The sequence below is a fragment of the Rhizobium sp. C104 genome (assembly GCF_022354505.1).
In the GTDB taxonomy this organism is placed as follows: Bacteria; Pseudomonadota; Alphaproteobacteria; order Rhizobiales; family Rhizobiaceae; genus Rhizobium; species Rhizobium redzepovicii.
The window spans coordinates 115,343-173,013 of sequence record NZ_CP092347.1 but is presented as its reverse complement, the minus strand read 5'-3'; the positions used below and the strand labels follow the sequence as shown (position 1 = coordinate 173,013).

General features: G+C 59.7%; 46 protein-coding genes and 8 pseudogenes (2 of these 54 running past the window's edge). 28 read left to right on the top strand and 26 right to left on the bottom strand.

The window, feature by feature from the left end; genetic code table 11:
• Together MF410_RS00790 and MF410_RS00785 are read left to right on the top strand one after the other, a co-directional pair.
• Positions 1–401: the 3' portion of a thermonuclease family protein gene (locus tag MF410_RS00790; RefSeq protein WP_088395881.1), read on the top strand. 178 nt of this gene lie to the left of the window's left edge; only the last 401 of its 579 coding nucleotides appear in the window; its start codon lies off the left edge, out of view; its stop codon occupies positions 399–401.
• Positions 402–602: 201 nt separating this feature from the next.
• The gene (locus tag MF410_RS00785) at positions 603–860 is read left to right on the top strand and encodes a WGR domain-containing protein (RefSeq protein WP_096771504.1); all 258 of its coding nucleotides are present in this window, start codon (positions 603–605) and stop codon (positions 858–860) included.
• A 33-nt stretch (positions 861–893) separates the two neighbouring features.
• Here MF410_RS00785 and MF410_RS00780 read toward each other — a convergent pair whose 3' ends face one another.
• From MF410_RS00780 to MF410_RS00745, 9 genes are all read right to left on the bottom strand, one after another.
• Positions 894–1,067, bottom strand: coding sequence for a hypothetical protein (locus MF410_RS00780; RefSeq protein WP_170961491.1), 174 nt, complete (start codon positions 1,065–1,067; stop codon positions 894–896).
• A 326-nt stretch (positions 1,068–1,393) separates the two neighbouring features.
• Complete coding sequence (locus tag MF410_RS00775) at positions 1,394–1,870, bottom strand: hypothetical protein (RefSeq protein ID WP_096771505.1); 477 nt, start codon at positions 1,868–1,870, stop codon at positions 1,394–1,396.
• Positions 1,871–2,203: 333 nt separating this feature from the next.
• The gene (locus tag MF410_RS36540; protein WP_275593012.1) at positions 2,204–2,329 is read right to left on the bottom strand and encodes a hypothetical protein; all 126 of its coding nucleotides are present in this window, start codon (positions 2,327–2,329) and stop codon (positions 2,204–2,206) included.
• A 363-nt stretch (positions 2,330–2,692) separates the two neighbouring features.
• Complete coding sequence (locus MF410_RS00770; RefSeq protein ID WP_011427435.1) at positions 2,693–3,001, bottom strand: DUF736 domain-containing protein; 309 nt, start codon at positions 2,999–3,001, stop codon at positions 2,693–2,695.
• A gap of 433 nt (positions 3,002–3,434) precedes the next feature.
• On the bottom strand, positions 3,435–4,349 hold the full coding sequence (locus MF410_RS00765) for a hypothetical protein (protein ID WP_096772373.1): 915 nt from the start codon (positions 4,347–4,349) through the stop codon (positions 3,435–3,437).
• Positions 4,350–4,478: 129 nt separating this feature from the next.
• Positions 4,479–5,012 carry a hypothetical protein gene (locus tag MF410_RS00760; RefSeq protein ID WP_088678666.1) on the bottom strand — a complete coding sequence of 178 codons (534 nt, stop codon included), beginning with the start codon at positions 5,010–5,012 and terminating at the stop codon, positions 4,479–4,481.
• A gap of 250 nt (positions 5,013–5,262) precedes the next feature.
• Positions 5,263–5,571 (bottom strand): DUF736 domain-containing protein, encoded by a 309-nt coding sequence (locus MF410_RS00755; RefSeq protein WP_011427435.1) that lies wholly within the window; start codon positions 5,569–5,571, stop codon positions 5,263–5,265.
• Positions 5,572–6,200: 629 nt separating this feature from the next.
• Positions 6,201–7,124, bottom strand: coding sequence for a zincin-like metallopeptidase domain-containing protein (locus MF410_RS00750; protein WP_096772369.1), 924 nt, complete (start codon positions 7,122–7,124; stop codon positions 6,201–6,203).
• Positions 7,125–7,428: 304 nt separating this feature from the next.
• Complete coding sequence (locus MF410_RS00745; RefSeq protein WP_096772370.1) at positions 7,429–8,016, bottom strand: hypothetical protein; 588 nt, start codon at positions 8,014–8,016, stop codon at positions 7,429–7,431.
• A 179-nt stretch (positions 8,017–8,195) separates the two neighbouring features.
• On the opposite strand from MF410_RS00745, the gene MF410_RS00740 reads away from it, so the two are divergent.
• The gene (locus tag MF410_RS00740) at positions 8,196–8,414 is read left to right on the top strand and encodes a hypothetical protein (RefSeq protein ID WP_096771808.1); all 219 of its coding nucleotides are present in this window, start codon (positions 8,196–8,198) and stop codon (positions 8,412–8,414) included.
• Here MF410_RS00740 and MF410_RS00735 read toward each other — a convergent pair.
• The 12 genes and pseudogenes from MF410_RS00735 to MF410_RS00680 all read right to left on the bottom strand — a co-directional run bounded on the left by MF410_RS00735 (position 8,384) and on the right by MF410_RS00680 (position 23,407).
• Positions 8,384–8,791 (bottom strand): hypothetical protein, encoded by a 408-nt coding sequence (locus MF410_RS00735; RefSeq protein ID WP_096771807.1) that lies wholly within the window; start codon positions 8,789–8,791, stop codon positions 8,384–8,386. The two genes, MF410_RS00740 and MF410_RS00735, sit on opposite strands and share 31 nt — an antisense overlap.
• Positions 8,788–9,144, bottom strand: coding sequence for a hypothetical protein (locus tag MF410_RS00730; protein ID WP_096771806.1), 357 nt, complete (start codon positions 9,142–9,144; stop codon positions 8,788–8,790). Before MF410_RS00730 ends, MF410_RS00735 begins: the two co-directional genes overlap by 4 nt.
• On the bottom strand, positions 9,144–10,028 hold the full coding sequence (locus MF410_RS00725; protein ID WP_096771805.1) for a hypothetical protein: 885 nt from the start codon (positions 10,026–10,028) through the stop codon (positions 9,144–9,146). Before MF410_RS00725 ends, MF410_RS00730 begins: the two co-directional genes overlap by 1 nt.
• Entirely contained in the window at positions 10,025–10,501 is a 477-nt protein-coding gene (locus tag MF410_RS00720) for a hypothetical protein (protein ID WP_096771804.1), read from the bottom strand. Before MF410_RS00720 ends, MF410_RS00725 begins: the two co-directional genes overlap by 4 nt.
• Before the next feature lie 93 nt (positions 10,502–10,594).
• The gene (locus tag MF410_RS00715; protein WP_096771803.1) at positions 10,595–12,337 is read right to left on the bottom strand and encodes a ParB/RepB/Spo0J family partition protein; all 1,743 of its coding nucleotides are present in this window, start codon (positions 12,335–12,337) and stop codon (positions 10,595–10,597) included.
• 583 nt (positions 12,338–12,920) lie between these two features.
• Positions 12,921–18,013: pseudogene (locus MF410_RS00710) on the bottom strand (helicase-related protein).
• A 142-nt stretch (positions 18,014–18,155) separates the two neighbouring features.
• Complete coding sequence (locus MF410_RS00705; protein WP_064843796.1) at positions 18,156–18,761, bottom strand: DUF1419 domain-containing protein; 606 nt, start codon at positions 18,759–18,761, stop codon at positions 18,156–18,158.
• A gap of 124 nt (positions 18,762–18,885) precedes the next feature.
• On the bottom strand, positions 18,886–19,857 hold the full coding sequence (locus MF410_RS00700; RefSeq protein ID WP_096771802.1) for a DUF3991 and toprim domain-containing protein: 972 nt from the start codon (positions 19,855–19,857) through the stop codon (positions 18,886–18,888).
• Positions 19,858–20,059: 202 nt separating this feature from the next.
• Positions 20,060–20,236, bottom strand: a complete 177-nt coding sequence (locus MF410_RS00695) for a hypothetical protein (RefSeq protein WP_170961508.1) — start codon at positions 20,234–20,236, stop codon at positions 20,060–20,062.
• A 653-nt stretch (positions 20,237–20,889) separates the two neighbouring features.
• The gene (gene dhaL, locus MF410_RS00690; RefSeq protein ID WP_064843792.1) at positions 20,890–21,531 is read right to left on the bottom strand and encodes a dihydroxyacetone kinase subunit DhaL; all 642 of its coding nucleotides are present in this window, start codon (positions 21,529–21,531) and stop codon (positions 20,890–20,892) included.
• 10 nt (positions 21,532–21,541) lie between these two features.
• On the bottom strand, positions 21,542–22,534 hold the full coding sequence (locus MF410_RS00685; RefSeq protein WP_040114043.1) for a dihydroxyacetone kinase subunit DhaK: 993 nt from the start codon (positions 22,532–22,534) through the stop codon (positions 21,542–21,544).
• A gap of 21 nt (positions 22,535–22,555) precedes the next feature.
• A complete protein-coding gene (locus MF410_RS00680; protein WP_064843790.1) occupies positions 22,556–23,407 on the bottom strand; it encodes a TIM barrel protein in 852 nt (283 codons plus the stop codon).
• A gap of 227 nt (positions 23,408–23,634) precedes the next feature.
• On the opposite strand from MF410_RS00680, the gene MF410_RS00675 reads away from it, so the two are divergent.
• Entirely contained in the window at positions 23,635–24,564 is a 930-nt protein-coding gene (locus tag MF410_RS00675) for a LysR substrate-binding domain-containing protein (protein ID WP_064843788.1), read from the top strand.
• A gap of 71 nt (positions 24,565–24,635) precedes the next feature.
• On the opposite strand, the gene MF410_RS00670 is transcribed toward MF410_RS00675, so the two are convergent.
• Complete coding sequence (locus MF410_RS00670) at positions 24,636–25,484, bottom strand: alpha/beta fold hydrolase (protein WP_064843786.1); 849 nt, start codon at positions 25,482–25,484, stop codon at positions 24,636–24,638.
• Positions 25,481–26,340: pseudogene (locus tag MF410_RS00665) on the bottom strand (NAD(P)-dependent oxidoreductase). Before MF410_RS00665 ends, MF410_RS00670 begins: the two are co-directional and overlap by 4 nt.
• 503 nt (positions 26,341–26,843) lie before the next feature.
• Here MF410_RS00665 and MF410_RS00660 point away from each other — a divergent pair.
• The 3 genes and pseudogenes from MF410_RS00660 to MF410_RS00650 all read left to right on the top strand — a co-directional run bounded on the left by MF410_RS00660 (position 26,844) and on the right by MF410_RS00650 (position 31,348).
• Positions 26,844–27,860: a TRAP transporter substrate-binding protein gene (locus MF410_RS00660; protein ID WP_081284275.1), complete on the top strand. Its 1,017-nt coding sequence runs from the start codon at positions 26,844–26,846 to the stop codon at positions 27,858–27,860.
• Positions 27,861–27,869: 9 nt separating this feature from the next.
• The gene (locus tag MF410_RS00655) at positions 27,870–29,735 is read left to right on the top strand and encodes a TRAP transporter large permease subunit (RefSeq protein ID WP_064843783.1); all 1,866 of its coding nucleotides are present in this window, start codon (positions 27,870–27,872) and stop codon (positions 29,733–29,735) included.
• A 615-nt stretch (positions 29,736–30,350) separates the two neighbouring features.
• A pseudogene (locus MF410_RS00650) lies at positions 30,351–31,348 on the top strand (MBL fold metallo-hydrolase).
• A gap of 177 nt (positions 31,349–31,525) precedes the next feature.
• On the opposite strand, the gene MF410_RS00645 reads toward MF410_RS00650, so the two are convergent.
• A complete protein-coding gene (locus MF410_RS00645; protein ID WP_081284274.1) occupies positions 31,526–31,783 on the bottom strand; it encodes a hypothetical protein in 258 nt (85 codons plus the stop codon).
• 254 nt (positions 31,784–32,037) lie between these two features.
• Between MF410_RS00645 and MF410_RS00640 the strand changes: the two genes are divergently transcribed.
• Positions 32,038–32,376 carry a hypothetical protein gene (locus MF410_RS00640; protein ID WP_239619758.1) on the top strand — a complete coding sequence of 113 codons (339 nt, stop codon included), beginning with the start codon at positions 32,038–32,040 and terminating at the stop codon, positions 32,374–32,376.
• 12 nt (positions 32,377–32,388) lie between these two features.
• Here the strand turns inward: MF410_RS00640 and MF410_RS00635 are convergent.
• Positions 32,389–34,832: pseudogene (locus tag MF410_RS00635) on the bottom strand (glycoside hydrolase family 3 C-terminal domain-containing protein).
• Between the two features lie 460 nt (positions 34,833–35,292).
• Between MF410_RS00635 and MF410_RS00630 the strand changes: the two are divergent.
• From MF410_RS00630 to MF410_RS00605, 6 genes and pseudogenes are all read left to right on the top strand, one after another.
• Positions 35,293–37,809 (top strand): methyl-accepting chemotaxis protein, encoded by a 2,517-nt coding sequence (locus tag MF410_RS00630; protein WP_064843775.1) that lies wholly within the window; start codon positions 35,293–35,295, stop codon positions 37,807–37,809.
• 82 nt (positions 37,810–37,891) lie between these two features.
• Positions 37,892–38,785 carry an MBL fold metallo-hydrolase gene (locus tag MF410_RS00625; RefSeq protein ID WP_096771800.1) on the top strand — a complete coding sequence of 298 codons (894 nt, stop codon included), beginning with the start codon at positions 37,892–37,894 and terminating at the stop codon, positions 38,783–38,785.
• Between the two features lie 12 nt (positions 38,786–38,797).
• Positions 38,798–39,922, top strand: coding sequence for a zinc-dependent alcohol dehydrogenase family protein (locus tag MF410_RS00620; RefSeq protein ID WP_064843773.1), 1,125 nt, complete (start codon positions 38,798–38,800; stop codon positions 39,920–39,922).
• Between the two features lie 21 nt (positions 39,923–39,943).
• The gene (locus MF410_RS00615) at positions 39,944–40,720 is read left to right on the top strand and encodes an N-acyl homoserine lactonase family protein (RefSeq protein WP_064843771.1); all 777 of its coding nucleotides are present in this window, start codon (positions 39,944–39,946) and stop codon (positions 40,718–40,720) included.
• Positions 40,721–40,871: 151 nt separating this feature from the next.
• Positions 40,872–41,561, top strand: a complete 690-nt coding sequence (locus tag MF410_RS00610) for a GntR family transcriptional regulator (protein WP_007636440.1) — start codon at positions 40,872–40,874, stop codon at positions 41,559–41,561.
• A 139-nt stretch (positions 41,562–41,700) separates the two neighbouring features.
• Positions 41,701–42,902 (top strand): annotated as a pseudogene (locus tag MF410_RS00605) (alpha/beta hydrolase).
• 373 nt (positions 42,903–43,275) lie between these two features.
• Here the strand turns inward: MF410_RS00605 and MF410_RS00600 are convergent.
• Positions 43,276–44,043 carry an SDR family oxidoreductase gene (locus tag MF410_RS00600; RefSeq protein ID WP_040114027.1) on the bottom strand — a complete coding sequence of 256 codons (768 nt, stop codon included), beginning with the start codon at positions 44,041–44,043 and terminating at the stop codon, positions 43,276–43,278.
• Positions 44,044–44,172: 129 nt separating this feature from the next.
• Between MF410_RS00600 and MF410_RS00595 the strand changes: the two genes are divergently transcribed.
• The 14 genes and pseudogenes from MF410_RS00595 to MF410_RS00530 all read left to right on the top strand — a co-directional run.
• Complete coding sequence (locus tag MF410_RS00595) at positions 44,173–44,682, top strand: flavin reductase family protein (RefSeq protein WP_064843768.1); 510 nt, start codon at positions 44,173–44,175, stop codon at positions 44,680–44,682.
• A gap of 70 nt (positions 44,683–44,752) precedes the next feature.
• Positions 44,753–45,172, top strand: coding sequence for a carboxymuconolactone decarboxylase family protein (locus tag MF410_RS00590; RefSeq protein ID WP_007636445.1), 420 nt, complete (start codon positions 44,753–44,755; stop codon positions 45,170–45,172).
• 56 nt (positions 45,173–45,228) lie between these two features.
• A complete protein-coding gene (locus MF410_RS00585; RefSeq protein ID WP_064843766.1) occupies positions 45,229–46,353 on the top strand; it encodes an LLM class flavin-dependent oxidoreductase in 1,125 nt (374 codons plus the stop codon).
• Between the two features lie 127 nt (positions 46,354–46,480).
• Positions 46,481–47,651 (top strand): annotated as a pseudogene (locus tag MF410_RS00580) (ABC transporter substrate-binding protein).
• 67 nt (positions 47,652–47,718) lie between these two features.
• Positions 47,719–48,945 (top strand): LL-diaminopimelate aminotransferase, encoded by a 1,227-nt coding sequence (locus MF410_RS00575; RefSeq protein WP_170961509.1) that lies wholly within the window; start codon positions 47,719–47,721, stop codon positions 48,943–48,945.
• Between the two features lie 2 nt (positions 48,946–48,947).
• A complete protein-coding gene (locus MF410_RS00570; RefSeq protein WP_064843760.1) occupies positions 48,948–49,346 on the top strand; it encodes a GFA family protein in 399 nt (132 codons plus the stop codon).
• Between the two features lie 538 nt (positions 49,347–49,884).
• A complete protein-coding gene (locus MF410_RS00565) occupies positions 49,885–51,444 on the top strand; it encodes a sugar ABC transporter ATP-binding protein (RefSeq protein ID WP_064843758.1) in 1,560 nt (519 codons plus the stop codon).
• Positions 51,444–52,412, top strand: a complete 969-nt coding sequence (locus tag MF410_RS00560) for an ABC transporter permease (RefSeq protein ID WP_064843756.1) — start codon at positions 51,444–51,446, stop codon at positions 52,410–52,412. The genes MF410_RS00565 and MF410_RS00560 overlap by 1 nt, the downstream gene beginning before the upstream one ends.
• Positions 52,413–52,451: 39 nt before the next feature.
• Positions 52,452–53,441 (top strand): ABC transporter permease, encoded by a 990-nt coding sequence (locus tag MF410_RS00555; RefSeq protein ID WP_237359385.1) that lies wholly within the window; start codon positions 52,452–52,454, stop codon positions 53,439–53,441.
• Between the two features lie 16 nt (positions 53,442–53,457).
• A complete protein-coding gene (locus MF410_RS00550) occupies positions 53,458–53,967 on the top strand; it encodes an NADPH-dependent FMN reductase (RefSeq protein WP_064843752.1) in 510 nt (169 codons plus the stop codon).
• Positions 53,968–53,982: 15 nt separating this feature from the next.
• Positions 53,983–54,575 (top strand): annotated as a pseudogene (gene ribB, locus MF410_RS00545) (3,4-dihydroxy-2-butanone-4-phosphate synthase); the annotation flags it as partial.
• A 226-nt stretch (positions 54,576–54,801) separates the two neighbouring features.
• Positions 54,802–54,963, top strand: a complete 162-nt coding sequence (locus MF410_RS36745) for a hypothetical protein (RefSeq protein WP_310865685.1) — start codon at positions 54,802–54,804, stop codon at positions 54,961–54,963.
• 318 nt (positions 54,964–55,281) lie between these two features.
• Positions 55,282–56,313, top strand: a complete 1,032-nt coding sequence (locus MF410_RS00535) for a helix-turn-helix domain-containing protein (RefSeq protein ID WP_170961507.1) — start codon at positions 55,282–55,284, stop codon at positions 56,311–56,313.
• Between the two features lie 271 nt (positions 56,314–56,584).
• Positions 56,585–57,671: pseudogene (locus tag MF410_RS00530) on the top strand (methyl-accepting chemotaxis protein); it runs 1,180 nt beyond the window's last position.

The following is a 57,671-nucleotide window of genomic DNA, read 5'->3' as shown; positions in this document are numbered from 1 at the left end:
GCAGCCTCCCCGGACTGCCGGCCGTGGCCAAGACACCGGCAGCGGACTCATCGTCGGCCGCGTTTTCAATCTGCGGCGACGGCCGTCATGTGAATTGTGTCGTCGACGGCGACACGTTCTGGTTCCAGGGCCAGAAAATCCGCATTGCCGATATCGACACGCCGGAACTCAGCCCGCCGCGCTGCGAGGCGGAACGGATCAAAGGCGAGGCGGCGAAGGCACGCCTGCTGGCGCTGCTGAATGGAGGCAACTTCTCACTGACGGCCGGCTGGCGCGACGAAGACAAGTATGGCCGCAAGCTCCGGACCGTAACGCGATCGGGACACTCGATCGGCGACACACTTATCGATGAGGGTCTCGCCAGACGCTGGGACGGCGCAAGACATGGATGGTGCGGCTGAGTGCCGCGAGAGGATCGTCGCCCATGGGGCGGAGACCGTGTGCGGGCTCCGTGAGCGCCGCGACTAGAGCCGTGCGCCGCAGGCGTCTCGCCCAAACACAATGCGAGTTTTCGCCTATCATCACCGATATGAATCGATCAACGCCGACCGATTTCATAACTGTCGTTGGACGCGATTCCGGGGATCGGCGATTCTGGTCTCATGATCGCACAGCCCTATCACCTCTATGTCGAACGCACCGATGTAGCGAAGAACATGGCGCGCTACTATGCCATGTCGATCGAACCGAACCTCTTCGGCGATGTTTGCCTGCTCAGGAAATGGGGGCGCATTGGCGCAAAGGGTCAGACGATGATCCATCATTTCGGACGGGAAGAAGAAGCCGTGCGGCTGTTTCTCGATCTGCTCCGACAAAAGCGAAAACGCGGTTACCGCCCGCGCGCCTCTGTGGCGAGTTGAGAAAGGCCCGTCGAAGCGGGCCATGTGGGCGCCTCATCGGCGCCGGTCCCAATCGGTCTCGAAGGACACCTCGATATCGAGGAAGAACGGGATCTTGATCGCAAGCTTCAGGCCGATTTTCCCCTTGCGGAAGAAGTGGCTGATCACTTTGCCGAGGGCGCGGAGCCGGCGGCCAGTGGCGGCGAGGAATTTGGCGAGCTGTTGCATGGTATTTCTCCTTTCGAATTGCGGTCATCGCGAGGATAAGCGGCGGACCGGAAAGGAGGGGCGCACCCAGAGGGCCGCAACGAACGGACTTGCCGGCGACTGAATTTTGATCGGCGAGGAGCCGCAGAAGGCGGCGGGGAAAATTCTGGCGGCGGCAGGTTGCGTCGCGACGCAGGGGCTGCAGCATCCCCGATGATAGATGACGGCAGGTCGAAAGGAAGAGGCTCAGCTGGCCGTTCTCGCCATCATTGCGATGGTCTCGCAGGCAGCGCAACGAAGGGCCGCTCTCGCCGCCCTCCGGATGGTCGAGCCCGCCGACGGATTGATTATGATGCTGGGCACCTGATGTAGCTGACACGGGAGGCGCTTACAGCGATACCGGTTTCGCGTGTGATATCCTTGATGATCGGCGCAAGTGAGCCGAGTTCGACGTCGGTGAGCGCAATCAGCTTCGGATAGTCGATGTCGACGCCGGTATAGTCAGCCGTCAAAGCGCTGGACCAATCGCCGCCGTTGATGCGGAATTCGTGCGTGTCGAAATCGATGTCGAGCTCATCCATCAGGTTGATGGTGAAGCGCCCGAAGATCTCAGCCTCACCCTCAAGCCGGTACTCCGCGATGAGAACGCTGCGCTCCAGCGCCATGATAATCCGCACGCGCCCAATTGCTGCCTCCAGTCCTTCGAGCAGGCGATCATGAAGCTCTCGCGAGAATTCGCTGTCGCGGCCGAACCGGTTCGCCAGGACGACAAGCCGGAAACCGGAAAGCTTGGTGTAGAGCGCAAGGTTATGGTCAGATGTCATTGTGTGATCTCCTCATCTTGATGACGGAGATCGGCCACTCCGTGGCAAAGAGGGGTCAAGGACCGCGGGACGCGGCTCGCAAGCGGGGGAACCGATTTTTCCGAGAAGCGAAGTGCAACGCAGCGGCGGAAAAATTGGGGGAACCGCGCCGTCCTTGACGCCGGATTTGCTGGAGTAAAATAGGAGGTCAGAGAGAGAAGAGACCCACGGCCCTGGAGGGGACGTGACCGTATCCGGCGCGAGCCGGTGAGAGTGTCGAGGGGAAACTCCTGACAGCCGGGAGGCCGGTCGATCCGGCGGACCGGCTCATGATCCAGCAGAATGAGAGCCGCCTCAGAAGGGCGGCTCGGCTTCGATGATGCCGTCCTGTTCGGCAAGCGCCACGGCCAGATCAGCCTGGGCGAGCTGAAGCTCCGCTTCGACCTGGCGCCGCTCGACGGCGTCGCAGGCGTTCCTCAACTCGGCCCGCAGTCTCCTCGATGTGCTGTTCGATGGTCATCGTCTCATCTCCTTGAGTTCGTGAAAGACGAGACGGCGGGGCGGGAAGAGATGACGGGGTCAAGGAGCGCGGAAGCGACCGGCGGAGCCGGCGAGTGGGGGAGCCGATTTTGTCGGAGTGGAGGGCGCACCGGAGCGAAGGCAAAATTGGGGGCACCGCTCGTCCTCGAGGCAGGCATTTCTTCCCGGCACGATAGCCTCCACTGAGCAGACAAATTCCGGTTCCGTATCGCACCGAAAAAGCCGGCGGCAGGCTCGACGCCTGCCGACGGCTTATCTTTGTCGCCGGTTGACCCCGCCTCGGCGGCGGGGCCTGTCCGGATCTCAGTCCCGGTTGGGGCGGGACCAGATCAGCTGGTAGCCGTCCTCGCCCTCGACCTCGGTGAGCGTCGCGTAGATCGGAGCGGGGAAGCTCGGGTCGTCGAGCTTGACCGAGAGGTAGTCGCGATCCTGCTCGGAGCGCTTCTGCCAGGCCGCACCCAGTTCGACGTTGCCGGCGTAGATGCGGTAGTGCGGGCCCTTGTCGGAGGGGTTTTCGATGCGGGCGATGCGGGCCTTGACGTTGAGGGCGAGGGTGCGGATCGAGCCGTTGAAGCCGGTTTCGGTGGAGGTGAAGGTGCCGATGGTTGCCATTGTCGTATTCCTTTGCTGTTCGGGCCGCGCCCATCGCGGCCTCGATGGCTGTCGCAAGGATCGGGGACGATCGGACCGCACCCCCGGGGTCCCTGTTGCGCCTGCGCAATGGGGTGGCTCGTAGGGCCGGAATGAAATGGAGGGCGGCCAGGAAAAACTTTGTTGTTCCGCGAGGAATGGGCGCACCGCGCTCAGGGGAAGAAAGTTTTGGAAGGCCGTTGCGGGAGGACGATCGAGGCGAAGCCGGTTTTCGATCAGACATGCCTCATCGAGCCCGCGAAGGACGTGGCTCGGCTCAGTGGCGGAAGGTATATGACGATGGCAGCCGCGCTCCGACTGCCTGCCGGATCCTGCCGTCATCAAGGGAACATCCGTAACACGACGCTTGCCGCCCCCGTAGCGAAAATCAGGGATTTCCGCGACACGGGTCTCGTTACCACTCCCGCCATTCGGCGGTGATATCTTCATCATCCGGGAGGCTGAAGCCCGAGGCCCTTACGACCGCCTCGATCAGGACACCAAGTTCGTCGCGCTCCAGTGTTTCGATCATCCCGCTTCTGCCGTGGATCTCATTGATCGCAAGAACGATGTCCTTGACCGCTGCCTGGATTGCCTGCGCATCCCGCTGGCTGGTTGCGGCCTTCACCGTGTCGATGAACCCATTCAGCGCCGTTTCAGCCGTGGCGATATCGGCCGCGTTGAAAAGCTCGTCTCCCTCGGCCATGGACTCCCGCCAGCGCTGCGTCGGCATCTGGACCCGCAATGCTTCGACTTTATCGATATTCCCTGGCATGATCTTCTGCTTGGGCAAGGACGCCTTTCGGCGCGTGGCCTTGAGCATGGTGCGGTCAGCCTGCATCAGATAAACCGCCATCAGCCGCAAGTCGGAGTCATATTTTGCGATCGCGACTATATTGCCGACAGCATATGAGTGAACGAAGCGTTCGGCTGAATATTCCGGCAGCGTGCTGCTCTTGCCTTCTCGAAACGGGCCCGTCCCGAGCTTCTCGGCCACGATGTCGCTGCTGTCTCCGAACGTCAGACCGAATGGCAACGCCGACGAATAGGCGCGTTGCACTGCCCTGATCGCATCCGGCCCGGTAAATGACAGGCGAGAGACAATCCTCTCCTCGCCGTCCGACAGGCGTCTTGACCGCACCTCTTCGAATTCGGCAATGTATGCGGAAAGGCTTTCCACCTGCAGACCGAAACCGCTATCGAAACCGCCGAAAAATCCCATCTCCGCATTCGTACGAAAATCGATAGGGTCAAGCTTCTCGTGATGGGCAAGATAAGACTCGACAACTGGGTCGGCAATGCTGCGGCCAAGTATATCGAAATGATCCATTCTCTGCCTTCCTTTCACAGTATTTCTATCCAACATGACCTTACGTTCATTGTGACGTCGAACGAGTTACGTCCGCTTATGGCAGATACCGTTGAAAAACTCCGACGAGCGGCTGTTGAGATTAGATTGCTATCCGTTAACCTGTACGCGACCGCCTTCGATAACGACATGGCGGCCTTGAAGCTCGACAAAGCGCCAATCCTCACCAAGTGAACCATCCGGGAAAACCTGCAGGCGGTAACCACCTGACAGCAAGAAGTCGGCCCCGCCGTAGTTATCTGTGTTAACGGCTATGACGACGAGTTGCTCTGTGGCGTTCACGAAGGAGTTTGTCTCCGCGTCGTAGCCTTTCAGCAGAGATGCAATTTTGATGAGCTGTAAGTTTCCCGATTTAGGGTCGTCATCGTTTGGCTCCGTTCCTTCAGCCGGCTCGACGAAACGATCTGATGTCCCTGTGACTATTGTCTTCTCGTCAACGAAGCGCCACGGGCATTGAACATGCAGTGCATAGGCCCCGACAGTCCCTCTGCCTGAGGGATGCGGTCGAATGGTACCAAAATGGAAAACCTTCATGTCCGCAGCGTTGCGGGCAATGCTTAATGGCAGCCCTACCAGTAACTGAAGGCAGTTTTCGAGGCTGACTTGAATATCGTTTTCGGCCATCAAATTGAAACTCGGCTAAATCAGAAAAAAGACGCGCTCGTTGACGGCCCTGTTAGGGTGGCTTGCCCTGGGAGCAGCGCATTAAATCAAACGCGCCTCTTCATCTCAAGTTCTGCTTGCCCTTGCTCACATAATCAGACACTTCCGGTCACGCATGGCACCGAAAAAGCCGTCGGCAGGCTCGATGCCTGCCGACGGCTTATCTTTGTCGCCGGTTGACCCCGCCTCGGCGGCGGGGCCTGTCCGGATCTCAGTCCCGGTTGGGGCGGGACCAGATCAGCTGGTAGCCGTCCTCGCCCTCGACCTCGGTGAGCGTCGCGTAGATCGGAGCGGGGAAGCTCGGGTCGTCGAGCTTGACCGAGAGGTAGTCGCGATCCTGCTCGGAGCGCTTCTGCCAGGCCGCACCCAGTTCGACGTTGCCGGCGTAGATGCGGTAGTGCGGGCCCTTGTCGGAGGGGTTTTCGATGCGGGCGATGCGGGCCTTGACGTTGAGGGCGAGGGTGCGGATCGAGCCGTTGAAGCCGGTTTCGGTGGAGGTGAAGGTGCCGATGGTTGCCATTGTCGTATTCCTTTGCTGTTTCGGGCCGCGCCCATCGCGGCCTCGATGGCTGTCGCAAGGATCGGGGACGATCGGACCGCACCCCCGGGGTCCCTGTTGCGCCTGCGCAATGGGGTGGCTCGTAGGGCCGGAATGAAATGGAGGGCGGCCAGGAAAAACTTTGTTGTTCCGCGAGGAATGGGCGCACCGCGCTCAGGGGAAGAAAGTTTTGCAAGGCCGTTGCGGGAGGACGATCGAGGCGAAGCCGGTTTTCGATCAGACACGCCTCATCGAGCCCGCGAAGGACGTGGCCTGATCTGCGGCGGAAGGGAATATGGCGATGGCAGCTGCGCCCCGACTGCCTGCCGGATCCCTGCAACGGTGGGCTCGCCGCCCCGTCCACATGTCAAAATCAAACGTCCGGGAACAGCCAAGCAAGGGCGTTGCGTTGGCCGTTCTTCGGGCTATCGTCGTGCTCGCGAATCGTCGCCCATCGTCGAAATCAAGCCATCCCGGAAGCTCAAGCCGATCGACCGGAAAACCTCGATCTGGGGCAAATTGGATCTCACGGCTGATCCCGACACGCTCCCCACGTTGAGGCCTGAACAGTTGCCGGCCGCTGGCGAGACCAACGACCGACGCTAAAGTCCTCAGGCAGCGAGCCGGTCGTCGGCACGTTCGGGCTGTAGGCCATGCAGGAAACTTACGGCCCGTTGCGCATGCGCCGCCGCCTGGAAGATCGCCCGCCTGTCGTCGCTCAGGACCTTGAGCCAGGAGTCGAGGTACGAGGCGTGATCAGGGCGGGGCCTGAGCTCGGGAGCAATGCCGAGATCGGCGCACAGGAAGCAACTGCCGAGTTCGGCGATCAGTTCCTCTCGCGCCCGCTCGGATTTGTCCTCGTCATAGCGGCTGAGGTCGCGGCCGAGGCGATGGCCCGGCGCCGTCCAATGGGTGACCTCGTGACTCAAGGTCGCGTAGTAGCTTGCCGCATCCTTGAAGCTCTCAAATGGTGGCATCTGGACGATGTCGGCGGCCGGCGCAAAAAAGGCCTGGTTGCCGCCATGGCGAATTGAAGCACCGGTGTTGCGGAAGAACCGATCGGCATTCTCGATGCGCTCGACGGGATCGAGAACCGGAGCCGGCTGGTGATGATACTGGTCGGAAAGTCCGTCGATCTGTTCGACGTTGAAGACACTGTACGCCTTCAGGAAAGGAATCTCCCGCTCGACCTCGCCGCCGTTCCCGTCGGTTTCGGACTTGGTGAAACGGCTGGCGAAGACGACCGTGGCGCCTGTTTCGCCCTTGCGGACGGCAGCACCCAGTTCGAGGGCCTGCTTGAACGTCATCCACGTGGATGACGTATATCCCCGGGCGCTGCCCTCCGACCAAAGAAGCAGCACGTTGACGCCGGAATACGGCTGCCCGTTATGACGCAGCGGCCGGGTAATACGGCCGGTCGTGTTCTCGGCGTTCCATGGCTTCATCCACGGCCGCACGCCCTTCGCCAGATCCTCAACGATTCTGTCCGTGATCCGGGTATAAAGATCGACCCGCTGTTTCTCCGTATTGCTCATCTTCAAGCCTCCGTTTTGAGGCCGCGCCCGTCGCGGCCCGTTACGGAGGGCAGAAGGCAGGAGCCGATCAGCCGGCCGATGCACCGGAACGGCCGGAACTTCAGTGGAGGACGGCGGAGCCGTTGCATCTGCCGGTGGCTCCTGCAGACCCGACGAACGGAACGGGCCGTGAAGGGCGTGCCATCCGCCTGATTTCCGTTTCCCTATTGGCCGCGTCAGCGACACGAAAACAGGCCGGCTCCGCCATGGAACCTGCCGTTCACGCGTTTGTCGAGAGGCGGGGCCGGAGCCCCGCCGGCACGGCCTAGTCGAAGGCCGAGATCTGGGCTTCAGCGGCCTTGCGGCTGAGCGAATGACCCGGCTGCTCGACCGGCCGGTCGAAAGGCTTCCAGGTCTCGCCGATCACCTGGGCATAGGCGGCGACGGCGCCTTCGGCCGCCATTCTGAGCGAATGGGCCTGTATGCCCATGTCGGCGGCGAATTCGCGCTTGCGCTGGGCGGCGCTGTCATAGCCGACGGGGCCGTCGAGATCCTCGTCGCGGGCATCGTTGGCGGCCTTGGCGGTGGCATCGCGCGCCTCGGTGACAGCGCGGCTGTAGAACTGCCCGGCGCCGTGGGCAGAGCCGACGAAGGCGCCGACGATCCGCTGCAGGTGGATCTGCATCGCCTTGTCGCCCAGGCCCTCACCGAGCGCATCGGCGGTCTCGATGACGAGCCGTTCGTGCAGGTCGCGAATGCCGTCGCTGTCGATGACCGCCGTGCCGAAACTCTCGGCGATCTTCACCGCCTGGCTGGCGTCCGGGCATGTCAGCCGGACCATTTCTATAGTGGCGCCCTTGCGCAGTTGCACGACGCGGGCAGACTGGCGAGAGGAGGGTGCGGACTTGGCCATGATCGTTTCCTTTCGAGGTCGTCCGATCGGGCTCCGGCCCATGCCGGCTTGCCCTTCGGTGCGGTCATTCCAACCGGCGGAAGACGGGCGTTTCAGGGTCCGGTCCTGCCTGGACGAGCGGAGCCGGTTTGCGGGCGACGAGGGCAAACTGCCCGCGAACGAGCACGCGAGCCTGATCCGTGAAGGACGGCGGGGTCCGGCCGCCCCGCGGCGCGACAGCGGCCTTGAAGCGCACGGCCGCCGGTTCAGACCGCAGCAAAACCGAAGGGCGATCCGGCAAGGCGCGGGACTATGATGTCCTCGAACGAAACGACAGGCCCGCCCGCTTGCCTGAGCCTTTCCAGCTCACCGACGTCAAGCGCTCGACCTATCGCTTGGCCGGCTTCGGCAACCGGTAGGATTGTAGCCAGGTGGGACCGTGCGAGTTGCGAAGTCCACGAAGCAGACCGCCGTCATCATACGGCGGCCCGCCCATCCAGGCGTTGTTGAGGATCGATTTCCAGCGCCTTCCATTCCTGGCGGCATAGGCCTGAAGTGCTGCTTCCTGTTCCGGCGTCAAAGGCGGCAGCGTTTCGCGTGTGCGACGAACGGTGCGCGTTTTTGGTCTGGGATCCGCCGGTGCTTCCCTTAGAGCGATCAACCGCCTGAGTTCCGCGACACCGGCATTGAGGCAGGCTTCGCCTTCGAGGTGATGGAACTGCAGCCAGAAAGCGGTGCGCTCCGCCGGTGATGCGCCGATGCCTGCTCTTCGCTCCAGGTCTCCGATCGTGCTCATGGCGTCCTGCCTCCCGGACCGGTAGCAGCCACGACTGTGCCGTCGGACCCGGCTCTCGCCCGCAGCGCCGCGATTGCCGCATCCTGTCGGGCGAGTTTTCTCGAAAGCGCATCGATTTCCGGCTGACGCTCGGCGGTGATCGCTGCCAGGTTGGCCCGGTAGCGTTCGAGAAAGGCGCCTGCTTCCGGCGCCTTGCCGCGGCGATAGCCGGAGTGACGGCGACCAAGCTGGGGAATGATCGTGATCATGCGTCGCATGATCTGCCGGTCGATCAGATCGAGCTGGTGCTGGGTCTGCCGTCGCGCCGATTCCATTCTGGTAAACTGCCCGGCGCGTTGCTCGGAGTTGGACATTACGACGCCCTCCCGCGCCAGGCGGCGAAGCTGGAGGAACCCTCATAGGCGGCATGCCGTGTCTCATCGATGACGAAGCCAAAGCGGCCGGCCGCATATTCGTCGCTCTGCACCAGGAAGCGGCGCTCTTCCACTCGCTCGCCGCGCGCGCCGCCGATGGTGGCGATCACCTCGATCATACCAGTGTGATGGTCCGAACGAAGTGCCGCGGTGACGATCCAGTCGCCGGCATGCTCTCGTGCGAATGCCTGGGCGTCTCTCTGGTAAGACTCGCCGGGGGCGAGCGCCCGACCGAAGATCGTTTCCCAGGCGTCCGGCCAGCTGTCGCGGATAGTCTTATCGGCGCACTTGCGCTCATAGGTCGTGAACAGGTCCGGAAAGGTGAGTGCGACGATTGCCCAGGCAGCGTCCTCTTCATACCAGCCGCCATCTGTCCTGAGCATCGGGTGGACCTTGGCATTGCTGGCGTCAGAGAGCCTGAAGCCACCGTGACCTGCCGTCGTATGGCAGACAATTCCATCGGCGTAGACGGTGGCGCCCTGCGACGGACCCCATGGCGTGCTGCAGGTCACCCGGACGGTCTGGCGGGATAGGAGCCGCAGTTCGCGGCTATGCCCGGCCTGTTCGATCATGCGGTTTCGGAAAGCGGCTTCGCCCTCAACAGAGCCGTAGTGCGAATAGAAATCATCGCGCTTCAGTTCCGCAAGCGGCCGTGACACGCGCCAGGCGCTGGCGAGAAAATACTGGCCATCCCGGGCCGGAACCATCGCGAAGACGAGATCGCCGACATGTGCGACAGCCATGCCGTCGGCGCTTCTGCCGAACTCCGCCCCCGACGCGTCAGGGGCGGAGACTTCGTTGGAGTCAGAAGAAAGCATAGTCATGCCGCAGCCCTCCCTTCGATCTCATCTGCGGCGACCTCGTCGGCAGTCGCCTCCTCGAGAACGGCATGCGGATAGCCGTGCCGGGTGAGCCATTCCGCGGCCGCCTGCCGATTGTCGGCCAGGTGAACGAGTTCGGCATTGGCGCCGGGGCGATCGAAGACGCGAACAGATCCAAGCGCGGGGCGCTCGACGACTTTGAATGTCAGGCCGCTATCGAGCGAAAAGGTCCGGTGGATACGGACGGTGATGATGCCATTTGCGCCGAGATCGCCTTCATGCAGCGTGAAACACGGTGTCAGACTGGTGTTGCCGACGCAGCGCTCGCCTTCCTTGCGGATCAGCCGGCCCTGGCTATTGCGTGTTTGCCAAGCGGACAGTTTCTTCCTGTGGCGCTCGGGCGGTCGTGGGGTACCATCCGACCAGGCGACGATGGAGCCGATCGGGGCGAGGTCATAAATCAGAGACGCGGACATCGCATCCTCCTTCAGGTTTTTGTGGGTGGTGGAAACGAAACCGCCGCCGGGAGGACCGGCGGCGGAAGATCAGGCGGAGAAGGACGGGGGCGGCTATTCCGCCGCGATCCCGTAGGCGGTTTCCTCCTCGTCGGAGGCGGCATCACCCACGGGTTCGGCGACGGGATCGCCATGTCCCGTCGCTGTTGGATCGAACCTGTCGACACCGACGTTCTCGCCCTCAGCACCGTCGCCGTCGTCGCCGGTGAGATCATCGGCGTGCTTCATAAGATCTGCGATGTCCTTCGGGTCAGGCGCAAACAGCGCCGCCGGAAGGACGAAGGCAGCATCGGCCGCGAAGTGACCGATAAGTGCCGCGCGGGTTTCGCGGACCCGTGCCCGCGGGACGAGATTGACCGACTTGGCGGCGGCTTCGAGCGCCTGACGCGACAGGCAAAGCAGGAAATCCTCGGTGCCCATGTTTGGAAGGAAAGCGTCCGCGCCGATCGCGTCACCGGCAATGCGCGAGACGACGCCACTGTTCGACATGCCGCGCCGGCATGAGAGCACGTCGATGAGAACGGAGCGGGCGGCGACACGCACGCCGTCCATGTCGAACGACAAGCGTCCGTCTGCGGAATAGAGGCGCGCGACATGACGCTGGAAACGCTTCGATCCGAACACGGTGTCGTTGGCACCGGAATCGACCCGAACATTGGTGCCGGCAAACGCCATGACCAGGAGCGCCATCAGCATGTCGTCCTCGATCGGCGCCCGGGCGAGCGCCTCATGCAGCGCATCGGTACGGAAATCGCCAATCATGTCCTGGCCCTTCTGCGTGACCTCGGGCCTGGTCTTCCCGACGACATCGGTGTCGTCGTCGGCCTCCGTCGAAGCGTTGCCGGCCGGACCGGATCGCCCTTCGGTTTTCCTTGCCTCCGGCATCCGGTAGTGGACGCTCTGCACCTTGCCGTCGCGATCGAGATACATCGCGGTGCAATCGCCCTTGGCCGGCTTGCCGTAGACGCGTTCGGCCTTCTTGGGCAGTTCCGGCTGGCCCCAATTGTTGACCTCGACGATGGCGCCCTTCTTCGGAAGGTTGCTCGCCATCCACTCCTGCTGGGCGCCGAGAAAGGCTTCGACATTGGTGGTGTAGCGATTGTCCTCGTCGGCAGGGCCGAACAGGTCCTCGGCCCACTCGATACCGTACGCGAGGCGAAGATCGTCGCCAAAACTTGCGTCGCGGGCATGCATGCGGGTTTTCGAGAGGCCGTTGGCGATCTGCCACCAGGCCGCCGTGTCGCCCTTCTTCGGCTTATGGGCTTTCCAGACCTCTTTCTGCTCTTCGGACGATGCGGCCGCGATCGTCCTTAGCTGCTGCTCGTTGGGCATGTCCCCCTTCGCCATCTGGTCGAGCATGGAAGGCAGCACGTTGGCGAGCAGACGAAGCTTGCGGATCTGGCGGACGGGAAGCGCGAGCGCCACCGCGATCGCCTCCTCGGTCCAGCCGAGCGCGACCAGCCGCTCGATGCCCCGCCATTGGTCGACCGGATTGAGCGGCTCGCGCGCAATGTTCTCGACCATCGAGCGCATGGCGCCGTTGTCGTTGGCCGCCTCAACGACGATCACGTCGATTTCCTCGAGACCGGCGGCAATCGCCATTCGAGTGCGCCGGTGACCGGCTTCGATGATGTAACCGTTGCCGCCGACTTCCGGGAAAATGACCGGCGGCTGGATCACGCCGACGGCCTTGATCGTCGCCAAAAGCAGGGCGTCGGCCTGCGGCGTCGACTTCGATTGGCGCGTGTTGTCGGGGTTGTCCTTCAGCGCACGCGGATCGACCTTCATCAGTTGCATGGGATGCTCCTTGTCGGGGATTGGACACGGCCCTCTGCCTGCCCTTCTCGCGTCTTCATTCTTTCCGAAGACACTTTCCGGACCGCCGAGCGGGCGGCTGGGTGCAACTGCGGCCGAGCATCGCTGCCGCGAAGGACGAGCGGGGCTTACAGCCCTGCGAAGGACGAGTGGCGGGATGCGGAGGCGGCGGTTGAGCGGAAGCGGCGACCAGCCGACTGCTCTGCGACCGGTTCATCTCCCTCTTCCTCCTTTTCTCCCTTGCCTGCTTCTCATTTCGGCGGCTGACGCCGCCGGCCTGCAAAAACGCATCGGCTTGCAAGCGACTGGATGTCGATCGGGATAGATGGGAGATAAAAAAATGGGCCAGCGGAAACCGCGGCCCATGAAGTGTGAAGGTCAATAAACCTCCAGAGGGGAACAGCTGCTGCGGCGGAACTGGGAGGAAAGCCGCCATGTGCATCAGCTGTGTGCACTATGCTCGAATTTTGACCACTTGGAAAACACTTTTTGTGCACTGCAGCTATGTGAATGCTGCAGCGCTTCCAAAATCCGCGGATGGAGGTCAGGCAAATGGCGTCAGACCTCAGGCCGCTTCCGAGTGGGCCAAACCCTCCTCGCGTGCCACGGCTGCCAATGCCTGATCGACGTCCCGTAGTTGCCGGCGCTTCTCGGCGAGTTCTTCGGAAAACGCAAACAGGCCGCCCTCGCGCGAGCGGTAGGAGGCGAGACGCCGCTGGGCGTCATGAAGGCGATGGCGATAGCGTTCCTGCTCCTCGTCAAAACCGTCGAGCGCGTTTTCGAGGCGGGAGGTAGCGCCAAGCGGCGTCACGGTCACCGGCAGATCGATTTCGTAATCCGCTCCAGTGCGTTGGAGAAGGGTCGTGTAGCGATACCCATCGTCCCTGCCGAATCGCTCGCCGAAATAGACGAGATCGAAGCCTCCGATCGAGGCGATGACGCTCTCGTCTTCCTGCTGGAGCTGAACCAGGGTGAGGATTTCCTTCATCAAGGCGCGACCGGCGGCTTTCCGCTCGTTGAAAGCCTCGTCGACGACCGTCATGGCAAAGGCCTCGGCCGCGGTCGGAACAAGACGGTCAATGTCCTTGCCGATTTCCGCAACACGTCGCTCCGAAATCTCGATATCGCGTTCGGCGTCGCGGATCTGCCGGCGCACCGCATATTGATCGTCGTCATGGGCGGCGCGCAGCCGTTCGAGCCGGGCAATGTCCGCCTCGAGTCCCGCCTTCTGCATCAGGCGTTCGTCGCCACTGGCAATCGCCTTCGCCATGGCGAACTGATTGGCCGCTCCTTCCCCGAGATCTTCCAGCCGGCGGATCGAGGTATCGCCAGACAGCGCCGCCGCGATGAAGCGGGCCTTGCGTTCGTTGTTCTGCCACATCGAGGCGTCAAGCGAACCTTGGGTGGCGTAGGCGAAAATATCGACCTCGTCATGCTGGTTGCCCTGACGAACGATCCGGCCCTCGCGCTGTTCGATCTGCGAAGGCAGCCACGGGACGTCGAGGTGATGCAGCGCCTTAAGGCGCAGTTGCGCATTGACGCCGGTCCCCATCGTGTCCGACGAGCCGATCAGGAAGCGGACCTTGCCGGCGCGGACGTCGGCGAACAGACGCTGCTTCGCCTCGGTCTTCTTGTAGTCCTGCATGAAGGCGATTTCGGAGGCCGGAACGCCCAGGCGGACGAGCTCATCCCGGATCCAGCGGTAAGCGGAAAAGCCTCTGCTCTTCTCGACGTTGATGGTGCCGAGATCGGAGAAGATCATCTGCGCCGCGCCAGGCAGATCGAAGGGCTTGCCGTCGGGTCGCACGAACGTGCTTTGCGACGTCTCCTGCCAGATACGGAAAGCGTTCTGGACGAGCAAGTTGAGCTTGTTGTCCGGCTCGTTGTCATTGTCCACGTCGACCAGGCGCAAATCGATGGCGGCATGGCGACCGTCGGTGATGACGGAGAGCAGGATGTCGTCGCCGGGCTGCGCCGGCCCCTCACGCATCTCGATCGCCTTGATACGGGCGTCGAGGACCGTCTGGTAATTCTTGAATGCCTGGGTCGGCTTGGCCGTCAGGATCTGCCGGCGGCCGGTCGAGATCTCAGGCACCTTGACGTAGTCGCGGAGATCGCCGGGCAGCACCACGTCGGCGAAAGACCGGAACATGGCGATCAGTTCCGGGACGTTGACGAAGGAAGCAAACCGGCTGACCGGCTTGTATTTGCCTGATGGCTGGATCTCCAGTTCCGTCGTCGTGTCACCGAACGTCGAGGCCCAGGCGTCGAATTCATGCAGGCCGCGTTCGGCCAGCGCCGCGTGCCCAAGCTGACGTTGGACCGAAAACATCTCGCCAAGCGTATTGGTAATTGGCGTGCCGGAGGCGAGAACCAAAGCCCGGCCGGGGTCCTTCGTCTCGACGAAACGAGACTTGACGTAGAGATCCCAGGCACGCTGCGAACCGTTCGGATCGATGCCTTTCAAGGTCGACATGTTGGTGGCGAAGGAAAGCTTGCGGAATTCCTGCGCCTCATCGACGATGATCTGGTCGACGCCGATTTCGGAAATCGTCAACAGGTCGTCCTTGCGGGTGGACAGCGCCTCCAGTCGTTCCTTCAGTCCCTCCTTGAGCCGTTCGAGACGCTTGCGGGAGACACGGTCCTCGCTGTCGACCTTGGTCAGCAGCTCCTCGTAGAGCTGCAGTTCATCCTGGATCATCTGCTGTTCGAAACTCGACGGCACGGCGATGAACCGGAATGCCGAATGGGTGATGATGATCGCGTCCCAGGTCGCCGTCGCCGCCCGCGAGAGGAAGCGAGCGCGCTTGTCCTTGGTGAAGTTGGTCTCGTCGGCGACGAGGATGCGGGCGTTCGGGTAGAGCGCGAGAAACTCGCGGGCGGCCTGGACGAGGCAATGGCCCGGAACCATCAGCATCGCCTTGGCGATCAGCCCGAGCCGGCGCTGTTCCATGATCGCGGCCGCCATGGTCATCGTCTTGCCCGCACCGACAGCGTGCGCGAGATAGGCCGAGCCGGACGAAATGATCCGCCAGATGCCACGCTTCTGATGCCCATAAAGAACAAAGGCGCCAGAGGCGCCGGGAAGCATGAGATGGGAGCCGTCGAACTTTCGAGGCGCGATATCATTGAAACGATCGTTATAGACCCGCGCCAGCCGGTCGGTGCGATCAGGATCGGTCCACACCCAGTTCTGGAAGGCCGTCTTGATTTTCTGCAGCTTGTCGCGGGCGGCTTCGGTATCGACGACGTTCAGCACCCGCCGCTCGCCATCGGCATCCTTGAAGACGTCGAAGATCTGCGGCACGCGGCTGTTCAGCGCATCGGCAAGCAACTCGCCGGCGTGGCGTCGGTCGGTGCCCCATTCGGATGTGCCGGCCGCCGTCCATCCAAGTTGCCGCGCCTCGACCGTCCATGAACCGAGTTCCGGCATGTGGTGGATCCTGATCTCGGCGCCCATCGTCTCGTGCACGAAGTCGACGATATCGGCGGCCGGAATCCAGGGAGCACCCAGCCGTGCGGTGATATCAGACGGGCGAAGGTCGGCGGGCTGCACCGCCTGAAGCGCACGGACATTGCGCTCATAAGCGGGATCGAGCTCGGCCGCAGCTGCCGCGGCAGCAAGTTTGGTGCGCACGGCCCCAGAGAGATAAGCATCCGAGGTTTGCCATGAGCCGTCGGCGGGATCGCAAAAGATTGCGTCACCGAGCGCATCGAGAACCGCATCCGTGTCGCAATGCAGAAGCTCGGCGATATGATCGAGGTCGATGCGCCCGCGTTCGTTGAGGACGACCGCTAGAGCATCGGCTGCGGAGGTGATGACGGGCGGGGAAGGGGGCGCGATGACGCGTTCCGAGAAAATCGGCCCGGGCCTGGCGGTGTCGGTTTCGAGGTCATAGTCCTCGATGGAGGCAACCAGCCAGCAGTCGGGATCGTCGCGAAATGGCATAAGGTTCGGCTGGCGATGGGTTTCACGAACCTCGCCCGTCGTCTCATCCTCGATGATCGAAACCGTGGTGTGGTTGATCGGGCCAAAATCGCGCACGAAGTTCGACCAGGCGATGCGCAGCCGCACCTGTAGCTCGCGCCACGGCCGGTCCAGTTCCTGGGCTTTCAGGACGTCGCGCACGGCTTCGCGGATCGGGATCAGTTTGCGGATGATCCGGACGTGCTTTTCAGAAATTCCCTCGCCACTGCGCGCCTTGCGCACCTGCACCGCGACGGGCTCGCCATCGACGACCTGCATGAGGCCGTGCCTGACATCGACAAAATAGCTGCCTTCGCGCATCTTGGCATCGTCGGGGCGGAGATCGACGTTCTCGGCAAGCTCGTCCTCCAGATCGATGTCGATGGCCGTCGGCTCGCCGTCATAAAGGCCTTCCGGAAGAAGAGCGATGGCTGCCGTCAGCGCCGCGTCGAGCTCCTCGCCGGCGCGTGATCGGCACGTATAGGTCTCCCCGAAGGGACCGGAGCTCAGGGCATGGTCGCCGAGGACAAAATCAGGATGCCGCGCGAACCACCTGTTCACGCGGATCGCGCCCTCGTCCTTGGTAGCCGGCCGGACTTCCTCCAGGTCGAGCCACGAAAGGTCGCCTTCCGGCTCGCCTGCCTTGCGTTTGCGAAAGAAGAGGGTGTCGACCACGACATCCGTTCCGGCGTCGCGCCGAAAACTGCCTGCGGGCAGTCGGATTGCGGCGATCAGGTCGGCGGACTTGGCGATGTGTTCGCGTGCGGTGCCGTCCGCCTTGTCCATGGTGCCGGCGCTGGTGACGAAGGCAGCCAGGGCGCCCGGCTTCAGGAGATCGATCGATCGGGCAATGAAGTAATCGTGCAGCCGAAGAACGAGCGAACGATATTGCCGGTCGGAGCGAACCGTCCGATCGGAGAAGGGCGGGTTGCCGATGGCAAGATCGTAGATCGCATTGAGGTCGGCGCGCGCGAAATCGCCATTGATGATGCGCGCCTTCGGCTGCAGCAGTTTCGCGATGCGGGCCGTGACGGGATCGAGCTCGATGCCGGTGACGTAGCTCAGTTCGCGGTACTGTTTCGGCATCAGCGCCGGAAACAGGCCCGTTCCGATCCCGGGCTCCAACACACGGCCGCCGCGCCAGCCGAGACGTTGAATGCCCATCCAGATTGCCCGAATGACGAATTCGGGGTGAAGTGGGCATATTGGGTGCAACGGGCAAGCGACGCATAGTCGCCCACGCTGACCGCGGATTGCAGCGAGTTGCCGAGATCGTCCCAGCCTGTGCGGAAGTCGGCTTCGCCCGGCCGCCGGAACATGCCATTTGCCAGCTCGCCGGCGCCGAAGCCGGTGAAGCGGATGAGCCTCGCCTGCGCGGCCGGAGTCACCGGCAGGTTCATCTTCTCGATTTCGTTGGCGGTGAGGATTGCCGCAACGTTGATGCGTGCCCGCTCCTTCCAGCTCGCGGCGAGCTCGCGGTCGCCATCGTCGAGATAGAAGTTGGCGCGCTGCCCCTGCTTCCGCGGGACCGGCCGGTTGGTCACCGGCAGAGCCGGCTCAGAAGAGGGCGGGGTCGGGTCAGGCTCGTCGTCGTTGGCGGCAAAACCGCCGAACGCAGCGACGCCAAGACCAAGTCCTGATGACAAAGCGCTGCTGCCAAACATATCAAGGGTGAAGGGATCGCTGCTCATCGAAAACTCCTTGTGAGCGAGCGTCATCGATCCGCCGCAAGCGACAGTCGAGGAACGCGAAGGGGGGAGGCCGCCTGCATGGGCTGCGCGGCTATCGTGGTCCGAGCGCGATCGCTTCGCGCACGGATGCAAACGGAAACTCTCAAGCCGCGATCGGCGAGGGGAGGTGGCGCAGTTGTACCGGCAGTTTGGCGGCGATCTCGTCCTCGCTGAGGTCTTCCAGCAGCTTCAGAACAGTGCCGCCTTTACCGCCGTAGATCATCAGGGTGCGTTTGCCGCGCGAAGCCTCTGGCCAGCGCTCGCCAGCATAGCCGCGATAGTCGTCCGCCGTACTGCTCCAGATATGCTCGAGACGCTCCTCGCGCGTCATGGACCGAACCGGGCGGCTTTCGCGCTCAATTATCGCGACGCGCATGGTCTCGACGGAGGCTTGATCGGCAAGATCACAATAGCCGTGAAAATAGCGGATCGCCTCATCGATCCGGAGTGCGAAGAACACCGATGTCACCGAGCCGGTCAGGAACTCGCGCATCGCAAACATCGAACCGCGGATCCAGAGCGGCGGCAGGATTTCGAACATGTAGTCGTGCTCGGCCTCGCCGATCTCGAACCATTCGCCGGCATAGAGCGGCGTTGCGTCGGCTTCCCAGCGGTTGGGCCGCTGGAGATGACGGTCGAACATGCGGAACATCTGCGGTCGGCTTGCGACACCCTGGAAGACTTTTCGGATTGCGGGAGAGGGGTTCATCTACAGCTCCTTCGGAGGTTTCGGACCGAAGCGCGGCACTGTCCTCTCGACCGTGCCTTCCTATTCAGTCCTTCATGACCCCTTGGCTGCCGCCGGCATCGCGACCGTCAGGGTCAAGGGCCGGCTACGCCGGGCGAAGCCTCCCTTGACGCGGGCGGCGCGGATGCGGCACGCCTCCTCCTTCCATCCTTTCCCTCTTTTCCTTTTCCCTGATCTTCAGGGTTTCGTTCCAGTCCTCTTCCGGCGGCCGAAGCCGTGTCCAGTCGCAGCCGGCATCGTCGGCAAGCGTCCGCAGCCGTTCGGCAAACATGTCGCCCTGGGGATTGGCGTCCGTCGCCGCGATGATCTGGACGCCAGTTTTCGCGGCCAGCTCCCGCAACGCTGCCTCCGTGGCCGGCGACCATCCGCCGCCGGTGCTGAGATAAAGCGTGCCCTCCCGCAAACCCTCGATCGCCGCGAGGCTCATGGCATCGATCGCGGCTTCTGTGACGGCCAAGCGCGATGCGCTGTCCGAACCGAAACGGAAAAGAACCTTGGTTCCTCCGGATGCAAAACCCCGGTATTGCGGACCCCGCGCTTCCCAGCCGGTCAAGGCCCCCGCCTGGTCTCGGTGCGCCGCCCACATGCTGCCTTGCGGACCTTCTCGCAGTAGGTCGCCTTTGATAGTCGCTCGCAGCACGTAAGTTGGCACGTGGCGCTCGCCACTGAGGTATCGACATGTCGAGGAACCGGGCCAGGGTCGCCGGCGGGACTGCCAACGATCGGGAAGAGAGAGGTCGCATCTCTCGCCATGTTTCGCCGGCTGCCACTCCGGCTCCGTGATCTGAAACCCGATGAGAGCCGCGATCCGTTCTGCGCCTTCGAGAAAGCCGACCCGTTCGAGATGCTCGACGAGCCGGAACACATCGCCTTTCGCGTCGGACAGTGGATCGAACCATCCGCGTCCTTCATAGGTGACGATGACGATCTCGCCGCCGCGGCGGAATTTGACTGCCCGCCGTGTGCTTTCCTTCGCGTCTATTGCAAACCCGGCATGCTCAAGCACCGCCGCACATCTGACCTGCTCGCGCAACGCTTCTATTTCTCTTCTCTTCATTTTTCCTTCCGATCGCCCGGCGATCGGCCTCCATAGCCCTTCCTTGCCCGTCGGTTCACCCGACCCCTTTCGGCAGGCCCCAAAGAGCAAAGGCCGCAAGGGCGCGGCGCGCAATTGTCGGATCATGCAAGCTGAAATTGGCCGCGGCGAAGCTTCCCTTGCGGCCCGCCGCTCGCAAGGGGCACGCCCCGGCGGTGCCGGCTCAATGAGCCGGCCAAGGCATGTACTCATGCACGATCGCCAGATCGTCGTCGGCGTCGATCTCATCGGAAGGAATGACGCCATATTCGCCGTCAACTTCGAAAAGGGTGACCGGTACCATCAGGTCACGGGAGAGCTGGAAGGCGTGGGACTGGGCGAGAGAGAGATCGTGCGACATTTGAGAGGCTCCTTCGGGAGCGGGCCAATTCCCGCTCGATGGCTCCTCCAAAGGCACGGGTCCGGGCGCGATCACCGCGACGCAAAGCGGAAGCGGCCGCAGCTTGCTAGCGGACCCCTCGCGGGTTGATCGTGGAAGATCCGGAACCGGCCAGGACGCCATCGGTAAAGAGCGGGATTGGCTTGCTTCCGTTTGGGCCACCGTTTGACGCACGATTTTCGAGCTTCGTGCCAGGTCGTCGCTCCCCCAGGCCGATTACTCGTGTCTTCGATTTAGCGGGTCAGGTGTTAGCTGAGCGAAGGAACTCTGCGTCGCCGCGTGACCGAATGTCGCGTCAGCTTCAGTCGTGGCACCGCCTAAGTTGCGATGAGTCGTGCCTTTCGCGGTTTGCGGAACCCGACCCTGCAAGCGAGAGCGATGGTGCCCGGAGACCGAATGCATAGTTCGCCGCCGACCCAATCTGTCCGCTAAGTTTGATTCCCGGATGGCCGCGAAAGCGGGTGTCCACCCTCGGGCGGCACACGGAGGAGTGTTGCCGGATTTCTATCGCGGCGCGTTTCACATCAATAACCGAGCGGCACTCTGGATTGGCTTCCCCTTAAGCTCGGCATCACTTCGGTTCTCAGTATGATCACGCTCAAGAAGCGATGACACTATTGAAGCCTATCACGGGTTCCCTCAGACAACTCCTTGAGGATCAGCGCGCAAGACGTCGCACCAGCATCCAGCACGCCGAGCGATCGTTCGCCCAGCCTGCTGGCTCGGCCGATCCGTGCGATCAAGTTCACCGTCGAATCGCGGCCACTTTCGGCTGCCGCAACGAGGAGTTCCAATGCCTCGTCGAAGGATTTTCCTTCTGATGTCGCTTTGTCAAAAGCTTCAACAGCAGGCACCAACGTGTCAAGCAATGTCTTGTCGCCGACTTTAGCCGAACCAATTTCTTGAATACCCGTCAAGCCAGCATGCAGCATTCGGCTGAACGTCTTGCTGTCGATCTGGTCGACCTGATCGATCTGCTGGGCAAACTCGGTGAACATCACACCGTAAAGCGGACCCATAGATCCGCCGATCTCGGTCATCAGGACTGTTCCCAGGGTCTCAAGCGCTTTTGCGAGCGATAGCTCCTTGCCGCGTATCCGGTCGGCCACTAAACCGAAACCTTTCGCCATATTTATTCCGTGATCGCCGTCGCCAATCTTGCCGTCGATCTCGCTGAGGTAGTCGCGGTTGTCGATGATCGCTCTTGCCATGGAGACTACGATTTCTCCGGCTGCCGCGTTATTCATTTTTTGCATTGTTCCCTCCTTAAAGTGTCGCCGCGCAGCGAACCTCGACCTCCAGTAGCGACTTTAGCTCTTCATCGAGCGCCATAACCGTCAAAGTCGCTCCAACCATCTCAAGAGACGTGAAGTAGTTACCAACATACGCTTTGTGGATCCTGAGGCCGCGGCCGGAGATTTCCTCCTCGACTGTGTCGAAGAGAATGTAAAGTTCGTTCAGCGGTGTCGCGCCAAGGCCAGATACCAGTACGGCCACTTCTGTCCCCGAGCCGAGATCATGGTCATCCAGCACGATCTGGCACATATCCTTGGCGACCTCTGATGCGCTCTTGAGCGCTTCTACTCGCACGCCCGGCTCGCCGTGATGGCCGATACCGACTTCAATGGTGCCAGGCTCGATCTGGAAGTTCGGATGTCCGACCGCTGGAAGAGTGCACGGCCCCAATCCGACACCGACCGAGCGGCAATTGTCGATGGCCTTCTGCGCTGCGTCACGAACCTCGGATAGGCTGGCGCCCATCGACGCTTTCGCTCCCCCCACCTTCCACATGAAGATCTCTCCGGCAACGCCTCGGCGCTTCGCCTGCTCCTCCGCGGGGGCGGAGCATACGTCGTCGGTTGCAACGACCGTGGCAACCTCGATGCCGTCCTTTGCGGCGAGCTTCATCGCCATCTTCACGTTCATGTTGTCTCCGGCATAATTTCCGTAGAGGACAACGACCCCTTTCCCACCATTCGCTTCGCGTATGGCATCCTGAAAGCTCTTGGCCGTTGGCGACGAAAACAGCTCGCCGACCGCGACCGCGTCAAGCATGTTGCGGCCTATATAGCCAATGAAGGCAGGCTCGTGTCCGGAGCCACCTCCAGTTACGACACCCACTTTTCCTTGCGCGGGCCGGTCAATCGCCGTCACCACGCGTTGGTTTTCGGCGAGGCGCACGATGTCTCGGTGTGCCTTCACAAAGCCCTTGATGGTATCTTCCACGACCTCATCGCGGTTGTTTACAAAACGTTGCACTGCGTCCTCCTCCAGACACGGTCATTGATTGTCGTTGAGCGCTCGCCGGACGACCTTGAGCGACCGAGCCAGCGAGTCCTCGATCGATGACAGCGGCACGGGATCTCGGCGGCGAACGGGCTGCGCCTGCCGATTGCGATGCAGTCTCAAGGGAAGTTCAATACTGACCGGGAGGCTGTCGAGCTTTGCGATTGCAGCCAGGAGGCGCTCGCACCCGACCTTGCCGTCGCCGATATCGCAGAAAAACCAACCTTCGTCGGTTTCACGAACATCCTTGATATGGGCGTGCGCCGATTCCGGCAGCGCCAGGATTCCATCACCTGCGAGATCGTCCATGTCCGGTCGATGTGACGCTGTGTTTGCGGCGTCGTAATTTAGCTTTAGAAAGGGCGATCCGAATTCCTCAACAAGAGAAATACCGTCTCGCGCGGTGTTGATCAGGCTATCGCTGCCGTCTCCTGGGTTTTCCAGGCCAACGATGATATCGAAGGCTTCCGCTCTTCTCAGTATGGTTTCGACGTTGCGACGGAATGTTGCCTCTCTTTGTCGGGCGGCCGTGTTGGTCGCAATAACCTTGGCTCCAATCGCCGCGGCGAATGCCATGCGGCCCGTGAACACTTCGACCGAATCTTCGAAACCGAGGTCGATGTGCGACGACATTGCATGACACAAGAGCCCCGAAAACCTAAGCGCGCTGCGCCAACTGGTCATCTCGGAAGGTTTGAAGGCGGTCTCGTCAAAGGGTTCTGTATATCCAACGATAAAGGCCGGCTCGAAATGCGTGAACCCGAGGGTTGCCGCGCTCTCCAGTGCGGCCTCTCTGCTATGCCCGTCGTACGGCGCGCCGGACACGGAGATCACCCGTTCAGCCATGCATTCCTCCCTTAGAAGAACGGCGCAAAGTCCGTTCCGAAGGGCAAAGTGTTAAAAACGCTTCATCCGGACAAGCGAATTCCGTCGGTCAATGCATGAATACATCTCAACAGCTGCATCATTTGCGTTAAATTTCCTCATGGAATATAGATGAAGGGCGTCCTCCAGCGTACTGAATCTCTCCAGTGGGAAAGGTGGCGAGGCACGCATAAACGGGAGGAGGGGTGATGAGCGCGTTGGAGTTTCCTTCGCTGCGATCGCTACAGGTGTTGGAAGCTGTCGCACGTCTTGGATCTTTTGGAAAAGCCGCCGAGGAACTGAGCATCAGCCCCTCGGCCGTGAGCCATCAAATGGCCGCGCTGGATTCGGAGCTCGGAATTGCTTTATTTCATCGCTCCGGGCGTTCAATCATACTGACTGACGCGGGGAGGGCTTACGCCGAAGAGATCAGCGCCTCGTTTCGAAGGATCGAGAGCGCCACGCGCAATTTCACGAAGAAGGGCAAAAGTGACATTCTGAATATCCATTCGGTCGTCAGTCTAGCTTCGCAGTGGCTCATGCCTCGCCTGGCCCGGTTTAGCGCCCGCTATCCGGAGATCGATCTTCGACTGCACGCTTCTGGTGACCCGGCCGAGCTCAGGACCGGCAACGTCGATATAGACATCCGCTACGGAACGCAGCCCGTGGAGGTTGGCATCGCCGTCGAGCCCTTCCCACCCGAGCCAATAATGGTCCTGTGCGCCCCATCGTTGGTCGAGGGCGCAAACGGAATACGCTCACCGCAGGATCTCGCCAGATTTCCGCTCATCCACTCCGAAGTGAACCTCTATCGCTGGCAGGATTGGGCCGACGACCACGGTGTGAGGCTCAACATGGATCGGGGACTGCGTTTCGATAGATCTTTCATGTCCATCAATGCGGCCGCGGATGGACTTGGCGTTTGCCTGGAAAGCCTCATACTCGTCCGGCAAGATCTGAAAAGCGGGAGGCTCGTTGCGCCGTTTGGCCCGGAAGGCCCCAGCATCAATTGCCATAGTCTCGTGTACTTGAGGTCCAGGGCAAGAACACCAAAGATCGCTCTGTTCAAGCGTTGGATCGAAGAGACCCTGGCTGGCGACACGGTTTCTGCGAGTGAGATCGACGTCGGCGGGAGGTGAGTTATGCACACTCAGGGTCGGTGATGCGCGACTGGTGGATCAGACGCGCATCCCCGACGTCAGGCAGTGGTTTAGCCAAAGAATTTCCGGAGTTCGTTCGCTATGAATTCGGGAGCTTCTTCCGCAACCCAGTGACCCGAGCCCGGGATCAATCCGCCTCGAACGTCACTCGCCACCCGCTGCATTGATTCCATCGTCTCCATGCCGCGGCCAAAACCACTGTCTCCGCCCAGGGCGAGGACCGGCATTTCGAGCTTGCCATCCCTCTCGAGGAATAACTCGTTGTCTTTGACGTCGGTTGGAAAGCCCCGATAATAGGCGAGAAGTGTGCGTAGGCCACCCGGTTTTAGGTAGGTACGGAAATACTCATTCTTGTCTTCCTGAGATAGCACGTTTGCCCGGCTGCCATAATTGTCAAACAACCATTCCAGATAGATATGCTCGCGACCGCCGAACATCGCTTCCGGCAAATCCGGCGTCCTGAAGAAGGGGTGGTGCCAACGCCGGCCGCCTTGCGACATGTCCGCTCCATCGCCAGGAATGGTAACGTCCAGGATCGCGAGCTTGCTAACAGCCTCCCGGTGCTGCGCGGCCAGGGCAAACGCCACCGGGCCGCCCCAGTCGTGTCCCACAAGATTGAAGCGATCGATCTTCAGATGTTCAGAAAGAAGCTCCCACACGTCTTCGGCAATCGTCTTCTTGTCGTACCCATCGGCGGGCCGGGAAGTGTCGCCGAGGCCCCGCAGGTCCGGCGCGATGATCGCGTACTTGTCGGCGAGGAAGGGGATCACGTGCCGCCATTCGTGCGAACTCTGCGGCACCCCGTGAAGGAGAACCAGCGGCTTACCGGATCCTGCGGTCAGGTAGTGCATGGTGATGCCGGACAGTCGCGCGTAATTGCTTTTGATCTCGGCACTCATTTCTTTGCCTCCTTCTGGCCCGCGGTCATCCCCCGATACGCACGAATGACCTGACTGTCATCTGCCGAGCCCGACCCCTGGCCAGACGCGGCAAGGAAGAACTGATGCGCAACGGAGGCGAGCGGCAGGGCGGCCCTGGCAGAGGAGCCAGCGGCAAGCACGATACCGAGATCTTTCACAAAGATGTCTACCGCGCTCGTTACCTCTGGGTCTTCCAGAAGCATACGCTGGCCACGATCGTTGAGCATCCAGCTGGCAGCCGCCGAGCCGGACACGATCTCGAGTACCGTTGAGGTGTCGAGCCCAGCCCTTTCGGCGAGCGACAGCGCCTCAGCCGCTGCCGCCAAGTGTACACCGCACAGCAACTGGTTGACCGCTTTGGCAACCGATGCCTGGCCAGGCCGCTCCCGAGATAATAGATCTTGGAGCCGAGCACGTCGAGAAGATCGCGGCTCATTTCATAGGTTTGCCTGTCGCCAGCCACCATAATGGAAAGCGACGCGTCACGCGCTCCGGCGACGCCGCCGGAAACAGGTGCATCCAGAAACCGGTGACCGCGAGCAGTCACGGCCTCGGCGAGCTGTTCAACCTCGCCGGGAGGGCATGTTGACATCAGGACGACGATGCTGGTCCTGGTTGAATTTGCCAGGGCGCCCCGTTCGAAGAGGGCTTGGTGCGCCTGGTCGATGTTGACCACCATCAACATCAAGACGTCGGTCTCGCTGGCGGCTTCTGTGGCGTCTGGATAGGCAGTCCCGCCACTGTCAGCGAAGCTTTTTAGAGCATTCTCCGAGATGTCAAACCCCTTGACGTTGAAGCCGCTTTTTAGGAGATGCGACGCCATGGGCAATCCCATGGAGCCGAGACCAAAAAAACCGATTGTCGGTTTTCCCGGTCCTCGTGCCGGGCTCGGCTTTGTTTCTAAAGCTTGGTGCAATTCCGGTCTCCTCCGAGATACTGGCACGTCATAGGTCGGCACATCCCACCGGAGTGCCATGGTCGCATGCAAAGCGGTTAGCATAGCGGCTTCCTCCACATCAAAAGAGTTTGCCCAAAAAACATGTGATCTGGATTCATGTTGCCTGGCGCGTTCTCCTAGAAAAACTTTGTCTCCATCGCGGGTCACGCCGAACTCGCCTGAGTTCAACTCACCATTGGCCTGAGGCAATTCATTTGCGGACGTTTGGCGCAAGCGCCTATTTTACGTCCAGCCGCACAGTGGGAGGCTTCCGGCTTCAGCGACGTCACACCAAGGTCTAAGCAACCTGCGAGAAACTGAGGACCGCTTACGAGGAGAGCGCCTGCGCTGGAGGCTCCTAAAAACATCGACATAGATCAACACGGTTAGAGGAGGAACCAATGATCACAATGAACCGCCGTACCCTTATTATGAGTTCCGTGGCGATGACCGCCACGCTTGCGGCACCTCGCACAATGCGCGCGAGCTCGCCAGAGTTTTCGTTTAAATTTGCCAACATCATGCCCGTTGATCATCCGCTCAACACCCGCATGACCGAGGCTTCCAACAAGATCAGCGAGCAAACAGACGGCCGCGTGAGTATTCAGGTGTTTCCCGCGAGCCAGCTCGGCACCGATGCTGATATGCTCAGCCAGCTTCGATCGGGTGGCCTGGACCTTCTTGCGCAGACAGGCCTCATCGCAGCGACACTCGTTCCGCCCGCGGCCATCACCGGCGTAGGATTTGCCTACCCCAACTATGCTCAGGTCTGGAAGTCGGTGGATGGCGAGCTCGGCCGGAGCATCCGGACGGCTTTTGAGAAGGTCAACCTGATCGCCTTCGAGAAGATGTGGGACAACGGCTTCCGGCAGACCACCTCGATCGGCAAACCGATCAAGTCGCCCGAGGACCTCAAGGGCTTCAAGATCCGCGTCCCTCCTGCGCCGCTCTGGACATCGCTCTTCAAGTCCCTCGGCGCCGCGCCGACATCAATTCCATGGGGCGAAACCTATTCCGCGCTTCAGACTCACGTGGCTGACGGTCTCGAAAACCCGCTCGCTGGCATTTACTTTGCCAAAATGTACGAGGTTCAAAAGTATCTTTCCCGGACCAACCATATGTGGGACGGCTTCTGGATCCTCGCCAATCGGGACAACTTCGAGATGTTGCCTGAGGACTTGCGTGACATTGTCGTCACCGAAATCAATCGCTCGGCTCTCGTGCAACGCGCTGATGTCGAAAAGCTGAATTCCGAACTCCAGGCAGAGCTGACGAGCAAGGGTCTTGAATTTATCGACGTCGATACTGCCCAGTTCCGCGCGACGCTGCAGGCTTCGTCGTTCTACTCCGATTGGAAGGGGCGTTTCGGCGAGGAAGCATGGGCGTTGCTGGAGTCTACCTCGGGCAAATTGATCTGAGGCGTTGACATGGCTACTTCTGAAAATGTCAGCCCCCCGGTGATTGGCGCGTGGCCAGTCCTGGCCAAAGCTGAAGCGGGCGTGGTGCGCCTGATTGAATTGATCGCCGCAGCACTTGTTGTCGTCGAGGTACTCGTGCTGTCGGCGGGCGTCTTCGCCCGCTATGCATGGGGCGAGCCGCTCATCTGGTCGGACGAGCTCGCCTCCATGTTGTTCCTCTGGCTTTCGATCGTGGGCGCGGTCCTCGCTTTTCACCGCGGACAGCACATGAGGATGGGCGTTATCGCGGACGCGATGCCGCCCGTCGTAAAGGCAAGACTGGAGGTGGCTGCACTTGTCTTTTGCCTTTCGGTCTGCGTGCTTCTTCTACCCAAGGCCACGGTCTACGCTCTTCATGAAGTTCCGGTCGTCACTCCCGCGATGGAGGTTTCGGTCGCATGGCGTTCGTTTGGTCTTCCGATCGGACTTGGCCTGATGCTTATCCTTGGCGTGACCAATGCCCTTCAGCGCATCAGGCTGAGCGATTTCCTGATCGGAGTCCTTGTAGCCGCATGCTTGATAGGGTTGGCGATTGCGGCGAAACCGTTGATCATGGCGATGGGCAACTGGAACCTCGTGCTTTTCTTCGTAGTCTTCATCGCACTAGGTGTGCTGAGCGGCGTACCAATCGCGTTCGTGTTCGCTCTCGCTGCCATCAGTTATGTGGCTCTGGGTACGAGCCGTCCGATAAGCGTGATCGCGGGTCGGCTTGACGAGGGAATGTCGCATCTTCTCCTGCTGGCGGTCCCGCTGTTCGTGCTGCTGGGTATGCTGATGGAGGTTACGGGCATGGCAAAAGCGATGCTGAACTTCCTGGCGTCCTTGCTCGGACATGTCAGAGGCGGCCTGTGTTACGTCCTCGTCGCGGCAATGTATCTGGTGTCTGGGATATCGGGTTCGAAGACCGCCGACATGGCTGCTGTCGCCCCGGCACTGTTCCCGGAGATGAAAGCGAGAGGATCAAAGCCCGGTGATCTCGTGGCCCTGCTTGCGGCTACGGGTGCGCAGACGGAGACGATCCCGCCGAGCCTCGTATTGATCACCATCGGATCGGTTACGAGCGTATCGATTTCGGCCCTGTTCATAGGCGGTCTTTTGCCGGCGTTCGTCTGCGGATTGATGCTTTGCGTTGTCGTCTGGTGGCGCTATCGCAACGAGGACATGTCGGGTTTTCGCAAGCCGCCGGCCAGGGAGATCTTCCGCACATTCCTGATTGCGCTTCCGGCTTTGGCCCTGCCTTTTATCATCCGTACAGCGGTTGTCGAAGGCGTTGCTACCGCCACGGAAGTCTCGACAATCGGCATTGCCTACTCGCTGCTGGCAGGCCTCCTCATTTACCGCCGGTTCGACTGGAAGCGGGTGGGTCCGATGCTGGTGGAAACGGCGGTCTTGTCCGGAGCCATCCTTTTCATCATCGCGGCGGCAACGGCTGTGGCCTGGTGCCTAACTCAATCGGGTTTTTCGCGTGGGCTGGTTCAGACGATGGCGGGTCTACCCGGAGGAGCGCCGATCTTTATGATCGTGTCGATCGTCGCGTTCATTGTGCTCGGTAGCGTGCTGGAAGGCATTCCCGCGGTGGTTCTGTTCGCACCTCTGGTATTTCCGATCGCCAAGGGATTAGGGATCCACGACGTGCACTATTCGATCGTGGTCATTCTCGCCATGGGAGTGGGCTTGTTCCTCCCGCCGTTCGGCGTCGGTTATTATGCCGCCTGTGCAATCGGCCGTGTGAACCCGGTGGAAGGGATAAAGCCGCTGTGGGGGTACATGATCGCCCTGCTTCTCGGGCTTGCGATCGTCGCAGCGGTGCCCTGGATCTCGATCGGCTTCCTATGACGTGCGACCGTAGGCGGCCGGTAGAGAAGTCGGCCATTCTACGATCGTAACCATGTCGGATAAGGCGGAATGCCGGGCTGGCAACGTGCTTCAGAAGCATGCTGCTGGCTCCGCAATATGCCCGGGAAGGAATGTAGCGCCCACCGGAAGATCGTTACGTCCTCGCGGTTTTCCGTGGCTTCTTCCTCAAGGAGCGGTGCGCTCTTCGAGGGAAGAGGTAACATCTATCCTCCTACCGCTTAATGAACACAGTTGGCGACCTGACGCAGAGCCACTCACATGACAAAGAGGCAGCCAAGGCGATCCACGATAATCTTGCCGATACTCGGATGCGAGCCGCGTCCCGCAGTCAGGGAGCCAAGAGTTCTTTCGAACTCACCGTAAGCCAACGAGATCTGATGGCCGGAGCAACGCGGTACCCCGAAACCGCTTGTTTCGATTGATTAATCGCAGGTCCGAGCGAGATCATTTGTTGAGCGATGCTCATTGAAATGGACTTGCAATTCAATTGTCGTAGACCTGCCACTTGATACCTTTCCAATGCAGACAAAGCCGAAATCCGTCGCAAGACAAGCGCGGTCTGCAGACGCTTTTTTACAAATGGGGAGGAGTGAAATGGGAAATGAACGTTTCGAGATCGACCGCCGCAACTTACTATTGGCAGGGGGAGCTGCTTTGAGTGGAGCCGTTTTGGGTGCGAACAGTATAGCGGCTCACGCTAGGGCGAGCCCCGTTTCCGGGGCACAAGCTCCGGACTTTTATCGATTTGCCATTGGGGACGCCCAGGTAACCATCGTATCAGACGGCCCACTTCCGCTCGGCGACCCGACACAAAGCTTTCTCGGCGTCCCGGCCGACGAGATAAGATCCATGCTAAACCACAGCTTCCTGCCCACGGATGAGATCGTTCTCGCTCAGAACGCACCTGTCGTAAACATCGGTGGCAAGCTGATTTTGTTCGACACGGGGATGGGATCGCTTAAGCAATTTGGCCCGACGACTGGCCGTCTCAAGTCTTGCTTGGCCGCCGCGAATATTGCGCTGGAAGATATTGACGCTGTCGTCTGTTCGCATGCTCATTGGGACCACGTCGGCGGAATCTGGGGCGACGACGGGAAACCAACGTTTCCAAACGCCCAGGTGTACATCAGCCAAACCGACTACGATTTCTGGACCGACGAGAAAAAACTTGGAGGCGATCTCAACGGTCTTGTTAAAGCCGCGATCCACAACCTCAAACCCGTGCGGGACCGCATGGTTTTTTCCAGGACGAACAAGAGTTTCTTCCTGGTATTCATGCCATTAGCGCTCCTGGACACACACTCGGCCATAGCTGCTTTATGATTGAATCAGCAGGAAAGACAATGTGCTATGGCGGCGACCTCACTCATCATCCTGTGCTTCTGTTCGAAAAGCCTTTGATGGAATTTGCGTTCGATACCGATCCCAAACTGTCGGCTCAATCGCGTGTGCGCATTCTGAAAATGCTGGCCTCCAATAGAATACCCTTCATGTCCTACCACTTCCCATGGCCGGGCTACGGGCACGTTGGCATAGCGGGAGAGGGCTTCGAGTATTTTCCTGAGCCACTACATCTTAGCCTGTTGGACTGAGTGGTAGAGAAGGGCGCGAGGGCAATACCTTCGCGTCAATCCTATCCGGAGGGCAGTCGAACGAAATCATCACATGGCGGAAGTTACGCAACAAGCAGTGTGCGCCTTCATCGCGTTGCTAGACATCAAGTCTCGCGGGAACGCCAACTGAAATCAAGAGCGATCGGCGGACCGCACCTAAAGGCCATTCCTGATCGGAAACATATCCTCGCCGTAGTGGTGAAGCCTCGTGTGATGCCGTCGGCATAACCAGCGCACCTTTAAAGGGTCGTCGTATTGATCATGATGGGCGTCGACCATTTCAATCCCGCAGACCTCACATGTTTGCTTTTCCAGCTCGCCTGCCTTTACAGCTCGCTGTACAGCAAGATGAGCATCATATTTCGCTGGATTAGCACGGCGCCAATTTGCTTGGCGGGTGTCGGTTTTCAGCATCGCCGCATCCTGTGCCTGTAATTTTGCGCTCTCGACCGATAGATACCTGGAAAGGGCTGCAGGCTCAAGTTTCGGCACAGATCGACGGCGTCTGTCCGTGGCTCCGCGTCCGAAAACAAGATTTCTCATTGCCAGAAATGATCAGGGTTGGGCGATCGAGATCCACCTTTGCTGCCCGCAATCTTCGCACCGGCGGATACGATATCGCTCGGGTGGATCGGTGCTCCCGATCTTAGCGCGCTGGATGACTAAGCTTGAAATTTCTGCTCGATACATATGTCCTGAAGGAGATCGGTCGAGCCGAACTGCACGAGAATGTGGCAGCCCTCGATATGATTGAGGATTCCGATCTCGCGGCTAGCGTGAGCTCAGTTCGAGAGACTGCGAAAGGCATCAAAAAAAGCGTAGGACCGACGCTGTCGCGAACGTGTCCGCCAACGCTTCCGACGCCATCTTCGCCGCCTATGAAGGTCGGTATCCTTCCTGTCGATGACAATATCGCCCGTCTTGAGCCATTCATTCACTCATTCACCGAGCTTCACCGCCACTGCGCTCTTTTTTGGAACTCAACCACCGCCAAACGTAGTCTTTGATTCTCTGCACGATTAGAGCGCTAAGACAGCGCCCTTTTGCGTGACAGTTCCACTCAAACGGATGTCGGTGGCCGAGAACCCAACCATAACTGCAAATTCCCCCGTCTCTATCCGCCAGCACCGCTCGGTCGTGTCGAAGAAGGCAAATGTTCGGGCGTCAAGAATGAAACTGAGCCTTCGTTTCTCACCGGGTTCCAGGCCGATTTTCGAGAAGGCCTTCAATTCTTTAACCGGTCTGGGTACAGATGCTTCAACATCGCCCACATAGATTTGCACCACTGCCGAACCTGGCCGCTCGCTGACGTTGGTCAATCCCAGTGTCACTGTCACCGCGCCGGCAGGATCCGGCAGCCCCACCGTCAGGTCTGACATCGCAAAGCTTGAATAACCGAGACCATGACCGAAGGGGAACAGTGGCTTAATGTCCTGGCGATCGTAGTGCCGATATCCAACGAACACACCTTCGTCATATCGCACATGGCCATTCTTGCCTGGATAGACCGCGTCATCCTCGGTATGTGTGGGATTGTCAGCCCAGCGCACGGGGAAAGTCTGTGCCAGTCGGCCCGAGGGCTCGGCCTTGCCAAGGAGCACATCGGCGATCGCGTTGCCAGCTTCCTGACCGGGATACCAGCATTGCAGTACTGCACGAGCACCGGAAAGCCAGGGCATTTCCACCGGTCCACCGGTTTGTAGGACGACAATCGTGTTCGGATTGGCCGCAATTACCGCCTCAACAAGCTGGTCCTGCAGACCAGGAAGTGCAATGCCGCGGAGATCGGAGCCCTCGGTATCCCAGTCGCCCGTTCTGCCCACGAAGACTACCGCATGATCAGCCTTCGCGGCGACGGCTGCTGCCTCGGCAATCTCCGCTTCGGCCGAAAACCTGCCTATTCCTACCCGAATTGCGGCGATATAGAGGTTGACGTGATCGTGCCGGGCGTACTCGGCGACGACCTCGTATGTACGGCCGGCTTCGAGCGTGATTTCGCCCACGACCTCCTCGCAGCCTTCTTCAAAGAATGTGGTACCACGTGTCCAGGAAGCCCAGGCGTCCACCACAAGCCTGCCGTCCACATAGACCCGACCAAGCCCGGCCGAGGTCAGGCCGACGCGATAGACGCCGGCTTCTAAGGCTGTGAATACGGTGCGCATTCGGGCGGAAAAGCGATACGGATCGACTAGGCCCCCGGCCACGGGGGCAACCATACACCGAGGCTCGACGGTTCCTCGATAACCTTCACGGGCTCGCCAGCAAGCTCCCTTTCTTGGAAAAATTCGAAGGTTGTCGGGTTTTCGATCAGCGGCTGAAACCGATAATTGCTGCAACCCTGAGCGTAGCACACGTTCTCCTCACCCAGGGCGTCCGCCAGCCCCTGCCACGGACTGACGACATAGTGGGGGTTCAACTGCGCCGAGCCGCCTCCCATAACCTGCGCGATCTTGGCATTGGGTCCAATGATGGCGACCGTACCTTGCTGAGCCAATGGCAGGATGCCGTCATTCTGTAGCAGAACTGCGCTTTCCGCTCCCGCGCGCCTGATGAGTGCCCTATGTTCCGGCCGATTAATGGCGTACTCCTTAAACTCGCGATGATCGTTGATTGCGCCGGTGCGTTCCATCAGGGTCAGGATATTGTGCACACAGGCGCGGACGGTCTCGACACTTACCTCGCCCGCGTCGATCGCCGCCAGAAGCTTGGAGCCGCGGTCGCGGGTCGGGCCCGGCATCTCCAGATCCAGCCCAGCATTCACGGTGGGTGCGGTCGAACGCGAGCCGAACCAGTCCGACATCACCACGCCGTTAAAACCCCAGTCACCGCGTAGTACCTCGTTCAACAACCAATGGCTTTCCGCCGTGTAAGTACCGTTTAGTTTGTTATATGAAGACATCACGGCCCAGACCTTTGCCCGCTTCACCGCCGCCTCAAAGGGTATTAGGTAGACTTCGCGCAGAGTGCGTTCATCGATATCTGAAGAGATGGTTGTACGTTCGATCTCGGACTCGTTGCCGGCGAAATGTTTTATCGTGGCACCCACTTTCTTGGACTGCAGACCTTCGATATAGCCGACGGCAAGTTCCGCCGTCAGTATCGGATCCTCAGAGAAACACTCAAAGTTGCGGCCGTTTGTGACGCTGCGCTGGATGTTAACGGTCGGCGCCAACGAGACATGAGCCCCTTTGGAAAGAACCTCGTCACCTAGCGCACTGCCGATTTCCCTGGCTAGGTCCGGGTTCCAACTCGCTCCGATGGCAATGCCTACCGGGAAAGCCGCTGCAGTCACACCCCCGACAAAAGACCCCGCCCCGCGGGCGCCGTTGGGGCCGTCCGTCAAGCGCAATCTCCCTATCCCTAGGCGGTCGATGGGCGGTAAAGACCAGAACGTATCGCCGGAAAGTAGCGAGACCTGCTCGGCCAAGGTCATATTATCGAGCAATGCTCTCGTATCAGTCATCTTCTCTGCTTCCTCAATCTCAACACTTACCGTTCCCAGATCGGGCATCTCTATATGCATATTGGGAAAGCTGGTGAGGTCGGCGTCATCCGTGGAGCCGTCCATCCATGAGAAGGAAGGCCCGTTTGTTCACCAAGGCGCCGTCACCACGACGACGACATGTTCGCAGCCTTCACGTGGCCGAGATGACGTCACCGCTTTCCACTGAAAACAAGGACATCGCGGTTTGATCGATGTCAGCGGTGAAAGTTGTGCCGGCTGCGGCAGCGCCGGTTCTGGAGTTATTCCTCCGCAAGTTCGCGAGACAATTTGAAAACCTGAACATGCTATCAGACAATCTGTTGACAGACAATCCTCAGTCGCGCAGCCTCGTGTCGTCATTGATGATTCGATGTCTCCATCGGAGGCGGATCCCGATTGATGAAGCTTCTTCACCGCCTATGGACAAGGATGGACCACGATGGACAGGCTGTTGTCCCGTTTCCGGCTACAGACAAAAGTAATCATTTTCGTACTGCCTTTCATAATCAGCATTTGCGCGGTGGGATTTTTGGGGCACTACGCCGCGGGTCTCCTACAAAGCCGCCTGGAAACCTCGAGCCAGGTGATGCAGGTGCTCTCGGGTTTCCGTGACGTCTCCGCCTCGATGAGAGAGTTTCTCGATGAGGCGTCGGAAGAAAGGCGCGATCGCGTGAAGGCTGACCTGCTCGCCCAGCAATCGCATCTGCAAGCTTTAGTGACGAATGCCGGAGCTACGGGGGAAAGCGAAGGCCTCCTGTCGGCAAACGCGATTATGCGGGACGTGGTGGACAATTTTGGCTCTCTCTGGAGCATCCATGAAAGCGAAGAGCAACTGATAACCTCGATCGCCAATCATTCTGAATCGCTGGTTTGGTCGCAGGATGAAATGCTCAGGCTAGCTGACGAGTTGAGGAAGTCCGGCGAGCAGTCCGAGGGCGCCGCCAAATCGATGTTGCGCGATGCCGACAGGGTGACAGGCTATGCAACCTTCTTCCTTGATTTTGCCGCGGGCTACCAATCCGCCGGAACGACCGAGCTGAAACTCGAATATTTGCGCGGCAAAGTGGGCGAGTTGCGTCGAAGCGCCCGAAATCTGCGGGCTTCCTTGCCGTCGGACGCTACAAAACTGTCGAGCTCGGTCGACGGCGCGGTGAAAAGCGTAACAGAAATTCTGTCGCAGGGCGCCGCATCGGACAACGCCGTAGGCCTCGACACCGCAATGTCCGCGTTCAAGGAAATCTCCGTCGGGATTAACGCGGTGGCGAACCAGCAAACAAAGAAAGCAATCGTCGAGTTCGCAGGTCTCGACCAACGTTTGGCCAAGATCAGCAGCGCCTTGGACGGCAGCCGAAGACTTTCGGACTCCAGCTATCTCATCAGGATACACCTTGCGCGCTTCATAGCCGACCCTACCGAACAAAACCGCGCGCAACTCATCCAGAACTTCGACAGAACGAAGAAGGAGATATTGGACATCTGGAGTGCCGCTTCCGATCTCGACCTTTTCAAGGCAGTCCAGAATACGGTCCCTCCGGCGGTAGAGGGTATGACGCAGGACAGTGCGAAGCTCGTCGAGATCTCGGAAGTCAGGCGTGCGCAATATAGGCAAACGACAGACCAGTTGAACACCATATGGGGCCACCTCACGACGTTTGCCGACGCCCAGCGTGCCAGGGCCATCGAAGAGACGGCCCGTGCGAACGGCATTGCCCTCATCACGATATTTGCAGGCGTCCTCGTCGCGCTTCTCGCTGGCTTCGGGATGATTGCGACTTTCAAGAAACCTGTCGTCCGGTTGACCGACGACATGCGGCGTTTGTCCGAAGGGGACCTTGACATAGAGATCGGCGGTTCTGAGCGCGCTGATGAGCTCGGAGAAATGGCCCGGGCACTCTGTGTCTTCAGGGAGAATGCCGTAAGGAAAATCGAGATCGAGAACGACGCGGATCGTCAACGATCAGCTTCCGAAGCTGAACGTCGGCACAACGAGGCGGAGAAAGCCCAGATCGACAAACAGATCGGCGACGCCGTCGACAGTCTTGCCGCTGGGCTGGAGAGGTTATCCAACGGTGATGTTTCGAGCACGATCGATCAACCGTTCTCCGGGCGGCTGGAACAGTTGCGAAAAGACTTCAACAATTCGTTGCTGCGCTTGCAGGCGACGATGTCGGAACTTCGCGGCAACATCGTGCTCATTCGGCAAAATGCAGACAATCTCAGCAGTGGCGCCGATGATCTCTCCCGCCGCAGCGAGCGCCAAGCCGCGTCGTTGGAGGAGACAGCGGCTGCGGTTCATCAACTCACCGCGACGGTGCATTCGTCGACAGAGCAGGCGCAGGCCGCAGCCCGGCTTGTAAAGGAAACCAAGCAGGCCGCGGATGCGTCTGCTTCAGTGGTCACGAACGCGGTCGACGCTATGGGCCGAATAGAAGCGGCTTCCGGGCGCATTTCGCAAATCATCGGCGTAATCGACGAGATCGCTTTCCAGACCAATCTCCTGGCACTCAATGCCGGCGTCGAGGCCGCGAGAGCAGGAGAAGCCGGGCAGGGTTTCGCGGTCGTCGCCCAAGAAGTCCGGGAACTTGCCCAGCGGTCGGCTCTAGCCGCCCAGGAAATCAAGGGACTCATCGCAAGATCGACCGAGGAAGTCGCCTCGGGATCGCGATTGGTGAACGAGGCGGGCAGGGTGCTCATTGCAATATCGTCGAATGTTGCCGGAATTTCCGAAAGGGTTGAGCTTATCGCTGCGGCAAGCAGGGACCAGGCGGCTTCGCTTATCGAAGTGAACCAGGCCGTCGGCGAGATCGATGACAGCACCCAGCGAAACGCTGCCATCGCCGAGCAAGCCCACGCCGCCACTCAGGAACTCACAAAGGAGACCCAGCGACTGATGCAGCAGATAGAACAGTTCAACATCGGCAGGCCGAGGGGTCACATGCTTTCGATCGTTTCCTGACGACAGACTATCATCAATATTCTGTTGACAGATTTTCATACAATCTGTCAAATGGTACAGCCAATCTGGGAGGATATCCGGCGTGCTCAATGACCAAGCGCATCAGACTAAGTTGCCCTATTTCTATCCGTTCAAGTTCGGAACCGGCGAAATAACGGTGCTTTCGGACGGACCGTTGGAATTGGGCGACCCGCGGGAGAATTTTCTCGGAGTCGACGCGGCCACAGTGACGGAAATGCTCGACAGGAACTTCCTGTCCAGTTCGTCGGTAACCCTCGAGCAGAACATCCCGCTGGTCAAAATTAACGGAAAGACCATCCTGTTCGACACCGGGATGGGGACGTCGAAGATTTTCGGGCCGACGACCGGCCGCTTGCTGAAAAGCATGCAGGAGGCAGGCATCGACCCCTTGGAAGTCGATGCCGTGGTGTTGTCCCACGCACACATCGACCACACCGGCGGACTTTGCGATCAGGACGGCAAGCTTAATTTTCCGAACGCGAAGATCTTCATAAGCGAAAGCGACTTCGATGACTGGACCGACGGAGGCAAGCTTGATGCCGGTTTCAAGGCTCAGGTGGAAAATGCCCGGAGAAACCTTCTTCCACACCGTGATCGGATAGCGCATTTCGTGGACGGTCAGGAGTTCCTGCCGGGCGTGCAAGCGGTGCACGCTCCAGGCCACACCTTGGGCCACTTTTGCTTCCTCATGCAGTCTGACAACGATCGGCTCTGCTTCCTCGGCGATCTCACCCATCATCATATCCTGCTGATGGAACGCCCGTGGATGGAGTTCAAGTACGACACCGATCCCAAGCTCTCGGCGCGCTCGCGCACCCGGGTGCTGGATATGCTCGCGACAGACCGCATACCAGTGATGTCCTATCACTTTGCGTGGCCCGGGCTCGGCAACGTCGCCCGGGAGCGGGAAGGCTTCCGCTACGTACCCGCCGCCATGCAGATGCTCTCGAGATAGGAATACACGACAATGCAGATGAAATCCGTCATTCTCCGAGAGTCAGGGCTTCCCAAGCCGTATGCAAGTTCGCGACCTCTCAGTGTCGAGACCGTCGATCTGACGCCTCCGGGCAATCTTGAGGTCCTGGTCAAAATCAAGGCCGCTGGTGTGTGCCACTCCGACCTGTCGGCGATAAACGGCGACCGGCCCCGCCCGCTGCCTGTCGCGTTGGGGCATGAAGCATCCGGCATCGTCGAAGAAATCGGACCCGGTGTCGATACAGTGAAGGTTGGCGATCACGTCGTGATGTCGTTCCTGCCGATCTGCGGACACTGCGATTACTGCGCGGGAGGACGCGCTAGCCTCTGTGAGCCTGGCTATCGCGCAAACGCCGCCGGGACATTGTTGAACGGTAGCAAGCATATCCGTCTTCGCGGCTACGATATCAACCATCACAGCGGCGTATCGGCGTTTTCGGAATACGCGATCGTGTCGGCGCACTCGGTCGTCAAGATCACCAAAGATGTGGACGTCACGATGGCGGCCCTGTTCGGATGCGCCGTCATGACAGGCGTCGGTGCGGTCGTAAACACGTGTGGCGTGAAGCCGGGACAGTCGGTCGCCGTCATCGGCCTTGGGGGCGTGGGCTTGTCGGCGGTCCTCGGAGCGGTGGCCAGCGGAGCAAGCGAGATCGTCGCCATCGATTTGATGCCGGAAAAGCTTGAGCTGGCTAGGTCGCTGGGCGCGACGCGTACCTTCCTGGCAACCTCGCCGGATGTGGTCGGCGAGGTCAAGGAAGCGACACGCGGGGGAGTGGACTACGCCATCGAGATGGCAGGGTCGAGCAAAGCGTTCGAAACCGCTTATGGCATTACGCGGCGCGGCGGCACGACAGCCACAGCGGGTCTGGCGAACGTGAACACCAAATTCGAGATCTCGCCGCTTCCTCTTGTCGGGGAAGAACGCATCATCAAAGGCAGCTACATGGGGTCCTGCGTGCCTTCGCGCGATATTCCCCGTTATATCGACCTGTTCCTCAAAGGCAGGTTGCCCGTGGAGAGACTGCTGTCCAGCACTGGCCCGCTTGAGGAAATCAACGAGGCCTTCGACCGGTTAGACCGTGGCGAGGTGATCCGGCATCTGCTGGTTCCCTGAGCCTGCGGAAGGAGCGAGAATTTGAACGACTGGAAAGTCCTGGCGATACATTACGGCACTGCGGTTCGGCCCGTTAGCGAACTCGGCCTGGAAGCAGGAGATCCCCACGACGCCCCGGGCAGGATCGAGTATTTCGTCTGGTTGATCCGCCATGGTGAACGTCTGATCCTGGTTGACACCGGGTTTAGCCCGCAGGAGGCTGAAAGGCGCGGGAGGACCATGTTGATCCATCCGGTCGAGGCGCTTCGCCAGCTCGGGATTTCCGCATCGTCCATTACCGACGTCGTTATCACGCATCTCCACTATGATCACGCGGGAAACCTTGTGGACTTCCCCAAAGCCCTGTTCCACTTGCAGGATCGGGAGATGGCCTACGGTACAGGACGATGCATGTGCCATGATCGTCTTCGGCGTCCCTTCGCAGTGGACGCCGTCGTTGATGCGGTCCGCCTGACGTTTTCCGGCAGAATGCGCTTCCACGACGGGAACGGCGAGATTATGGAGGGACTCACCATCCATCTCGTCGGCGGTCATTCCAAAGGCCTTCAGGTCGTGAGGCTGGACGATGGCGATGAAGTCGTCGTCATCGCATCGGACGCACTCCATTTTCAACGCTATCTGGAGCATGACGACGTCTTTCCGCTTTTTGCCGATTACGCCGACGTACTGGAGGGATACCGAACGCTCCGTGAACTATCAGGACCGTCCGGCTTACTTGTTCCAGGCCATGATCCCGCAGTCCTGACGGGTTTTCCATCGCTGTCACCCGATCTCGCTTTTGCAAAGGTTCTACGGTAATGGGGACGCGTGGAATGTCCGGTAAGAGATAAAGCTGAGGCGTTCTTCGCTTTTGTCAGACAATCGGGTTGTCTCACCAGGATAACCCACCATATAGTACCATGACTTGCACGGCCGCTTTCGGCCTTGGTAAAACGGACTTTTGGATCCAATGGGTGATATGGATTTACAGATTGCACGACAGAGTGCCACATTGCGCACTCAGGTAGAAGATAAACTGCGGCAGGCGATATCAAGCGGCCGTTTCAAGCCGGGTCAGCGCCTCGTTGAGCGAGAACTCTGCGAGTCGATCGGTGTAGGACGGACATCAATCCGCGAGGCGCTTCGACAACTCGAGGCCGAGGGCCTCATTACCAGCTATCCGCACCGCGGTCCCGTCGTCAGCACTATCACTTACGAAGAAGCCGCTCAGCTCTACAGCGTCAGGGCTTTGCTAGAGAGCTATGCCGGAAAGGAATTCGCTGAAAACGGAACCGCCCAGGATATCCATACACTCAATGAGGCGGTTGCTGAGTTTGCGGAAGCGGCGGCAAGCGGCGGTGGGAGCAGGCTCATCAAGGCGAAAACCGCGTTTTACGATTGCCTGATGCAAGGGAGTGGAAACGTCTTCGTCAAGCAAATGCTGACATCGCTCCACAATCGGGTAACTCTTCTGCGCATGACGTCGATGACGCAGCCGGGGCGCTTGAACCACAGTGTGGAAGAGATAAAGGAGATCGCTGCGGCCATTACTGACCGAAACGGAGCGAAAGCCGCCGCAGCCTGCAAGTACCACATCGACATGGCGGCTAAGGTCGCACTGGACTACCTTCGTAAAACCTCCGAAAACGACGGCGATTAAAGGAAGCGGCAACAGCCGGTATTGACAGATTGTCTGATAATCTGCTTATTCGAAGTCATGGCGCTGCCGACGCGTGCGGCCTGGCGCTCGTTCGAACAGGGAGGTTGCTTTGGGCACTTTTAATGAATTGCGGTCCCGCATGGCGGAGGCTCTTGGGGATCCGGAATTGCCCCGGCTCACTCCGGACCTGACAATGGACATCGCCTTCTACGTCGGCGATCAGGTGATCGCCCTCAATTTCGCTGAAGGCGGCGCGGCGATCTGGGGGAAAGCGATGACCCCCAGGTGACAGTGAGGGCCACTGCAGACGCCTGGGAGCAGCTTCTGATGACGCCGCCGCCCGCCACCTTTCATTCCTTCACGGCGTTACAGCTTGCAAACCCTCTCTTCGAGATCGCCGGCTCACCGCTCGCCCTCGCGAAAGCACGCCCGGCTCTGGAACGGGTGATTGAGCTCGTCGTAACGTCCCCCGAGATGAAAGCGGAGCATGCGCAACGCGACCTGCGTCAAATCCGGGGGCAGTATGCCGTCGTCGATATCGATGACGTCCCCCATGAAATATATTACGAAGAAGCAGGCGAGGGGGTGCCGGTCCTGTTTCTCCACACCGCCGGAGCGGATAGCCGCCAATTCTTGCCTCAGCTGGCGGACACCGAGCTTGCGAAAAACTACAGGCTGATCGCGGTTGACCTACCATTCCACGGTCGGTCCATGCCGCCGCTGACATGGGACGGCGCACCCTACAAGCTCACGGCATCGCTGTACCTGAAATGGTGCACGGCCATACTCGAACAGGTGGTTCGCGAAAAGGCGATTGTCGCGGGTGGGTCCATGGGCGCGGCAATGTCGCTGGTTCTCGCCGCGGAACGGCCGGAGCATGTCCTCGGGATCGTGGCGATCGAGCCACCTTTCCGCTCCAAGGGACGCCGGAACCCATACCAGCACAACGTAAACGTACACGGCTCACTTCATAACTCGGCGTATGTCAGAGGGATCATGAGCCCACTCAGCCCCGCAGGGGACCGCAGGAGGTCAAGCTGGATCTATTCGCAGGGAGCACCCGGAGTTTACCCAGGCGATCTTTCCTTCTACAGCGACGAGTTCGACGGAGCAGTGACAACTCCCCGGATTGACCCGTCGCGCACCCCGGTGGCGCTGCTCTCGGGCGACTATGACTACTCAGCCACTCCGACGGATGGGGCCAGGCTCGCCGAACTTATTCCGGGATGCCTCCACCTCGTCATGGATGGGCTGGGTCATTTCCCCATGTGCGAACACCCGAATTTCTTTCGGAGCTATCTTGTAAAAGGGCTCGAGTTCGTACGGCAAGCCGCGCGCTAAGCGGTCGCAGTGACTCTGGTCGCTCGGTGCAACACGCCGGGCGATCAAATTTGAAAGTGGGCGGGCGCCTACCGAGGCTTCGCAATTGGCGTCCCGGCGATGACACAGCCGGCATCGGGGGCGGCATCCTCACGCTCCCGAGAAATTCCGGTAAGAAATTGGAAAAATTCCCGCGATATCTGAGTGAAGGATCAGGCGCGGCGATGCGTTTAAAAAATGCCGTAGCGGCGCCTCATCGCAGGGTCCTGATCACGCAGCCTTGCGCGTGATCTCTATCTTCCCGCCGCGGCCTCTGTGTTTCCGACATGTAGTTGCCACAGTAAAGGTGCCTCCCCTTGGTCAAGAAGGAGGCACCCATCAGCACCCATGTGCTTTAGCGCACCAAGTGGTTCCCGATCGACGATCCTCCGTCGACGGTGAGAGTGCTTCCGGTCGCAAACCGCGAGCGGTCCGAAGCTAGAAAAAGCATCGCCTCGGCGATCTCTTCCGGGTCGCCCATCCGGTGCAGGGCTGCACGGGCGTTGAAGTCTTCCCGCAGGGCTTGCGGGTCTGCCGCTTCGGCGAAAATCTTGGTGAAATAGGGAGAGTCGATCGTTCCGGGGGCGACAGCGTTGACGCGGATCCCGTCTTTTGCGTGGTCCAGTGCCATGGCTCTCGTGAGTGCCGAGATCGCGCCTTTCGACGCCACGTAGGCCGTGCGGTTAGCGATGGCTGACACGGCCGTGTATGAGGTCGTGTTAATAATGGATCCGCTGCCCTGTTCCGCCATGATGGGAACCACGTATTTCGAGCATAGGAATATCCCCTTCACGTTCACCGCCATGATCCGGTCCCAGTCGGATTCGGCGATGGTCGTGACGTTTCCGGTCATTCCGAACCCCGCGTTGTTGACGAGAACGTCGATACGCCCCCATTTTTCCTTAACTGACCTAACCATCGCCTCTACTTCGGCGGACAAAGACACATCGGCCTTTAACGCGATCGCACCTGTCCCCATTTCTCGCGCGACGTCTCGTGCGGCATCGATGTTGACGTCGACGACGCCAACCTTAGCGCCCTGGCGCGCAAACAGTTCAGCTGTAGCGCGCCCGATCCCGCTGCCAGCCCCCGTCACCACACATACTTTCGATTCCAGATCCATAATCGTCTCCTCTTTCGCTGTATCGAGAAAACATTTTCGCAGACAATCTGTCAATGACGAATAAAACGTGTTGACAGATTGTCTGCTAATCTGCTTATCTTGGCTATCAAATGACTTGGGGAGGTAACCATGGCTGGTGCTGAAATAGCAGCGCAAGCGGCGTTCAAGACCGCTTTGCGCCGGTTCACATCGACAATTTGCCTGATCACAACGGAATGGGAAGGTGCCCGTTACGGAATGGCTGCAACCGCCGTCCAGTCGGTGACGGCTGACCCGCCGACCCTCCTGGTTTGCATCAACCAATCTGCTTCGATCAGCGGCCCACTCAAGCTTACGGGAAAATTCGCGGTCAACATGCTGCATCTTAGCCATGCGCCTTTGGTTCCGCTGTTTAGTGGAAAACTGAAGGGAGAGGAGAGGTTCGCGCATGGTGAGTGGATCACGGCTGGCGGCGTTCCCATCCTCGGCGACGCCCAGGCCGCATTCGTCTGCAGCCTCAACTCCGCAGTCTCCGTCGGCACCCATGATGTCGTTCTAGGGGAAGTTATCGAGGCCCGGTTTATCGAGAATATTGCCCCGCTCCTCTACGAGGACGGGAAATTGGTTAGATCGGCAGCGCTGATCGATGCTGCCGCCTGAAACGTTTGGCCGAGCTTTTTCGGCCTATCACATCCACCAGCCTTTCGGCCGATAATGAGGAGTTTGATCCGTGACTATTGCCACCGATGTGAAATCGCAAGTGAATGGGCGTCCCGTCAGTGAACGGTTCGAAAAGGGTCTGCAGACCCGTCGGGAGGTTCTCGGCGGTGCATATGTCGACGCTTCGGTAAACAAGGCGACCGAGTTCAACTGGCCGATGCAGGAGCTTGTCACCGAGTATTGCTGGAACGAGATCTGGAACAGGCCCGGCCTCGACCGCCGTTCACGCAGCCTTCTCAATCTGGGCATGATTTCCGCCCTTAACCGCCCCCACGAGTTGAAGCTGCACGTTCGCGGCGCGATCAATAACGGCCTCAGCAAGGACGAGCTTCGTGAAGTTTTCCTTCAGGTCGCGATCTATTGCGGCGTGCCCGCGGCGATCGACAGCTTCCGCGTCGCACAGGAAGTCTTCGAGGACATGGGCATCTAATCGGTGCCCCGACCTTCGGGCCGGGAACAGACCAACTCTGTGGAGGAGACTTCAATATGACGACCAGCGATGATTTCCGCGCCGCCGGAAACCCGATGTTTAACAGCAACAAGCTGAAGCTTGGCGTATTTGGAACAAATTGTTCGAGCGCATGCGCCATCACCACCGCGGAATCAACGTTCGAACCGACTTTCGAACATAATGTCGAAATTGCCAAAAAGCTCGAAGCGGCTGGGTGGGAATGCATGGTGCCGATCGCCCGGTGGCGCGGTTTCGGCGGGCCGACGAACTTCAACGGCGTGAACATGGACACGTTCACCTGGGCCGCGGCCCTGGCTGCCGTGACCACGAAGCTGCAATTTTTCTCGACGACGCATATCCCGACCCTGAACCCGATCGTCGCGACGAAGATGGCGACGACGATCGACAATATTTCGAAGGGCCGATACGGCCTGAACCTGGTGACGGGTTGGTTTACCCCGGAAATGGAGATGTTCGGCGTTCCGATGATGGAACACGACACCCGCTACGAATATGCCACGGAATGGATGGAAATCGTTGACACCTTGTGGAAGAAGAACGGTGTCACCTATGACGGCCAGTTCCTCAAGGTGAAAGACGCGTTCAGCGAGCCGAAGCCCTATAACAAGGAGACGGGCCGCCCGGTCCTCATCTGCGCCGGCTCCTCGGGCAAGGGCCTGCACTTCACCGCGAAGTTCTGCGACTTCAACTTCGGCTTCATGCAGGACATGGAATCGGGCGCAGCCTGGGTGAAGAAGGTGAAGGAACTGGCTCGCGAGGAATACAAGCGCGAACTCGGAACCTTCACCGCGTGCCCGGTCGTCGTTCGCGAGACCGAAAAGGAAGCCCAGGACTACTATGACTACTACGTGAACCAGAAGGGCGATTGGGAAGCCTGCGAAAACATCTGCGAGGTTCTCCAGGTTCAGTCACAGAACCACTCGGCGGAGATGTACCAGAAGTTCAAGGAGCGCTTTATCGCTGGCTGGGGCGGCTACCCGATCGTCGGAACGCCGGAACAGGTCGCCGACAAGCTCGTCGCGTTGAGCAATACGGGCGTCGACGGCGCGCTTCTCACAATGGTCGACTACAACGAAGAACTGCCGTTCTTCAACGACCGCGTCATGCCCCTGCTGAAACAGGCTGGCCTCAGGAACTGACCGTTCCGCGGGCGGCTAAGCCGCCCGCCACCGATCCGAAATCGAAACACGTTTCACCAATTCCGTGGCTCGACGCCAACGGCGTCGACTGCTGTAGCGGATGTACGAAGGGGAGGAGACCCTACACATGCTGAAGAAGGTTTACACCGCATTGAGCGTGATCATCGGGCTAGGCCTGATGACCACCGCCGCATTCGCGGACGGATTAGAACTCGCTACCACCGGACCAGAAGCAGCTTTACCAGCTCGTGGACCCGGCAATTCCCCTCGGCGGTACGCCGCTCAAGGATTTTGTGGCGAAGCGGCCGCCGCCGTGGAAAATCGGCTACGCGTCCACTTATGCCGGCAACACGTGGCGTGCCCAGATCCTCACTGAAATGAACGAGGTTCTGCTTCCCAAATACAAGGAGGCTGGACTGGTATCTGACCTTGTCGTCACGCAGTCCGACCTGAAGGACGCGACGCAAATCCAGCAGATGCGCCAGATGGTCGACGACGGCGTCGATGCCATCATCATCTGCTGCTCGAACGTGACGGCCATCAACCAGACCATCGAATACGCGCATTCCAAGGGCGTCCCGGTTTTCTCCTTCTCGGGTTACGTGACATCGCCCTACGCGATCAATGCGACCGAAAACAACACCCAGGGCGGTTACACGGCCGCGAAATGGCTGGCGGAGGAAATCGGCGGTAAGGGCAACGTCCTGACGGTTTCAGGCATCCCGGGCTTCGCATCGTCCGACAGCTTCAATGTCGGTGCCAAGAAGGCGTTCGACGAGTATAAGGACATCACCGTCGTGGGCGATGTCGCTGGCAAGTGGACCGATCAGGTCGCCCAGGTCGAAGTCCAGAAATTCCTCGCGACCAACCCTACCGAAATCGCAGGTATCCTGGTCCAGTCGGCGTCGGAAAACGGTGTCGTCAACGCGGTCCAGCAGTCCGGGCGCGACATGATGCCAATCGTCCTCGGCGGCGAGGCGTCGGCGGCGTGCTACTGGCGCAACAATCCCGACTTCATCAGCCAGAGCTTCCATTTCTGGCCGCCGCGGGCCGATGCTCGCCTGGTGTGGGACGTGATGATGAGGACACTCCAAGGCCAGGGGCCGAAGATCCAGTCGATCCTGCGACCGGCTCTTCCCTACACGATCGACGATGTGAAGGAAGCAATTCCGGAAGATTGCGATCCGAACTCCACGGCGTGGATCGAGCCCAAGGGCGACGCATGGTGGCCCGCGGACGTAGCAGCACAGTACTTCGAGCGCCCGGAAGATCCGCTGGCCTGGCGCCCGAAGAAGTAATCGACGACCTCCCAAGTTGTCCAGCGACCTCCGCGCCGGCTTCATCCGTCGGCGCGGAGGACCTACGATAAGGAGCCAGAAGTTGGAATTCCACAAGATACAGCGTTTGCCTCCTTACGTCTTCGACCAGGTGAACCGTCTCAAGTCCAGCGCGCGCGCGGCCGGAGTCGACATCATCGATCTTGGAATGGGCAATCCCGATCTTCCCACGCCAAGCTGGGTTGTGGACAAGCTATGCGAAGCGGTGCAGCATCCGCGCACGCACCGCTATTCGGCTTCCAAGGGCATTATCGGGCTTCGCCGCGCCAAGGCTGCGTATTACGCCCGCCGGTTTAATGTGAAGCTTGATCCGGATACCCAGGTTGTTGCAACGCTCGGGTCCAAGGAGGGGTTTGCGAACATGGCGCAGGCCATAACCGCCCCCGGGGATGTCATTCTCTGTCCGAACCCTTCCTATCCGATTCATACGTTCGGATTTGTCATGGCAGGGGGCGTGATAAGGTCGGTACCGGTCGAGCCGGATGAGACCTTCTTCCAAGCTCTCGAAATGGCGGTGCGGCATTCGGTACCGAAGCCTCTGGCGCTCATCATAAGCTACCCGTCGAACCCCACCGCTCGCGTCGCGACGCTCGACTTCTATAAGGACGTCATCGCCTTCGCGAAGAAGCACGATCTCATCGTTCTGTCGGATATCGCCTACGCTGAAATCTATTTCGACGGTCCGCCGCCGCCGTCTGTTCTCGAAGTCCCCGGCGCGATCGACGTGGCCGTCGAGTTCTCCTCGATGTCGAAGACATTCTCTATGCCCGGTTGGCGCGTTGGGTTTGCGGTGGGCAACGAACGCCTCATCCGGGCGTTGACGCGCGTGAAATCGTACCTGGACTACGGAGCATTTACGCCAATCCAAGTCGCCGCCGCTCATGCCCTAAACTCGGACGGGGAGGACGCCGCGCGGGCCCGAGACATTTACAAGACGCGCAGAGATACACTGGTGAAGACCTTTGCCGATGCCGGTTTCGACGTTCCAGCTCCTGCGGCGACGATGTTCGCATGGGCTAAGATACCTCCGGATTTCCGACACCTTGGCTCGCTGGAGTTTTCGAAACTCGTGCTCGAGAAGGCACAGGTCGCGATTTCGCCTGGTATCGGTTTCGGCGAGATGGGTGACGAATTCGTACGGCTGGCTCTCGTGGAGAATGAAGACAGAATCCGGCAGGCTGCACGGAACCTGAAGCGGTGGCTTTCCGCGAGCGCGCGACCGCCACAACTCGATAAAGCAATGAAAGGATTTTGAAGATGCCGATCCTCGGATCTTGCCAATGTAAAGCGGTCCAGTACGAAGTGTCGGAACTGGACGGCCCGATGTGGAACTGCTTCTGCCAGACGTGCAGAAAGTCCCATGCGGCCGATCATAACACTGCCGCCAAGGTGAAGAGTGAGAACTTTAATCTGATTTCCGGCGATGACGTCCTTCACAGCTTTGAGTCGACGCCTGGAAAACTGAGGTGGTTCTGCTCACGGTGTGGTTCGCACGTTTATGCCGAACGGCCTGCCAACCCGGAGATGAAGGTGCTGCGGGCAGGCACTTTTGACACTGATCCTGGTTCAGTTCCTATGTCCAACGTCTGGCTGTCCCACGCCACGCCGTGGCTTGCCCACGACCCCGCGAAGGAAAACTTCGAAGAATTCCCGTGATCCTTTCACGGTTGCGCGCCCCTATGGGCTGATCGACAATGAGTGCGGTTTGCCCGGGCACGCCCGTGAAGGGGCTAAATCGAGTGGCACTTGCCGCGTTCGAAGCGTGGAGGTTGGGCTGTGACGTATCCCCCAATTGAAACGGTCGCCTTCATCGGAGTGGGTGCGATGGTAATTCCCATGACCGGACACCTTCAACAGCGCTTTGGTCTTGGCTTGATAGCGGAGGCCGCCAGATCGCTTCCGATCTGGCGGACGAGTTCCGGTTGAGAACCACTGACCGGACGTCAGGTGCGTGCCAACGCGCTTTCGCAAATATCGGGGCGTCTAGCGACCATATCATCGTGATTTCATCGAAACCAACTCGACATCCCGACAAGGGCATGACGTCTCTATTGACAGATTAGCAGACAATCTGTCATTCTGCAGTTCGCCGGGTGAGTACTCGGAGCATTCAAAGACGGCAGTCACAATCCAGCAAGAGGCCGGGCATCGGATGCCCTGGCGCGATTTGCTGCTGCCTAAAGGGAGGATGGGCATGACGAATGACGTCGCCGTAAGCATGACGGCCGTTGCCAAATCGTTTGGCGAAACGAAGGCTTTGAAGAAATGCGATTTTGTCGCCAGGGCAGGAGAGGTGCACGCGATCGTTGGCGAGAATGGCAGCGGCAAGAGCACCATGGCGAAGATCATGTCCGGCGTTATCGCTGCCGATGGAGGATCTGTCCTAATCCTTGGCAAGTCCATCACCTCGCCAGTCGATGCCAAAGAGGTTGGTCTCGCTACGATCTTCCAGGAAGTCCTTGTCGCCGATGAGGCAAGTGTCCTCGACAACCTTTTCGTGGGAAGCGAGGACCTGTTCTCGCTTCGGAAATCCTCCAAGGAACGTGGAAGCGTTGCGCAAAGCCTTCTGGACCGCCTGGTCGGAAAGCATATCGATCTCAGGCAGAACGTCGGTGATCTTCCGCTCAGCATCAAGCAATGGATCGTTATCGCCCGCGCCGTCCTGAGGAAACCCAAGGTCTTGATCCTGGACGAGTCCTCGGCTGCACTCGATCTCGACGCGACCGTCCGGCTCCACGAAGAGATCGATCGGCTCCGGTCCGAGGGGTGCGCGGTAATCATCGTCACGCACCGCATCGCTGAGCTCGTCCGTATCGCCGACCGGGCGACAATACTGAGAGACGGTTTCACCGTCGGTGTCCTTGAGAAATCCGAGATCACCGAGGCGAACCTCCTCCGCATGATGACCCCTCAAGACCGCCAGATTTCCGCCGCCGCTTCAACGTCTGCAGCGGGCCTGTCGGGTGATCGCAAGGAGGTTCTTTCCGTGCATGGCGCGCGCCCCCAAGAGGCATCGCAACCCTTCGACTTCGTCCTTCCGCAGGGATCTATCGTGGGCGTTGCGGGTCTGGACGGCCAGGGCCAGGACGCGTTCGTGCGACTGGTCGCCAGGATTATGTCGCCGTTCGGAGGGGAGGTCCGGATCCTGGATCGGGAAAGCACCGGTCTCGTCAAAGTCAGCACGCTCGACGACGCCGCGAATAAGGGCATTGTGTACGTATCCGGAGACCGGAAGCGGGAAGGAATTTTCCCACAGCAGAGCATTTTCGAGAACCTCGCCATCGGTATCTACCAAAAGAACCTGGGGCCGTTCGGTGTCATCAGGCGTAAAAGGCTGAAGCAGACGTTTGCCCGGGAGGTCGAGCGGCTCCGCGTCAAGATCGGGCACCCGGACAACCGCATTACGTCCCTTTCCGGGGGTAACCAGCAGAAGGTCCTGATCGGTCGTGCCTTCGCCAATGATCCCAGAGTGATCGTTCTTAACGACCCTGCTCGAGGCGTGGACCTCAACACCAAACGCGACCTGTATCGCGAGCTTCGGCTGTTTGCCGAAGGTGGCGGCTCGGTAATCTACCTTTCAAGCGAGATCGAAGAGTTTCTCGGTTTCGCCGATCGCGTTGATGTCTTTCACAAAGGGAGCATCCATCGTTCCCTCGACGGCCCCGACATCAACGAAGAAACCATTCTCGCTGCAATGTTCGGCCGCTCGGTTGCCGACACCATGGAATTCTCCAAAGAGAGAAAGGCACACTGATGTCGCAACGTTTTGGATTTCCTGCGCTCGACAGGTCGCTGACCGTACCGCTCGTTCTTTTCGGAGTGTTGCTCGTCGCCGCAGCCGTGCTCTCGCCGCGGCTGTTCACCGCAACCGGAATGGGCGGAGCAATCATCGTCGCAGCACCTTTGATCCTCACGACGCTGGCCCTGACACCGATCGTGATGGCAGGCCGCGGTTCGGTCGACCTTTCCGTTGGCCCGCTGATGGGTTTCGTGAACGTCACCCTGATCGGCTGGCTCTCAGCAAGGGGTTACACGTCTCCGCTCGCAGTGATTTGCTGGGTGGTGGCAGTCGGCGCACTGTATCAGTTGCTGCAGGCGCTCATCATCATCTACGTCCGGGTCGCCCCCATCATCGTCACGCTCTCCAGCTTCCTCGTCCTTTCAGGCTTGAACCTCATGGTCATGTCAAGGCCGGGCGGCGTTGCGCCGGACTGGATGATGACGTGGGGAGCAGGAACGACGATCTTATCTCCGGTGCTGATCATCGTCTTGGCGGCGTTGGCTCTTTGGGCCGTTATGCGCCGGACCACCTTTTACTCCCACCTTCGCATGACAGGCGCTGACGAACGGATGGCCTACACGAGCGGGGTGAAAGTCGACACCGTACGCATCTGCGCCCATCTCCTCGGCGGCGTCTTCGTCGGCCTTGCCGCGCTCAGCTATACGGCATTGATCTCTTCTGGCGATCCTACCCAGGGAAGCAGCTACACGCTCCAGGCGGTTACCGCCCTGGTGCTCGGTGGCGCAAACCTGGCTGGCGGGAGAGGAGGAGCTTTGGGGGCCACGCTTGGTGCGCTGAACATGTTCCTCATCTCGTACCTGCTTTCCGCCTTCAGCTTCGGAAGCGTGACGGGGTTCGTGACGCAAATGGCTTTCGGCCTGATCCTCGTGGCATCGCTCCTCGTCAACGTATTCATGACGGCCCGGCGCACGGCTTTCTAGAGAGGACTGGTAATGACTTCACTCACAACGGAACAGACGATGAGCCAAATCACAGGACGATCGGTAAAGCTTCAGCGCAGCATCGTAATTGGCTTTGGTCTGCTTGCCGCACTTCTCGTGTTGGGTACGATCCTTGTTCCGGGGTTTATCTCGCCCCGTAACGCGCGTTCGATATTGCTGCTTGCCGCTTTCCTGGGGCTTGCATCGTTGGGACAGACGCTATGTGCCATGGTTGGCGCGCTTGATCTCTCCATTCCATATGTCATCGGGGGAGCGAATATTCTCTTCCCAAGCCTGTTGGTCACCGGGATGCCTGCCTGGCTGGCCGTGATAGCGGTCGTTCTCCTGGGAGCAGCAATCGGGCTTGCGAACGGCTTTTTGAGCTTCAAGCTGCAGGGCCAGGCTCTCATCATGTCCCTTGGGGTCGGCTTCGCATTTGTCGGCGCGGTACAACTCTACACCTCCATCGGTTCCGACTACGGCGGAACGGTTTTCGCCCCCGTACCGGACTGGCTCCGCAATATCGCCGCGTTCAACGGGAAGACCTTCGGGCTGCCCCTGCCGCCAGTGGTACTGGTGTGGCTCCTCGTCACGCTCGTCACCATCTGGGCTCTGTATAACACATGGTTCGGCCGCTCCATCTACGCCGTCGGCGGCAGCAGGACTGCAGCGGCACGGCTTGGCATTTCCGAAACCAAGGTCTGGACCAGCATTCACGGTATCAGTGGGGCGATGTCGGCACTGACGGGCGTATTGCTGCTCGGGTTTTCCGGCGGCGGCTTCGTTGGCGTCGGAGACCCATATCTCTTCACCACCGTTGCGGCCGTTGTGATCGGCGGCACCTCGTTGCTCGGTGGCGCAGGCGGATACGGGGCAACCGTTCTCGGGGTACTCGTATTGACGATATTGACGTCCCTGCTGGTCGGGCTCGGCCTCAGCTTTGCCGCGCAACAGGCGATCGTGGGTTTGCTGATCGTGCCGATGGTGGCCGTCTACGCGCGTACCCCGCATATCCGCAACCAGATCTGATCGGAGGGCCGGCAAAATGAAGATTGTCGCGATAACCGGCAATGTCTCGCGCCCCTCCAAGACGCGGGCGCTCGGGGAATACGCACTCTCGAGCGTCTCGCCCGGCCACGGCCGGTATCTCTTTGACCTGGTCGATGTTCTCCCGGTGTTAGGAACCACGCTGTGGCGTTCGGAGGCTCCTGCTGGACTTGCGAACGTTCTTGACGCAATCCAATCTTCAGACGTCCTCGTTGTGGGGACACCGGTCTTCAAGTCCTCGATGACCGGTCTTCTCAAGCATCTTTTCGACCTCTTCGAAATGACAGCCCTGCAGGGTAGACCCGTTTTGATATTCGCAACGGGCAAGGCCGAGGCCCATGGCGAGCATGTCGAGGCTCACCTGCGCTCATTGATGGGCTTCTTCAAAGCCGAGGTTCGCGGTGACTTCATCTATGCGATGGACGGCGACTTCCCGGATTCGGCACCATCTGCGGAACTTCGGGAGCGGGTCGACCGCCAACTCGCACGCACTCTGGGCCATGGTTAGTTCAAGGAGAAGAACATGAAGTTTGCTTCCATCGAGAGCGCGGTTAAAGCAATCGCCGCCGGAGAGATGATCATCGTCGTGGACGACGAAGACCGGGAAAACGAGGGCGACATCCTCGTTGCCGCGGAGAAGGTGACGAACGATCATGTTGCCTTCATGATGCGTTATGCGCGCGGCCTGATCTGCGTTCCCTTGACCGGGGAGCGGTTGGACGAACTGGATATCCCGCTCATGGTGGAGCGCAACTCGGATTCCATGCAGACGGCGTTCACGGTCTCAGTGGACCTGATAGAAGGCGTATCGACCGGTATTTCCGCAGAAGACCGCGCCAAGACCATCAGGGCGCTTGCCAACGCATCGACGATGCCGGAGGAGCTGTCCCGGCCAGGCCACATATTCCCCTGCGGGCAAACCCGTCGGGTGTTCTCGGACGCCCCGGCCATACGGAAGCCGCGGTGGATTTCGCTCGGCTCGCCGGGCTCGAGCCAGCGGGTGTTATCTGCGAAATCGCCAACGACGACGGCACTATGGCGCGTCTTCCCGAACTCAGCGAATTCGCCGCGCGCCACAACCTTCTCATGGTGACCATCGAAGCCCTGATCGATTATTGCCGCGAGATCGATGAACGCGGCCCTCGTTTAGAGGACGCGGGCGCGGCGGCGGCGCTGTCGAATGTTTCGTATCTGGCAAGCAGACGTACTACATGCCCCCAGCGGGAGAGCGGAACTACTGCGTTCGCAGTCTCTGATACAGCACAAGAAAAGTGCGTTTCGCAGGTGCCAACGGGGGGAACGGACCTTGGGTTCGCTGTGCGATGATTGGGCATGACAAACCGTGACCCGCTTTATCGCCCCCGCCGCTTTCCTGCTGAAATTATTGCGCACGCGGTGTGGCTTTCTTTCCGCTTTGCTTTTGCGCCTGCGGGTGATCGAGGCCATGCTGGCCGGTCCTGGGATCATTGTCTCGCACCAGACGATCCGCCTGTGGGCAGAGTAATTTGGTCATACCTCCGCCAACAACAAGCTTCGATCCTACCACGCTGTAAAACGAGAGTTCATGCCGGATGTAGCGCTTCGGCTCCACCCTGTTCCACACCCCACCCCATGACCTCACCACGAGCCATCGTCGCGAACTGGGAGTAGAAGCGATGAACCTATGGGCCCAAATTGCTCGCGCATCACTGACAAAATCGACCGGCGTCATGGGCTCGTCTCTTTGCCCTTAAGTCTAAGATTCCCGTCGAAGTGACGGCGAAGGACCGGCTGCAAACCCTCAATTGCCCTGTTCGCCCGTCGATGGCGAAAGGCCGACCTCATGCTTGGAAACCGTTTCGGGAAGGAAGTGATGATGTGGAGAGTTGAGAGTGTCCCCTCCAAGATTGACCATTTCTCGCTCAAAGGCACTTGCAGCGAGGAACTCGCGGAAGCGCTTTCCAGGCTTTCCCCGCAATCTCCAGCGCATGTACAGGGCGACAAGACGATCGCCTACGATATACATGCGATTACCAATGGCCCGATTGCAGTTATTGCCGCGCATTACGAGGGCGACCTAACGGTCCAGCACCAGGGACCGGCGGAGGCAAACATTATCATGCTTCCACTATATGGGCGATCGGTCGTTACCGTGGACGGCAGACAAATCCTGTCAGAGGGAAGGCGTGGCGTTTTCGTGAACAGTATGTCGGCGAGTACAACCCAATTCATTGGGCCCAGGAAACATTTGGGTCTTAGGATCTCCCATGATGAGCTGACGCGCCGTTTAGCACGTCGGCTCAATACGCCAATAAGAGGCAGCCTCGATTTTTCGCCAGAAATCGACCTATCGGTCGGGTTCGGCTCCCTTTTGGTGCAACTGGTACCAGTGCTTTATGCTGGATTACGAGACGGAACCCTCCTTCAATCGCCGATAGCACTTAATCTCCTCACCGAAACGACGATAGAGCTTTTGATCGAAGCTGCGCAGCATCGCTACTCACCTGAGTTATGCCGCGTTGCTGAACCACCCTTACCCAAGGCCGTTAAGCGGGCGGTCGACTATATGCGTGCCAATATTGCTCGGCCGCTATCTCTTGAGGAAATCGCAACGGCTTGTGGCGTGAGCCGACGCACTCTTCAGAGCGGTTTTCGCAACTTCCGAAATACGACCCCTCTGGCATTTCTGCAGCACCTACGGTTGGAATCAGTGCATCAGGAACTGATGACAGGCGAGCCTGGCATCTCGGTCAAGCAGGTCGCTCTGAAATGGGGCTTCATTCATAGAGGCAGATTTTCTGCGGACTATCGCAAGCGCTATGGAGTATATCCCTCTGAAACATTGCGTATATCGGAGGCGGATTGCGCCGACTGATCTACGATCAGTCAGCGCGCTCGACCGTCTTCGAGGCTTGATAGCAACAGAACTCTCCAGCAAACCGACTGGCTCGGCCCAAGATCTGTCTTGCAGATGATCCCCTGAACGCAACGATGTTCCGATCTGCGCAACGCAGTTTCAAATCAGTACAGGGGTTAATCATATGGTAAGTCTGCCGAGCTCATCTCATATGTAGCGGTCGATTTCACAATGTTCTTGACCGCGTCGCTAATGGAATCCGGTGTAATTTATAGTCCATGAGGAACGTATGTCCAGACTGCCGCTATCCCTACTTTTAATGATTTTGGCAATTATTCCGTTGACGGCGTTCGTACTCATCGGAGTATCAACATCACTGGGATATTACCACGAATATTCTATGTTCCGAAGCGCACAAACAACGCAGCAACTTGGGCGGGAAGGCGGATTCCTCGCCCAGGCTATAGCGGCGGAAGCGTTTGCAGGCGCCGACGTCCGTCGGGCGAAGCGAGCCGCATCGGACAGGGCTTTTACAGCGGTCTTTTCCGCTTACGACTCTTGGAAAAAGGCATTTGACGATCCGGCCATAGAACGGGCAGTGCAGATCATTCGTGAAAGGCGAGACAATATCGATAGCTTCCGCCGGCGCATCGATGACGGAACGGCGGGCGAGGCGGAGGGAGCCGTTGCCTTGCGCCCAGCTGCCGTTGCGGGTTTGGAGCTCGTCCGTCGCACTGGGGCGACTGTCAATAATTTGAATTTGGCACGCCAAATTACCGGTTTTCACGCGCTGATGCAGATCACGGAAGCTAGTTTGCTGGAGATCAGGCCCGGCCGAGCTTTCATCAAAAATTCAGCGATCTCCGTCGATCTATTTTCGTCCCTCTTACAATCAAAAAATCTAAAGCAGCTTTATGTGCCTACGATGCACGAATTTCTCCCTGCCGATCTCGTCAAATCTTATGACGACTTCGAGGCCAGCGCCGCAGGCAAGTTCATCGCGGGCGTTCGCGATCAGATGTATGCGAACCAGCCGGGCGTTTCCTTCCCCCCGAGACGTTGGATCGATGGAATGAAATCACCCAACAGCGGGCTGCTTTGTTGACCGAGCTCATAATGCGCACCGGCGACAAGTTGGACGAGATGGCATTTCAGCGGTACGCCGATCTTCGCAATGCCTTTATCGGCTACTCCGGCGCCACGCTTCTGATCATGTCTACGGTACTCATTCTGTGCATTTCGGTCGTTCGGAGAATTTCAAATTCCATTCGGACTCTGACAAGCCGAATGAAGGCACTCGCAGAAGGCGATACGTCGGCGCCGGTACCCTTGACGATCCGACGCGACGAGATCGGGGACATGGCGCGTTGCCTTGA

What these genes read in the sequence shown, in the direction of transcription:
- MF410_RS00785 (WP_096771504.1), top strand. Translation starts at nt 603, where the DNA reads ATGATCGCACAGCCCTATCACCTCTATGTCGAACGCACCGATGTAGCG.
- MF410_RS00780 (WP_170961491.1), bottom strand. Translation starts at nt 1,067, where the DNA reads ATGCAACAGCTCGCCAAATTCCTCGCCGCCACTGGCCGCCGGCTCCGC.
- MF410_RS00775 (WP_096771505.1), bottom strand. Translation starts at nt 1,870, where the DNA reads ATGACATCTGACCATAACCTTGCGCTCTACACCAAGCTTTCCGGTTTC.
- MF410_RS00770 (WP_011427435.1), bottom strand. Translation starts at nt 3,001, where the DNA reads ATGGCAACCATCGGCACCTTCACCTCCACCGAAACCGGCTTCAACGGC.
- MF410_RS00765 (WP_096772373.1), bottom strand. Translation starts at nt 4,349, where the DNA reads ATGGATCATTTCGATATACTTGGCCGCAGCATTGCCGACCCAGTTGTC.
- MF410_RS00760 (WP_088678666.1), bottom strand. Translation starts at nt 5,012, where the DNA reads ATGGCCGAAAACGATATTCAAGTCAGCCTCGAAAACTGCCTTCAGTTA.
- MF410_RS00755 (WP_011427435.1), bottom strand. Translation starts at nt 5,571, where the DNA reads ATGGCAACCATCGGCACCTTCACCTCCACCGAAACCGGCTTCAACGGC.
- MF410_RS00750 (WP_096772369.1), bottom strand. Translation starts at nt 7,124, where the DNA reads ATGAGCAATACGGAGAAACAGCGGGTCGATCTTTATACCCGGATCACG.
- MF410_RS00745 (WP_096772370.1), bottom strand. Translation starts at nt 8,016, where the DNA reads ATGGCCAAGTCCGCACCCTCCTCTCGCCAGTCTGCCCGCGTCGTGCAA.
- MF410_RS00735 (WP_096771807.1), bottom strand. Translation starts at nt 8,791, where the DNA reads ATGAGCACGATCGGAGACCTGGAGCGAAGAGCAGGCATCGGCGCATCA.
- MF410_RS00730 (WP_096771806.1), bottom strand. Translation starts at nt 9,144, where the DNA reads ATGTCCAACTCCGAGCAACGCGCCGGGCAGTTTACCAGAATGGAATCG.
- MF410_RS00725 (WP_096771805.1), bottom strand. Translation starts at nt 10,028, where the DNA reads ATGACTATGCTTTCTTCTGACTCCAACGAAGTCTCCGCCCCTGACGCG.
- MF410_RS00720 (WP_096771804.1), bottom strand. Translation starts at nt 10,501, where the DNA reads ATGTCCGCGTCTCTGATTTATGACCTCGCCCCGATCGGCTCCATCGTC.
- MF410_RS00715 (WP_096771803.1), bottom strand. Translation starts at nt 12,337, where the DNA reads ATGCAACTGATGAAGGTCGATCCGCGTGCGCTGAAGGACAACCCCGAC.
- MF410_RS00705 (WP_064843796.1), bottom strand. Translation starts at nt 18,761, where the DNA reads ATGAACCCCTCTCCCGCAATCCGAAAAGTCTTCCAGGGTGTCGCAAGC.
- MF410_RS00700 (WP_096771802.1), bottom strand. Translation starts at nt 19,857, where the DNA reads ATGAAGAGAAGAGAAATAGAAGCGTTGCGCGAGCAGGTCAGATGTGCG.
- MF410_RS00695 (WP_170961508.1), bottom strand. Translation starts at nt 20,236, where the DNA reads ATGTCGCACGATCTCTCTCTCGCCCAGTCCCACGCCTTCCAGCTCTCC.
- dhaL (WP_064843792.1), bottom strand. Translation starts at nt 21,531, where the DNA reads ATGCAAAAAATGAATAACGCGGCAGCCGGAGAAATCGTAGTCTCCATG.
- MF410_RS00680 (WP_064843790.1), bottom strand. Translation starts at nt 23,407, where the DNA reads ATGGCTGAACGGGTGATCTCCGTGTCCGGCGCGCCGTACGACGGGCAT.
- MF410_RS00675 (WP_064843788.1), top strand. Translation starts at nt 23,635, where the DNA reads ATGAGCGCGTTGGAGTTTCCTTCGCTGCGATCGCTACAGGTGTTGGAA.
- MF410_RS00670 (WP_064843786.1), bottom strand. Translation starts at nt 25,484, where the DNA reads ATGAGTGCCGAGATCAAAAGCAATTACGCGCGACTGTCCGGCATCACC.
- MF410_RS00660 (WP_081284275.1), top strand. Translation starts at nt 26,844, where the DNA reads ATGATCACAATGAACCGCCGTACCCTTATTATGAGTTCCGTGGCGATG.
- MF410_RS00655 (WP_064843783.1), top strand. Translation starts at nt 27,870, where the DNA reads ATGGCTACTTCTGAAAATGTCAGCCCCCCGGTGATTGGCGCGTGGCCA.
- MF410_RS00645 (WP_081284274.1), bottom strand. Translation starts at nt 31,783, where the DNA reads ATGCTGAAAACCGACACCCGCCAAGCAAATTGGCGCCGTGCTAATCCA.
- MF410_RS00630 (WP_064843775.1), top strand. Translation starts at nt 35,293, where the DNA reads ATGGACAGGCTGTTGTCCCGTTTCCGGCTACAGACAAAAGTAATCATT.
- MF410_RS00620 (WP_064843773.1), top strand. Translation starts at nt 38,798, where the DNA reads ATGCAGATGAAATCCGTCATTCTCCGAGAGTCAGGGCTTCCCAAGCCG.
- MF410_RS00610 (WP_007636440.1), top strand. Translation starts at nt 40,872, where the DNA reads ATGGGTGATATGGATTTACAGATTGCACGACAGAGTGCCACATTGCGC.
- MF410_RS00600 (WP_040114027.1), bottom strand. Translation starts at nt 44,043, where the DNA reads ATGGATCTGGAATCGAAAGTATGTGTGGTGACGGGGGCTGGCAGCGGG.
- MF410_RS00595 (WP_064843768.1), top strand. Translation starts at nt 44,173, where the DNA reads ATGGCTGGTGCTGAAATAGCAGCGCAAGCGGCGTTCAAGACCGCTTTG.
- MF410_RS00585 (WP_064843766.1), top strand. Translation starts at nt 45,229, where the DNA reads ATGACGACCAGCGATGATTTCCGCGCCGCCGGAAACCCGATGTTTAAC.
- MF410_RS00570 (WP_064843760.1), top strand. Translation starts at nt 48,948, where the DNA reads ATGCCGATCCTCGGATCTTGCCAATGTAAAGCGGTCCAGTACGAAGTG.
- MF410_RS00565 (WP_064843758.1), top strand. Translation starts at nt 49,885, where the DNA reads ATGACGAATGACGTCGCCGTAAGCATGACGGCCGTTGCCAAATCGTTT.
- MF410_RS00560 (WP_064843756.1), top strand. Translation starts at nt 51,444, where the DNA reads ATGTCGCAACGTTTTGGATTTCCTGCGCTCGACAGGTCGCTGACCGTA.
- MF410_RS00555 (WP_237359385.1), top strand. Translation starts at nt 52,452, where the DNA reads ATGAGCCAAATCACAGGACGATCGGTAAAGCTTCAGCGCAGCATCGTA.
- MF410_RS00550 (WP_064843752.1), top strand. Translation starts at nt 53,458, where the DNA reads ATGAAGATTGTCGCGATAACCGGCAATGTCTCGCGCCCCTCCAAGACG.
- MF410_RS00535 (WP_170961507.1), top strand. Translation starts at nt 55,282, where the DNA reads ATGCTTGGAAACCGTTTCGGGAAGGAAGTGATGATGTGGAGAGTTGAG.